The sequence below is a fragment of the Pseudomonas sp. A-RE-19 genome (genome assembly GCF_019956555.1).
Taxonomy (GTDB): Bacteria; Pseudomonadota; Gammaproteobacteria; order Pseudomonadales; family Pseudomonadaceae; genus Aquipseudomonas.
The window spans coordinates 57672-115084 of sequence record NZ_JAHBDQ010000014.1; the positions used below are offsets into that span (position 1 = coordinate 57672).

The 57413-nt window shown below is 59.2% G+C and carries 52 protein-coding genes and 1 pseudogene (2 of these 53 cut by a window edge); 20 read left to right on the top strand and 33 right to left on the bottom strand.

Going from position 1 to position 57413, the window contains the following annotated elements:
• The 4 genes from KGB14_RS11370 to KGB14_RS11385 form a co-directional block, all read left to right on the top strand.
• Positions 1-696, top strand: partial view of an ABC transporter ATP-binding protein gene (locus KGB14_RS11370; RefSeq protein WP_223486581.1) — the 3' portion only. The gene continues 342 nt to the left of window position 1, outside the view; 696 of the gene's 1038 nt are visible here — the last part of the coding sequence; its start codon lies off the left edge, out of view; the stop codon is at positions 694-696.
• A 1-nt stretch (position 697) separates the two neighbouring features.
• Positions 698-1645 (top strand): ABC transporter permease, encoded by a 948-nt coding sequence (locus KGB14_RS11375; protein WP_223486583.1) that lies wholly within the window; start codon positions 698-700, stop codon positions 1643-1645.
• Complete coding sequence (locus tag KGB14_RS11380) at positions 1635-2459, top strand: ABC transporter permease (protein WP_223486585.1); 825 nt, start codon at positions 1635-1637, stop codon at positions 2457-2459. The genes KGB14_RS11375 and KGB14_RS11380 overlap by 11 nt, the downstream gene beginning before the upstream one ends.
• A gap of 180 nt (positions 2460-2639) precedes the next feature.
• Complete coding sequence (locus KGB14_RS11385; protein ID WP_223486588.1) at positions 2640-4064, top strand: gamma-aminobutyraldehyde dehydrogenase; 1425 nt, start codon at positions 2640-2642, stop codon at positions 4062-4064.
• Positions 4065-4283: 219 nt separating this feature from the next.
• Here KGB14_RS11385 and KGB14_RS11390 read toward each other — a convergent pair.
• Together KGB14_RS11390 and KGB14_RS11395 are read right to left on the bottom strand one after the other, a co-directional pair.
• Positions 4284-4910 (bottom strand): annotated as a pseudogene (locus KGB14_RS11390) (RloB family protein).
• A 3-nt stretch (positions 4911-4913) separates the two neighbouring features.
• A complete protein-coding gene (locus KGB14_RS11395; protein WP_223486590.1) occupies positions 4914-6167 on the bottom strand; it encodes an AAA family ATPase in 1254 nt (417 codons plus the stop codon).
• 501 nt (positions 6168-6668) lie between these two features.
• On the opposite strand from KGB14_RS11395, the gene KGB14_RS11400 reads away from it, so the two are divergent.
• Positions 6669-7148 (top strand): Bro-N domain-containing protein, encoded by a 480-nt coding sequence (locus KGB14_RS11400; RefSeq protein WP_223486592.1) that lies wholly within the window; start codon positions 6669-6671, stop codon positions 7146-7148.
• A gap of 71 nt (positions 7149-7219) precedes the next feature.
• Here the strand turns inward: KGB14_RS11400 and KGB14_RS11405 are convergent, their stop codons facing one another.
• Entirely contained in the window at positions 7220-7405 is a 186-nt protein-coding gene (locus tag KGB14_RS11405) for a hypothetical protein (protein ID WP_223486595.1), read from the bottom strand.
• A gap of 469 nt (positions 7406-7874) precedes the next feature.
• Here KGB14_RS11405 and KGB14_RS11410 point away from each other — a divergent pair, with 469 nt between their 5' ends.
• Positions 7875-9500 carry a glucan biosynthesis protein D gene (locus KGB14_RS11410; RefSeq protein ID WP_223486597.1) on the top strand — a complete coding sequence of 542 codons (1626 nt, stop codon included), beginning with the start codon at positions 7875-7877 and terminating at the stop codon, positions 9498-9500.
• A 207-nt stretch (positions 9501-9707) separates the two neighbouring features.
• Here the strand turns inward: KGB14_RS11410 and KGB14_RS11415 are convergent, their stop codons facing one another.
• The 3 genes from KGB14_RS11415 to KGB14_RS11425 all read right to left on the bottom strand — a co-directional run bounded on the left by KGB14_RS11415 (position 9708) and on the right by KGB14_RS11425 (position 13400).
• Positions 9708-10814 (bottom strand): NADH:flavin oxidoreductase/NADH oxidase, encoded by a 1107-nt coding sequence (locus KGB14_RS11415; RefSeq protein WP_223486599.1) that lies wholly within the window; start codon positions 10812-10814, stop codon positions 9708-9710.
• 267 nt (positions 10815-11081) lie between these two features.
• On the bottom strand, positions 11082-12791 hold the full coding sequence (gene recJ / locus KGB14_RS11420) for a single-stranded-DNA-specific exonuclease RecJ (protein WP_223486601.1): 1710 nt from the start codon (positions 12789-12791) through the stop codon (positions 11082-11084).
• Between the two features lie 66 nt (positions 12792-12857).
• Positions 12858-13400 carry a YaeQ family protein gene (locus KGB14_RS11425; RefSeq protein WP_007897614.1) on the bottom strand — a complete coding sequence of 181 codons (543 nt, stop codon included), beginning with the start codon at positions 13398-13400 and terminating at the stop codon, positions 12858-12860.
• A 147-nt stretch (positions 13401-13547) separates the two neighbouring features.
• Between KGB14_RS11425 and KGB14_RS11430 the strand changes: the two genes are divergently transcribed.
• Entirely contained in the window at positions 13548-14747 is a 1200-nt protein-coding gene (locus tag KGB14_RS11430; protein WP_223486604.1) for a CaiB/BaiF CoA transferase family protein, read from the top strand.
• Positions 14728-15654, top strand: a complete 927-nt coding sequence (locus KGB14_RS11435; RefSeq protein ID WP_223486606.1) for a TIGR02285 family protein — start codon at positions 14728-14730, stop codon at positions 15652-15654. Before KGB14_RS11430 ends, KGB14_RS11435 begins: the two co-directional genes overlap by 20 nt.
• A 170-nt stretch (positions 15655-15824) precedes the next feature.
• Here KGB14_RS11435 and KGB14_RS11440 read toward each other — a convergent pair whose 3' ends face one another.
• The 11 genes from KGB14_RS11440 to ffh form a co-directional block, all read right to left on the bottom strand.
• Positions 15825-16112: a DUF3509 domain-containing protein gene (locus tag KGB14_RS11440; protein ID WP_223486608.1), complete on the bottom strand. Its 288-nt coding sequence runs from the start codon at positions 16110-16112 to the stop codon at positions 15825-15827.
• Positions 16113-16274: 162 nt separating this feature from the next.
• Positions 16275-17630 (bottom strand): transporter substrate-binding domain-containing protein, encoded by a 1356-nt coding sequence (locus tag KGB14_RS11445; RefSeq protein ID WP_223486609.1) that lies wholly within the window; start codon positions 17628-17630, stop codon positions 16275-16277.
• 133 nt (positions 17631-17763) lie between these two features.
• Entirely contained in the window at positions 17764-19173 is a 1410-nt protein-coding gene (gene thrC, locus KGB14_RS11450) for a threonine synthase (RefSeq protein ID WP_223486611.1), read from the bottom strand.
• Between the two features lie 66 nt (positions 19174-19239).
• Entirely contained in the window at positions 19240-20544 is a 1305-nt protein-coding gene (locus KGB14_RS11455) for a homoserine dehydrogenase (protein ID WP_223486614.1), read from the bottom strand.
• 134 nt (positions 20545-20678) lie between these two features.
• On the bottom strand, positions 20679-21410 hold the full coding sequence (gene dsbC / locus KGB14_RS11460; RefSeq protein ID WP_223486616.1) for a bifunctional protein-disulfide isomerase/oxidoreductase DsbC: 732 nt from the start codon (positions 21408-21410) through the stop codon (positions 20679-20681).
• A gap of 255 nt (positions 21411-21665) precedes the next feature.
• A complete protein-coding gene (gene xerD / locus KGB14_RS11465; RefSeq protein WP_223486618.1) occupies positions 21666-22562 on the bottom strand; it encodes a site-specific tyrosine recombinase XerD in 897 nt (298 codons plus the stop codon).
• 197 nt (positions 22563-22759) lie between these two features.
• Positions 22760-23110 (bottom strand): 50S ribosomal protein L19, encoded by a 351-nt coding sequence (gene rplS, locus KGB14_RS11470; protein WP_054593850.1) that lies wholly within the window; start codon positions 23108-23110, stop codon positions 22760-22762.
• 45 nt (positions 23111-23155) lie between these two features.
• Positions 23156-23929, bottom strand: coding sequence for a tRNA (guanosine(37)-N1)-methyltransferase TrmD (gene trmD, locus KGB14_RS11475; RefSeq protein WP_173667518.1), 774 nt, complete (start codon positions 23927-23929; stop codon positions 23156-23158).
• Entirely contained in the window at positions 23911-24447 is a 537-nt protein-coding gene (gene rimM / locus KGB14_RS11480; RefSeq protein ID WP_010463008.1) for a ribosome maturation factor RimM, read from the bottom strand. Before rimM ends, trmD begins: the two co-directional genes overlap by 19 nt.
• Positions 24448-24452: 5 nt before the next feature.
• Positions 24453-24704, bottom strand: a complete 252-nt coding sequence (gene rpsP, locus KGB14_RS11485; protein ID WP_003198088.1) for a 30S ribosomal protein S16 — start codon at positions 24702-24704, stop codon at positions 24453-24455.
• 248 nt (positions 24705-24952) lie between these two features.
• Positions 24953-26329 (bottom strand): signal recognition particle protein, encoded by a 1377-nt coding sequence (gene ffh / locus KGB14_RS11490; protein WP_223486620.1) that lies wholly within the window; start codon positions 26327-26329, stop codon positions 24953-24955.
• Positions 26330-26540: 211 nt separating this feature from the next.
• On the opposite strand from ffh, the gene KGB14_RS11495 reads away from it, so the two are divergent.
• The 3 genes from KGB14_RS11495 to KGB14_RS11505 all read left to right on the top strand — a co-directional run bounded on the left by KGB14_RS11495 (position 26541) and on the right by KGB14_RS11505 (position 30265).
• The gene (locus tag KGB14_RS11495; protein WP_223486622.1) at positions 26541-27353 is read left to right on the top strand and encodes an inner membrane protein YpjD; all 813 of its coding nucleotides are present in this window, start codon (positions 26541-26543) and stop codon (positions 27351-27353) included.
• A gap of 12 nt (positions 27354-27365) precedes the next feature.
• Positions 27366-28604: a transporter associated domain-containing protein gene (locus KGB14_RS11500; protein WP_223486625.1), complete on the top strand. Its 1239-nt coding sequence runs from the start codon at positions 27366-27368 to the stop codon at positions 28602-28604.
• 344 nt (positions 28605-28948) lie between these two features.
• On the top strand, positions 28949-30265 hold the full coding sequence (locus KGB14_RS11505) for an MFS transporter (RefSeq protein WP_223486628.1): 1317 nt from the start codon (positions 28949-28951) through the stop codon (positions 30263-30265).
• 104 nt (positions 30266-30369) lie between these two features.
• Here the strand turns inward: KGB14_RS11505 and purT are convergent, their stop codons facing one another.
• From purT to KGB14_RS11530, 5 genes are all read right to left on the bottom strand, one after another.
• On the bottom strand, positions 30370-31551 hold the full coding sequence (purT, locus tag KGB14_RS11510) for a formate-dependent phosphoribosylglycinamide formyltransferase (RefSeq protein WP_223486630.1): 1182 nt from the start codon (positions 31549-31551) through the stop codon (positions 30370-30372).
• 90 nt (positions 31552-31641) lie between these two features.
• Positions 31642-32109, bottom strand: coding sequence for a preQ0 transporter (locus KGB14_RS11515; RefSeq protein WP_223486632.1), 468 nt, complete (start codon positions 32107-32109; stop codon positions 31642-31644).
• 176 nt (positions 32110-32285) lie between these two features.
• Complete coding sequence (locus KGB14_RS11520) at positions 32286-32501, bottom strand: DUF1289 domain-containing protein (protein ID WP_223486634.1); 216 nt, start codon at positions 32499-32501, stop codon at positions 32286-32288.
• On the bottom strand, positions 32498-33022 hold the full coding sequence (locus KGB14_RS11525) for a gamma carbonic anhydrase family protein (protein WP_223486636.1): 525 nt from the start codon (positions 33020-33022) through the stop codon (positions 32498-32500). Before KGB14_RS11525 ends, KGB14_RS11520 begins: the two co-directional genes overlap by 4 nt.
• A 67-nt stretch (positions 33023-33089) precedes the next feature.
• Positions 33090-33689 carry a CoA pyrophosphatase gene (locus tag KGB14_RS11530; protein ID WP_223486638.1) on the bottom strand — a complete coding sequence of 200 codons (600 nt, stop codon included), beginning with the start codon at positions 33687-33689 and terminating at the stop codon, positions 33090-33092.
• Between the two features lie 146 nt (positions 33690-33835).
• On the opposite strand from KGB14_RS11530, the gene KGB14_RS11535 reads away from it, so the two are divergent.
• The 7 genes from KGB14_RS11535 to nagE all read left to right on the top strand — a co-directional run bounded on the left by KGB14_RS11535 (position 33836) and on the right by nagE (position 42805).
• Positions 33836-34387 carry an NUDIX hydrolase gene (locus tag KGB14_RS11535; protein ID WP_223486641.1) on the top strand — a complete coding sequence of 184 codons (552 nt, stop codon included), beginning with the start codon at positions 33836-33838 and terminating at the stop codon, positions 34385-34387.
• Positions 34388-34452: 65 nt separating this feature from the next.
• Positions 34453-34956: a murein L,D-transpeptidase family protein gene (locus tag KGB14_RS11540; protein ID WP_223486642.1), complete on the top strand. Its 504-nt coding sequence runs from the start codon at positions 34453-34455 to the stop codon at positions 34954-34956.
• Positions 34957-35403: 447 nt separating this feature from the next.
• A complete protein-coding gene (locus tag KGB14_RS11545) occupies positions 35404-36135 on the top strand; it encodes a GntR family transcriptional regulator (RefSeq protein WP_223486644.1) in 732 nt (243 codons plus the stop codon).
• 53 nt (positions 36136-36188) lie between these two features.
• Complete coding sequence (gene nagA / locus KGB14_RS11550; RefSeq protein ID WP_223486646.1) at positions 36189-37295, top strand: N-acetylglucosamine-6-phosphate deacetylase; 1107 nt, start codon at positions 36189-36191, stop codon at positions 37293-37295.
• On the top strand, positions 37276-38298 hold the full coding sequence (locus tag KGB14_RS11555; protein ID WP_223486648.1) for an SIS domain-containing protein: 1023 nt from the start codon (positions 37276-37278) through the stop codon (positions 38296-38298). The genes nagA and KGB14_RS11555 overlap by 20 nt, the downstream gene beginning before the upstream one ends.
• A gap of 221 nt (positions 38299-38519) precedes the next feature.
• On the top strand, positions 38520-41036 hold the full coding sequence (gene ptsP / locus KGB14_RS11560) for a phosphoenolpyruvate--protein phosphotransferase (protein WP_223486650.1): 2517 nt from the start codon (positions 38520-38522) through the stop codon (positions 41034-41036).
• 53 nt (positions 41037-41089) lie between these two features.
• Positions 41090-42805 (top strand): N-acetylglucosamine-specific PTS transporter subunit IIBC, encoded by a 1716-nt coding sequence (gene nagE, locus KGB14_RS11565; RefSeq protein ID WP_223486652.1) that lies wholly within the window; start codon positions 41090-41092, stop codon positions 42803-42805.
• Positions 42806-42992: 187 nt separating this feature from the next.
• Here nagE and KGB14_RS11570 read toward each other — a convergent pair whose 3' ends face one another.
• Together KGB14_RS11570 and KGB14_RS11575 are read right to left on the bottom strand one after the other, a co-directional pair.
• Positions 42993-43391, bottom strand: coding sequence for a DUF6124 family protein (locus KGB14_RS11570; RefSeq protein ID WP_223486654.1), 399 nt, complete (start codon positions 43389-43391; stop codon positions 42993-42995).
• Between the two features lie 260 nt (positions 43392-43651).
• The gene (locus KGB14_RS11575) at positions 43652-44104 is read right to left on the bottom strand and encodes a hypothetical protein (protein ID WP_038981687.1); all 453 of its coding nucleotides are present in this window, start codon (positions 44102-44104) and stop codon (positions 43652-43654) included.
• Positions 44105-44442: 338 nt separating this feature from the next.
• Here KGB14_RS11575 and KGB14_RS11580 point away from each other — a divergent pair, with 338 nt between their 5' ends.
• Positions 44443-44664, top strand: a complete 222-nt coding sequence (locus KGB14_RS11580) for an EF-hand domain-containing protein (RefSeq protein ID WP_223486656.1) — start codon at positions 44443-44445, stop codon at positions 44662-44664.
• 106 nt (positions 44665-44770) lie between these two features.
• Here the strand turns inward: KGB14_RS11580 and KGB14_RS11585 are convergent, their stop codons facing one another.
• Together KGB14_RS11585 and purL are read right to left on the bottom strand one after the other, a co-directional pair.
• Positions 44771-45082 (bottom strand): YqfO family protein, encoded by a 312-nt coding sequence (locus tag KGB14_RS11585; RefSeq protein ID WP_223486658.1) that lies wholly within the window; start codon positions 45080-45082, stop codon positions 44771-44773.
• 5 nt (positions 45083-45087) lie between these two features.
• On the bottom strand, positions 45088-48984 hold the full coding sequence (gene purL / locus KGB14_RS11590) for a phosphoribosylformylglycinamidine synthase (protein WP_223486660.1): 3897 nt from the start codon (positions 48982-48984) through the stop codon (positions 45088-45090).
• 274 nt (positions 48985-49258) lie between these two features.
• On the opposite strand from purL, the gene mltF reads away from it, so the two are divergent.
• Positions 49259-50719, top strand: coding sequence for a membrane-bound lytic murein transglycosylase MltF (mltF, locus tag KGB14_RS11595; protein ID WP_223486662.1), 1461 nt, complete (start codon positions 49259-49261; stop codon positions 50717-50719).
• 128 nt (positions 50720-50847) lie between these two features.
• On the opposite strand, the gene pdxJ is transcribed toward mltF, so the two are convergent.
• From pdxJ to lptG, 7 genes are all read right to left on the bottom strand, one after another.
• Positions 50848-51594 carry a pyridoxine 5'-phosphate synthase gene (gene pdxJ, locus KGB14_RS11600; protein ID WP_223486664.1) on the bottom strand — a complete coding sequence of 249 codons (747 nt, stop codon included), beginning with the start codon at positions 51592-51594 and terminating at the stop codon, positions 50848-50850.
• A gap of 67 nt (positions 51595-51661) precedes the next feature.
• Positions 51662-52351 (bottom strand): DNA repair protein RecO, encoded by a 690-nt coding sequence (gene recO / locus KGB14_RS11605; RefSeq protein WP_223486666.1) that lies wholly within the window; start codon positions 52349-52351, stop codon positions 51662-51664.
• A 172-nt stretch (positions 52352-52523) separates the two neighbouring features.
• A complete protein-coding gene (gene era / locus KGB14_RS11610; protein WP_007936226.1) occupies positions 52524-53426 on the bottom strand; it encodes a GTPase Era in 903 nt (300 codons plus the stop codon).
• Positions 53419-54108, bottom strand: a complete 690-nt coding sequence (rnc, locus tag KGB14_RS11615) for a ribonuclease III (protein ID WP_052966248.1) — start codon at positions 54106-54108, stop codon at positions 53419-53421. Before rnc ends, era begins: the two co-directional genes overlap by 8 nt.
• Positions 54109-54292: 184 nt before the next feature.
• Positions 54293-55147, bottom strand: coding sequence for a signal peptidase I (gene lepB, locus KGB14_RS11620; RefSeq protein ID WP_223486668.1), 855 nt, complete (start codon positions 55145-55147; stop codon positions 54293-54295).
• A 5-nt stretch (positions 55148-55152) separates the two neighbouring features.
• Positions 55153-56952, bottom strand: coding sequence for a translation elongation factor 4 (gene lepA / locus KGB14_RS11625; RefSeq protein ID WP_223486670.1), 1800 nt, complete (start codon positions 56950-56952; stop codon positions 55153-55155).
• A gap of 171 nt (positions 56953-57123) precedes the next feature.
• On the bottom strand, positions 57124-57413 hold the end of the coding sequence (lptG, locus tag KGB14_RS11630; RefSeq protein WP_223486672.1) for an LPS export ABC transporter permease LptG. It continues 772 nt past the right edge of the window; 290 of the gene's 1062 nt are visible here — the last part of the coding sequence; its start codon lies off the right edge, out of view; the stop codon is at positions 57124-57126.

Sequence of the window (57413 nt, forward strand, 5' to 3'; positions counted from 1 at the left end):
GCCGAAGAAGCCCTCGACATGGTCGCCCTCGGTGGCTACGGCGAGCGCAAACCGGTTCAACTTTCCGGCGGTCAGCGTCAGCGTGTGGCCCTGGCCCGCGCGTTGGTCAATCGCCCTCGCGTGTTGTTGCTCGACGAGCCCTTGGGCGCCCTCGACCTGAAGCTGCGCGAGCAAATGCAAGGCGAGCTGAAGAAGCTGCAACGCCAGCTCGGCATCACCTTCATTTTCGTCACCCACGACCAGACCGAAGCGCTGTCGATGTCCGACCGCGTGGCCGTGTTCAACAAGGGCCGCATCGAACAGGTCGACACGCCGCGCAACCTGTACATGAAACCGGCAACCACCTTCGTCGCCGAATTCGTCGGCACTTCCAATGTGATTCGCGGCGATCTGGCGCGGCAGTTGAGTGGCAATCCACAGCCGTTTTCGATCCGCCCGGAACACGTGCGTTTCGCCGAAGGCCCGCTGGCCAGCCATGAAATCGAAGTCAGCGGTCTGCTGCATGACATCCAGTACCAAGGCAGTGCGACCCGCTATGAACTGAAGCTGGAAAACGGCCAGACGTTGAACATCAGCCAGGCCAACGTCCAGTGGCTGGATGTCAGCACGCAACATCAGACCGGGCAACGCATCAGCGCTCGTTGGGCACGCGAAGCGATGATCCCGCTGCACGACAATGTTGTGGGCGGGGTGTGAGATGAACAGCGTGACGCTCACTCGAACCCCGACCAGCGGCTCGCCGTTGCGCCGGTTTTCCAACCTGCTGTACCGACGGCCGAATCTGTATTTATCGATGCTATTGGTGCCGCCGTTGCTGTGGTTCGGCGCGATTTACCTCGGCTCGCTGCTGACGTTGCTGTGGCAAGGTTTCTACACCTTCGATGACTTCACCATGGCGGTCACCCCCGACCTGACCCTGGCGAATTTCGCTGCGCTGTTCCAGCCGTCGAACTTCGACATCATCCTGCGCACCCTGAGCATGGCCGTCATCGTGTCCATCGCCAGCGCCGTGGTGGCGTTTCCGATCGCCTACTACATGGCGCGTTACACCACTGGCAAGACTAAGGCGTTTTTCTACATCGCGGTGATGATGCCGATGTGGGCCAGTTACATCGTCAAGGCTTACGCCTGGACTTTGCTGCTGGCCAAGGGCGGCGTGGCCCAGTGGTTCGTTCAGCACCTGGGGCTGGAGCCCGTGTTGCAGTTCGTGCTCGGGATTCCGGGAGTGGGCGGCAGCACCTTGTCGACCTCGCACCTGGGGCGGTTCATGGTGTTCGTCTACATCTGGCTGCCGTTCATGATCCTGCCGATCCAGGCTTCGCTGGAACGCCTGCCGCCCTCCTTGCTACAAGCCTCGGCGGACCTCGGCGCCAAGCCGCGCCAGACCTTCATGCAAGTGATTCTGCCGCTGTCGATTCCGGGCATCGCGGCCGGTTCGATCTTCACTTTTTCCCTGACCCTGGGCGACTTCATCGTGCCGCAACTGGTGGGCCCGCCGGGTTACTTCATCGGCAGCATGGTTTACGCCCAGCAAGGGGCAATCGGCAACATGCCGATGGCGGCGGCCTTTACCCTGGTGCCGATCGTGCTGATCGCCATTTACCTGTCCATCGTCAAACGTCTGGGGGCCTTCGATGCGCTCTGATTCCTCATCTCAAGATCAGGCTTCTTTAGGCCTGCGCATCGCGGCGTGGGGCGGGTTGGTGTTTCTGCACTTCCCGATCCTGATCATCTTCCTTTACGCCTTCAATACCGAAGACGCGGCGTTCAGCTTTCCGCCCAAGGGCTTCACCCTGAAGTGGATCGGCGTCGCCTTCTCCCGGCCTGACGTGCTGGATGCGATCAAGCTGTCGTTGCAGATCGCCTCCATCGCGACGCTGATTGCGATGGTCCTCGGCACCCTCGCGTCAGCGGCGTTGTACCGGCGGGATTTCTTCGGCAAGCAAGGCATCTCGCTGATGCTGATCCTGCCGATCGCCCTGCCCGGGATCATCACCGGGATCGCCTTGCTGGCGACCTTCAAGACCCTGGGAATCGAGCCAGGAATGTTCACCATCATCGTCGGTCACGCGACCTTCTGTGTGGTGATCGTCTACAACAACGTCATCGCCCGCTTGCGCCGCACGTCATACAGTTTGATCGAAGCGTCGATGGACCTTGGCGCCGATGGCTGGCAAACCTTCCGCTACATCGTCCTGCCGAACCTCGGCTCGGCGCTGTTGGCCGGGGGCATGCTGGCGTTCGCCCTGTCGTTCGACGAAATCATCGTCACCACCTTCACCGCCGGCCATGAACGCACCTTGCCGTTGTGGCTGCTCAACCAGCTCAGCCGCCCACGGGACGTGCCGGTGACCAATGTCGTCGCAATGCTGGTGATGATCGTGACCATGCTGCCGATTCTCGGCGCCTATTACCTGACCCGTGGTGGGGAAAGCGTTGCGGGCAGTGGCGGGAAATAACTGACAACTCATTCCCCTCTGGTGGAACGGAAATCTAATGTGGGAGCGGGCTTGCTCGCGAAGAGGCCATCACATTCAACATTGATGTTGACTGACCCACCGCCTTCGCGAGCAAGCCCGCTCCCACATTAGATCCGGTTCCCATAGAGGAAATACAACCGCTTCGATGAGGACAACGTCATGCAAACCAAACTCTTGATCAACGGCCAACTCGTCAACGGCGACGGCCCCGCCCAAGCCGTGTTCAACCCGGCACTCGGCCGTGTACTGGTGGAAATCAACGAAGCCAGCGAAGCCCAGGTCGATGCCGCCGTGCAGGCCGCCGATACCGCCTTCGAAGGCTGGTCGCAAACCACGCCGAAAGAGCGCTCACTGCTGCTGCTCAAACTCGCCGACCTCATTGAAGCCCATGGCGAAGAGCTGGCCAAACTGGAATCGGACAACTGCGGCAAACCCTACAGCGCCGCGCTGAACGACGAGATCCCGGCGATTGCCGATGTCTTTCGTTTCTTCGCCGGTGCCAGCCGTTGCATGAGCGGTGCGCTGGGAGGGGAATACCTGCCCGGCCACACCTCGATGATCCGCCGCGACCCGGTGGGCGTGATTGCCTCCATCGCGCCGTGGAACTACCCGCTGATGATGGTCGCCTGGAAAATCGCCCCGGCCCTGGCCGCCGGTAATACCGTGGTGCTCAAGCCGTCGGAACAAACCCCTCTGACCGCCCTGCGCCTGGCAGAACTGGCGTCGGAAATCTTCCCGGCCGGCGTGCTTAACCTGGTGTTCGGTCGTGGTCCGACGGTCGGCAGCCCACTGGTCACTCACCCGAAAGTGCGCATGGTGTCGCTGACCGGCTCCATCGCCACCGGCTCGAACATCATTTCCAGCACCGCCAACAGCGTCAAGCGCATGCACATGGAACTGGGCGGCAAAGCCCCGGTGATCATCTTCGACGACGCCGACATCGACGCCGCCGTGGAAGGCATTCGCACCTTCGGTTTCTACAACGCCGGCCAGGACTGCACCGCCGCCTGCCGCATTTACGCGCAGGCGGGCATCTACGACCAGTTCGTCGAGAAGCTCGGTGCGGCCGTCAGCAGCATCAAGTACGGCTTGCAGGACGATCCATCGACGGAGCTGGGCCCGTTGATCAGCGCGCAGCATCGCGACCGCGTGACCGGGTTCGTCGAGCGAGCCATGGCGCAACCGCACATTCGGTTGATCACCGGTGGCAAAGCGGTGGAAGGCAATGGTTTCTTCTTCGAGCCGACAGTACTGGCCGACGCGCAACAGGACGACGAGATCGTGCGCCGCGAAGTGTTCGGCCCGGTAGTGTCGGTCACCCAGTTCACCGATGAAGCGCAAGCACTGGCCTGGGCCAACGATTCAGACTACGGCCTGGCATCGTCGGTCTGGACCGCGGACGTCGGCCGCGCCCATCGCCTGTCTGCACGCCTGCAGTACGGCTGCACCTGGGTGAACACCCACTTCATGCTGGTCAGCGAAATGCCGCACGGTGGTCAGAAACTGTCTGGTTATGGCAAAGACATGTCGATGTATGGGCTGGAGGACTACACCGTTGTGCGGCATGTGATGTTCAAGCATTGAAAGCTTCGCGGGCAAGCCTCGCTCCTACAGGTTTGTGTCAATCAATGAAACGACGCGATCCCTGTAGGAGCGAGGCTTGCCCGCGAATGGCGTCGTCACGAACTCAAGGAAGACACCCCGCAACGTGCACCACCAGGTCCCACACCAAAAGCCAAACAAATTGAACCGATCTAACACCCTCAATGCTGGCCACACTTCTATGTGGCAGGGTTGAGGGTGTTAGATCGGTTGTGGTTTGGAAAGTATTTCGAATTCATCCATCAGCAGATGGATTTCGGTGCTGGGATTGGGTTCGCCACTAATGGCGACGTCCTCGAGAATCTTGGGTGCCAAAGCTCTGGCTGTCTGAAAAGGCTCACCCAATAGCTGAGCAAATTAGCTGATGTCTTTGCCCTTCTGGTACTTATCCATGTTCGGCTTTTCTCTGAGGCTCTTGGCTACCAAGTCGCCCGGAGAGTTTTTCCCAACAGCTCTAAATGGCTTTCGATTGAAACCGAAGTGCAAAAGAAGCCAAAACTCAAAACAGGGAAACGATGCTATGACTTTGATTTTCGGATGAGGCCTCGCCAGATCTATGGCTCGCTCAAAACATAGGTGCGTATCGCGATCCAATGCACAAAACACTTTGTCGAAACGTTTCTGACGGGCAATGGCTCTTTCTACTATACCGCTCGGGTGCGTGACTCCGCAGTGGGCAATTTCTACCTGAGCCTTGGCGCGAAAATGAAAGGCGGCCTCCTCCAGATACCGTTTTCCTGACTTGCTATCTTCACACAGAACCAGCACTTGAGGCTGGGGCTTGAATCTTGATTTCTTCCGATCAAATGATGTTGTCGAGTGCACCATTGGTCACCTCCGTCTGATCAGCGGCAAACCACGGTAACGGCCTTCAAAGTAGCGTTTCTCGACATCCTCACCCTCTCGCCCTTCAAAATCGTGAACGGAAAAAACACGGGTTGCACCATTGGCATCGCGCTCAGTGAGCCAGAACTGATCACGCCGCAGAATTTTTGCATTCATTAGATGAGTGTCGTGAGTCGTAAAGATCAGCTGGGTTTCCAACTCGCTATCAAGATGTTTCCCGATCAGATCAGCGACTATTTCAGGATGGAGGCTGCTGTCCAACTCATCGACAGACAGTATCCCGCTTCCATCTGCGCAATTGATCATGAACCAGGGCAGCCAAAAGCCAATCAGGTTTTTTGTGCCACCAGACTCTTCTGAGAAATCAAACTCTGCTGTTCCCAAAAGACTTGTATGCGTCAGGGTCACTTTGTCTTTCTGGGCCGCCACGAAGAACTCCTTAAGCGAGAGCTTCTTCTGGGTCGGAACAGCATCTGCATCCTCAATATTGAGTTGAATAGCAGACACTGGAATATCCACTGCCCTTAAGAACTCCTTTAAATCGACTGTGTAGTCCGAGGCAACCTGCAAAAACCTGATGGAGGCGGCAGAGAGCCCCATCATGTTGTTCTGTTCAATGACAAGAAGACCGGTTTTAAACCAGGTAAACGGCGCTCGCAACTGAGCCAGTTCTTCGCTGCTGTTCGCAACGGCCTGCGAAATAAACAACACCTTCGGACCTGTCAGGCGCCGCCAGGCATTGTGGACATCTTTGCCACCTTCAAGACTTGAACCAAAGACATACTGCTCTCCCTCATCACCAAAACGACGCTCATACAGCAGTGTTTCTTTCCCTTTGGGATAGGAGACCAGTTGCTCCTTGATTATCCGTTGCGAAGTAATGCGCAGAACAAACCTATATCGGAGCTCGTTTTGAATGAAGTTGTACTCAAAAGAACTGGGCTCGTTCTTGAGCAGCGGGTCAAAACGAAACGGAGAAACCGGCAGCGGTTCATCATTTGAGGAGGGGGTCGTTGCGAGCAGGCGTCCCATGATCCCCATCGCCTGGATAAGAGAAGATTTACCGGACGCGTTCGGCCCGTAAATCGCCGCTACCTTCAACAAGTCCGGTAATTTTTCGCCACTCACAGAAGGTTTGAATACATTGCGCTTTTTACTCAGGCGTGGGGTCGCAACCATGGACAGGGTTTGCGCATCACGGAAGGAGCGATAATTGGAAACCGAAAATTCGATCAACATGTAGAAATCCTGCACTTAATTCCTGAAAGCAGAATAAATATAGGAAAAACCATTCATTTGGCGCTGTCTCCCTGCACCTCGTGCAAAAACAGGAAATTCCTACAGATGGAGCCTTCCAGCAAATGCAACGATTCCTACAACAAGCGTCGCCAGAGTAGACTTGGCGCCGCGAGCGCCTGAACGATAGGCTTCAACCCGTCGCTGCAAAATCAGCGACCCGGGGTCGAAGCCGGAACAAATCAAAACGGTGCTTACACGCCCCCCATAGAACTATGGCTGTTTCATGCCTTCAGTTCTGCTTTATGGCGGGCCGTGTGGCGCGGGCCTTCCGGCTTCCGTTTTGATTGGAAGTGTCCCGACTTCGAACGCCACTCGGTTCGCCACCTAACCTATCGAAGGGTTGGTGGCGACTTTCCCAATCAAAACGGAAGTCACCTTAATGTCCAAGCACGCTCGATATTCGTCCAGAACAGCCTTATGCCGACTTCTGGGAGGCAGGTCATGACCCATCCCCATTTCACCCCTACCGTCTTCACCCGCCACAACCGCTTCCTCCACGCCTTTATGCAGGACAACCAAGCCTGGTTCTGCGTTCAGGACCTCGGTCGCCTGATGGGCCGACCGCTGGACCAGCGCCTCACCCTGAAGCTCGATCCTGATCAACGCCGATACGTCTGGTTGCTGAAGAACGGCAAAACGGTCGAATCACTGATGGTCAGCGAATCAGGGATGTATGCCCTTCTGGTTCACCATTTCGTCCCGGAAAACCGAAACCTGCGCCAGTGGCTGAGCAACGAGGTCATGCCAATGCTGCGTGATACGAACGCGGCATCGGTGGAAAACATTCCGAGCCTGAGTTCGTTGCAGTGGGCTGGGGTCTCTGTGCCGCTGCTGCATTGGCAGCATCAGGCCTGGATCAAATGGCGGGACATGCCTGACCTGATGCAGGCACAGCGGCCATTCACGATTTGCAGCCGTTGACCTGATGCACAAAGGGACGGACTTTTACAGTCCGTCCCTTTGGTTATCCAACATCACTCGATCTCCTACCGTTAAAACCGCGAAACACTGCGCATCGCATCCACCAGATACCGCATCGCAATCCGGTCGCTTTCCGACAGCTCGCGATACCGCTCCACCAACTTCAACTCTTCCGAATTGAGCCGACGCCTTCGCCGACCGGTGGCCAGCCAGGGGAAGATTCCTAATATTTCAGTGATGCCTTGTACTTTCGACATGGACGATGTCCTTTCTATACGTCAGAGAAAACTTCAAAACCGCATCGCCCTATCACTTTCAGCGACACCTTGTGCCTGCTGAACCCACCGGTCTGAAGGGCCGAAACCGGTCATGCCCCATAGAATAGAAATTAAATCGGCGCTGAAAAGCGGTTTTTAGAGTAATTAGTCGAAAAAAGCAGATATGCCCTATAAATCAGAAAGTCCTGCAAGAAACGTTACCTGAAATGTCTTGTTTCATTGCCACGCTGTCGCGGTGCCATCAATCATTTTTGCTCTGCAACCGAACGGTTTAAGCTATTTGGCATCTGTTTAGGGGGCGTTCTGAATTAGTTTCCCCGCCGCGTTGGGGAAACTAATTCAGAACGCCCCCTAGTCCGTTGCGTTTGGCCAAGGCATGTCCGAACCGTTATTTCTGATCCAGCACGTGCCAGGAACGGCGCGGGATTGTTCACGACAGGTTGTACTTATGCACCGCAGGAATTTGCTCAAAGCCTCCATGGCCATCGCGGCTTATACCGGTCTCTCTGCCACCGGCCTATTGGCCACGCGCGCCTGGGCTGGCGGCGGCGCGGCTGATGGCGATGCTTTGGCGTTCGACTTCGAAGCGCTGAAGAGCCAGGCCAAACAGCTCGCCGGCAAACCCTGGCAGGACACCAAACAGGGGCTGCCGCCGACGCTGGCGACCATGACACCGCAGAACTTCAATGCGATCCGCTACGACGGTAATCACTCGCTGTGGAAGGACCTGAAAGGTCAGCTGGACGTGCAGTTTTTCCACGTCGGCATGGGTTTCAAGCAGCCCGTGCGCATGTACAGCGTCGATCCCAAGACCCGTCTGGCGCGCGAGGTGCATTTCCGCCCGTCGCTGTTCAACTATGAAAAAACCACCGTCGACACTAAACAGCTCACCGGCGATCTGGGCTTTTCCGGATTCAAGCTGTTCAAGGCCCCGGAACTGGACAAGCACGACGTGTTGTCATTCCTCGGCGCCAGCTATTTCCGTGCGGTAGATGCCAGCGGTCAATACGGCTTGTCGGCCCGCGGTCTGGCGATTGATACGTACGCCAAGAAGCGTGAAGAATTCCCGGACTTCACCAAGTTCTGGTTCGAGACACCGGACAAGGACAGCACCCATTTCGTGGTTTACGCCTTGCTCGATTCGCCGAGCGCTACCGGTGCCTATCGTTTTGACATCGATTGCCAGGCCGAGCGTGTGGTGATGGACGTCGACGCCCACATCAATGCCCGTACCGCTATAGAACAACTGGGCATCGCGCCGATGACCAGCATGTTCAGCTGCGGCACCCACGAGCGTCGCATGTGCGACACGATTCACCCGCAAATCCACGACTCTGATCGGCTGGCGATGTGGCGCGGCAACGGCGAGTGGATCTGCCGCCCGCTGAACAACCCGGCCACCCTGCAATTCAACGCCTTCGCCGACACCGACCCGAAAGGCTTTGGGCTGGTGCAGACCGACCATGAGTTCGACAGTTATCAGGACACCGTCGATTGGTACAGCAAGCGTCCGAGCCTGTGGGTAGAACCTACGACCGCGTGGGGCGAAGGCTCTATCGATTTGCTGGAAATTCCTACAACCGGCGAAACCCTGGATAACATCGTTGCGTTCTGGACGCCGAAAAAACCGGTCGCGGCCGGGGACTCTCTGAACTATGGCTACAAGCTCTACTGGAGCGCTTTGCCACCCGCCGGCACGCCGCTGGCACGGGTCAACGCGACCCGTTCGGGCATGGGCGGCTTCATCGAAGGCTGGGCGCCGGGTGAGCATTATCCGGAAGTCTGGGCGCGACGCTTTGCCGTGGACTTTACCGGCGGCGGTCTGGACCGCTTGCCCGAAGGCGCGAGCATCGAGCCGGTGGTGACCTGCTCGAACGGCGAAGTGAAGGACTTCAATGTGTTGGTACTCGATGACATCAAGGGTTACCGCATTACCTTCGACTGGTTCCCGACCAATGACAGCGTGGCACCAGTGGAACTGCGGTTGTTCATTCGCACCAACGACCGCACGTTGAGTGAAACCTGGTTGTACCAGTATTTCCCGCCGGCGCCTGATAAGCGTAAGTACACCTGAGAGTCAGTCGGGGTCTGGAATGGCGCCTTCGCGAGCAGGCTCGCTCCCACAGGGGGCTGCGTAGTTTCACAATAATGTGATCGGCATCGATCCAATGTGGGAGCGAGCCTGCTCGCGATGAGGCCGCAAAGCCCGGCAAAATATTCCCGCCAGATAAACGAAAGCCCCGATCAACAGGACCGGGGCTTTTGGGTTTTACAGCGGCATTCAATCACGCAAATCCGACTCATGAATCGGCTGATCACGATGGGTCGCCCGCTGGTATTGCGCCGGCCAGATAGCCTTGTGCCCGCCCAGATCATCATCGGCATGCAGCGGCCAATACGGATCACGCAACAACTCCCGGGCGAGGAAGATGATGTCGGCCTGACAGGTGCGCAGAATGTGTTCGGCCTGGGCCGGTTCGGTGATCATTCCTACGGTGCCGGTGGCAATGCCTGACTCCTTGCGTACGCGCTCGGCAAAACGGGTCTGATAACCGGGGCCTGTAGGAATTTCGGCGTTTACCGCCGTACCACCCGACGAGACGTCGATCAGGTCCACGCCCAAATCTTTGAGGCGCCGCGCCAGCTCCACGGTTTCATCGGGGTTCCAGCCGTCTTCCACCCAGTCGGTGGCCGATACCCGTACAAACACCGGTAACTCTTCAGGCCATACCGCCCGCACCGCTTCGGTGACTTGCAACACCAGCCGAATTCGATTCTCGAACGAACCGCCGTACTGATCGCGTCGCTGATTGCTCAGGGGCGAAAGAAACTGATGCAACAGGTAACCGTGGGCGGCGTGTACTTCGACCACTTTGAAACCGGCGGTCAGCGCTCGTTTGGCCGAATCGACGAAAGCCTGAATGATGTCAGCGATCTCGCCCTCATCGAGCGGCTTCGGTGGTGTGTGCTGGGGGTCGAAAGCGATGGGCGAAGGACCGACCGGAATCCAGCCGCCGTCTTCCGGCTTGACGCTGCCATGCTTGCCGAGCCATGGCCGATGCGTGCTGGCCTTGCGCCCGGCATGAGCCAACTGGATGCCGGCAACGGCGCCCTGGGCGGCGATGAAGCGCGTAATACGTTGCAAGGATTCGATCTGTTGATCATTCCAGAGACCGAGGTCCTGGGCGGTGATGCGTCCATCGGCGGTGACCGCCGTGGCTTCGGTGAATATCAGGCCGGCGCCGCCGATAGCGCGGCTACCAAGGTGGACCAGATGCCAGTCATTGGCCAGCCCATCCACGCTGGAATACTGGCACATCGGTGATACCGCAATGCGGTTAAGCAAGGTCAATTGACGAAGGGTATAGGGCTCAAGCAGCAGACTCATGGGGCACCTCTCGAATCAGTGGGCAGGCTCCAGGGTTCTGTTTGAATAGTCGACGAGTGACAGGAAAAAGGTGCAGCACCCGCCCCCGCGGGCAAAAAATTCGACAAGACGTCACAAGGATAATCAAGCAGTGCTTAGAGCCTAGTCGACATCGAGGGATGAGGGAGGGTTCCGAGAGATTGGGTGCCAGATAGTTCACTTTCGCGGGCAAGCCTCGCTCCTACGGATGTCAGTGATCTGTAGGAGCGAGGCTTGCCCGCGAAGGGCTTAACGCGGTTCGATGTGGGCAATCATCAACTGCACCGTCTCGTTCCCACGAAACTCGTTAAGGTCGAGCTTGTAAGCCAATTCAACCCACTTGATGGTCGGATTCGGCCAGATGTCGCGGTCGATACCGAAGGCAATGCCATCGAGCTTCACCGAACCACATTCACTTTTCAGCACCACTTTGAGGTGCCGCTCACCCACCACGCGCTGCTCGACCAACTGGAACACCCCGTGAAACAGCGGCTCCGGGAAGTGTTGCCCCCATGGCCCGGCGTGGCGCAGGGCGCGGGCCAGTTCCAGGTGAAACTCTTCGACCGCCAACGTGCCGTCCGACAGCAGGCGCCCGGTCAGGTCTTCTTCGCGCATTTGCCTACGCACTTCAGCGTCGAAGGCCTCGGCGAACAACGGAAAATTCGCTTCCGGCAAGGTCAGGCCGGCCGCCATGGCGTGACCACCGTATTTACTGATCAGGTTTGGGTGCTGCGCCGCGACCACGCTCAAGGCATCGCGAATATGAAAGCCCTGAACCGAACGCCCCGAGCCCTTGAGCAGGCCATCACCGGCATCGGCAAAGGCAATGGTCGGACGGAAATAGCGCTCTTTCATACGCGAGGCGAGGATACCGATGACGCCCTGGTGCCACTCGGGATCGAACAGGCACAGGCCGAATGGCATCGACTCCAGCGGTAAATCCTTGAGTTGGGCCAACGCCTCACGCTGCATGCCCTGCTCGATGGATTTGCGGTCCTGGTTCATGCCATCCAGTTGAGCAGCCATTTCACGGGCAGCGCCCGCGTCTTCGGTGAGCAGGCATTCAATGCCCAGGCTCATGTCATCCAGACGCCCTGCCGCGTTCAGACGTGGGCCGAGGATGAAGCCCAGGTCGGTGGAGGTAATGCGCGAATGGTCGCGCTTGGCCACTTCAAGGATCGCCTTGATGCCCGGCCGCGCACGCCCGGCGCGAATCCGCTCCAGGCCCTGATGCACCAGAATCCGGTTATTGGCATCCAATGGCACCACGTCGGCGACGCTGCCCAGCGCCACCAGATCCAGCAGTTCGCCAATGTTCGGCTGCGGCTTGCTCTCGTACCAACCCAGGCTGCGCAAGCGCGCGCGCAGGGCCATCAGCACATAGAAGATCACCCCGACACCGGCCAGGGCTTTGCTCGGGAACGCGCAACCCGGCTGGTTCGGATTGACGATGGCATCGGCCAACGGCAGCTCGTCGCCAGGCAAGTGGTGATCGGTGACCAGCACCTTGAGCCCGGCCTGTTTCGCCGCTGCCACGCCTTCGACGCTGGAGATGCCGTTGTCCACGGTAATCAGCAGTTGCGGCTCGCGGGTCAGCGCCACTTCGACGATTTCCGGGGTCAGGCCGTAGCCGTACTCGAACCGGTTCGGCACCAGATAGTCGACATGCGCCGCGCCCAACAGGCGCAACCCCAGCATGCCCACGGTACTGGCCGTCGCACCATCGGCGTCGAAGTCGCCGACGATCAGAATCCGCTGACGTTGCTCGAGGGCCGTCACCAGCAAATCCACCGCCGCATCGATGCCTTTGAGCTGCTGGAACGGAATCAGCCGCACCAGGCTCTTGTCCAGTTCAGCCTCGGACTGCACACCCCGCGCCGCATACAGACGGGTCAGTAGCGGTGGAATATCACCAAGGAATGGCAGGGTGTCGGGCAACAGGCGAGGTTCGATGCGCATGGGGTGACAGGTGCTTCTCTTGAATACGTAGGATAAAACCGGGTAACGCGCTCCAGCGGCGAATAATCAGCCGCGTTCGCCGCTCAGCCATTGCAACTGGACTTCATGCTGACCACGGTCGTCGGTGACGAAAATCGTTCCTTCGCTGATCATCACATCCCACTTGATAACGCGCGGCATGTCCTTGGCCAGGGTTTCCAGCACTTCCTGGGGCACGGCGGCGATGTGAACGTTTTTCAGGTTTTTGATCGCCGGGATCACTTTGGTTTCCCACACACGCAGGCTGCCGTAAGCCAGCAGACTGGTGCGCTCGGTGCGGCGCGAGCACCAGGTCAGGCGATCGGCGTCTGGCTGGCCGACTTCAATCCAGTGCAGGACACGATCATCCAGGCTTTTTTCCCACAGCGCCGGTTCATCCACGTCTGACAGACCGCGACCGAAGGACAACTGCTCGTTGTACCAGAAGGCGTAGGCCAGCAGCCGCACGGTCATGCGCTCTTCGGTTTCCGAAGGGTGACGGGCGATGGTCTGCTTCACGCTCTCGTAGACGCTGCGGTCAAGGTCGGTGAGGTTCAGTTCAAACTTGTAGGTCGTGGACGGCTGGGCCATGAACGGGCTTCTTGATACGAGGAAAGGCGGCAAGTCTAACCGATGCAACAGGCAATCAACGAATTGAAGGCGATCAACTTTGGGCTATGGACGTCGGCCTATGTTAAAACTCTGCATCCGCTCAGCCTATGTCCTACAGGATTCAGCATGCCGTTCTCCAACAAACCGCTCTCGGGTCTGAAAGTCATCGAATTGGGTACGTTGATTGCCGGGCCGTTTGCCTCGCGTATTTGCGGCGAATTCGGCGCCGAAGTGATCAAGATCGAATCCCCGGATGGCGGTGATCCTTTGCGCAAATGGCGCAAGTTGTATGAAGGCACTTCGCTTTGGTGGTTCGTTCAGGCGCGTAACAAGAAGTCCTTGACCCTGAACCTGAAACACCCGGACGGCCTGGCGATTCTGAAACAGCTGCTCAGCGAAGCAGACATCCTGATCGAGAATTTTCGCCCCGGCGTGCTGGAAAAACTCGGTCTGGGCTGGGAAGTCTTGCACGCACTGAACCCGAAACTGGTAATGGTGCGGCTCTCCGGCTTCGGCCAGACCGGGCCGATGAAAGATCAGCCAGGCTTCGGCGCGGTCGGTGAATCCATGGGCGGTCTGCGCTACATCACCGGGTTCGAGGACCGGCCGCCGGTGCGTACCGGGATTTCCATCGGCGATTCGATTGCCGCGCTCTGGGGCGTGATCGGCGCGCTGATGGCCTTGCGTCATCGCGAGGTCAACGGCGGCTTGGGCCAAGTGGTGGATGTGGCACTGTACGAAGCGATTTTCGCCATGATGGAAAGCATGGTCCCGGAGTTCGACGTGTTCGGCTTCATCCGCGAACGCACCGGCAACATCATGCCGGGCATCACGCCCTCCTCCATTCACACCAGCGCCGACGGCAAACACGTACAGATCGGCGCCAACGGCGATGCGATCTTCAAGCGGTTCATGCTGATCATCGGGCGCGAAGACCTGGCCAACGACCCTGTGCTGGCCAGCAACGACGGGCGCGACAGCCGTCGCGACGAGATTTACGGGGTGATCGATCGCTGGGTCAACTCACTGCCGCTGGACGAGGTGATCGCGCAACTGAACCAGGCTGACGTGCCCGCCAGCCGGATCTTCAGTGCCGAAGACATGTTCAGCGATCCACAGTACCTGGCCCGGGAAATGTTCCTGCAAGCCAAACTGCCCGATGGCAAAGACTTCAAGATGCCCGGCATTGTGCCAAAACTCTCCGAGACACCCGGCACCTCCGAATGGGTCGGGCCGCAGCTGGGTGAACACAACGCGCAGGTACTCCACGATCTTGGCTACGATCCGGCACAGATCGCACGGCTGCGTGAAGACGGAGCCATCTAAGCTGAAACGCCTGCTTTCATCAGCCCTCAATCAAGTGTGCCGTTGGCGTGCACTGGTGATTCTCGGGCTGTTGTCAGGGCTGATACCTCCGGCCCTGGCGCAACCGAAAGAGCATTTGATCTGGCTGCTGCGCGACCTGCCGCCACTGACCATTTTCGAAGGCCCGAAAAAAGGCCTGGGGGTTATCGATCAACTGATGCCGCGGTTGATCACCGGCATGCCGCAATACGAACACACCCTGATACGGGTCAATCGCGCCCGTGGCATGCAAATGCTTCACGAAGGATCCTTTACCTGCGACCCCTCGTTGATCTGGAGCAAGGAGCGCGAGCAATCAATTGCGTTTTCCATCCCGGCCTACCGGATGGTCAGCAATGGGCTGGTGATCCGACATGAAGACCGGTCGATGCTGGCGCCCTTTCTCTTTGGCGATGAAGTCGATCTGGCGGCACTGCTGGCCAGCGGTCGACAGAAAGTCGGGGTGGTGGCTGAGCGCAGTTACGGTCAGTTCCTCGACACATTGCTGCAACAGGCGCCGCCCGGCGTGCTGACGCCCCACTACGGCAACGACGCCCTCGGCAGTCTGTTGCAGATGCAGCGCCTGGGGCGTTTGCAGGCGGTCTTGGGTTACTGGCCGGAGATCCGTTATCAGGCTCGTCAGGGAAACATTGCCGATGAGCAGCTGGAGTTCTATCCGGTCAAAGGCACGGGCAAGTACCTGTCCGGGTACATCGGTTGCTCGAATACCCCTCAGGGCCGACAAGCGATCAGTGAAATCAATCAGCTATTGCGCGCCCTGCCTCGCGAGCAATTGGACCCGCTGTATGCCGACTGGCTCGATCCGCAACGACGCACAGATTATCTGGAAGAAACCAGGGCCTTTTTCGAGCGCCAAGCCACGCAGTGATAAATCCCGGGCAAAAAGAAACCCCGAGAAGTGGGGAGACGACTCGGGGTTAAACGTGGCCTACATAAAGACCAGTAGCAGCAAGCCACAAGCACCGGAGCACAATGCTTGATCCTGCTGTTACATGGTCTGACTGACCTTGACGCGGGAAGGTTCCCACAAAAAACAATTCAATTGCGATTGGCCAGGATCTTGTCCTGAGCAGCATTGCGCAATGCGGCGATGACACAGGGCTCCAGACGTCCTTCAGCAATCAACACGTCGCGGTGCAACCCGTCGACGACATCCGTCAGCAGACGTTTATCGGTTAACTGGGCCTGATTGAACAGCCGTTCGACCACGATAGCGCCGCTCGCATTCTTCAGGGTCACCAGGTATTCGCCCTGGACACCCGATGGGGTCAACGTGACCTGATACGGGCTCAGAGCCTCACCGAGCAATAGACTGATACTTTCCATCTCGATCACCACTCAATAGTCCGAAAACAAAGTGCCTGGGGCGTATCCACAGTAAATGACCACAGGCCCGAGAAGAAAGTTCTGGATTCCAACGGCAGGCGCACCGGCGCCTCTGGTAGTTAGAGCATGCACGGCAAAGATGACAGCAAAAAAACAATCGCTTCACACCTGCCGTGTACGCTTGCCGATATCGCTCCATCCGCCCAGCAGCCCTCGCAATTGACCGTCCGCACTGTAAAACGGCACCGTCCACTGGTAGACGTCCCTGACGCCGTCCTTGAACATCAACTGACGCTCGCTGAAACGGGTCTTGCGAGTATCGAGCTGAGCCATGAACTCGGCGTGCAACTGCTCAGCGGTTTCTTTGGGCAAGACATCGAGTTCGATCAGCTGTCGCCCCTGAACCTGGTCGAAACGGGTCGACAAGCACTCCTCATAACTTTTATTGCACATGATCAAACGCCCTTCCAGATCACGCACGAACATGGGATCGGGCATGGCGTCTATCAATGCATGCTGGAATGAGAGCTGGTCATTGAGGTCTTTTTCGGCGCCTCGCCGTTGTTCGATCAGTGCCGCGAGCCGACGATTCCAAAGCAATGAAAGCAGGCCGAACAGGCTGGCGATGAACACGCCCCAGCAACCCCACTGGGTTATCCGTTGCCAGGCCGAGGGCGCATGTACAGGCGTAATTCCTTTCAGCCATTTCAGGCGTATGGCGCGTAACTCGGCGGGTGGAAATGCCTCCAGCGCCTTGTTGAGGATGCTCAACAACTGCGGCTGTCCCTTGCGGACCGCCAAATGATCAGCCTCCCATTTGCCCTCCACCGCATGCCCTACCTTGAGCCGGCCCAAGGGATAAAGCTGCGCTCCGATTTCGTTCTCAATGGTGGCGTAGGCCTCGCCACTTTCCACCAGCGCCCGGGCCTCAGCGTAGGTTTTGACCGACCGCAGCTCGATCGCCGGGTAGTCACGGCGAATCGTGCCCTCCAGGGCGTGCCGGGTCGGCAATACCAGGACTCTTTTCGACAGTTGCTCCAAAGACTGTAACGCGGGTGTGCCGGCCAGTCCCACGAGCACCCAACCCGCGCCGCCGAACGCATGGCTGAAATCCAGAAACATCTTGCGCTCGTCATTTAGCGCCAGCGTCGTGCTCATGTCCGCCGCCCCGCTCTCCAGGCGCTCGAGCATCTGATCGGTGGAAAACGACTCTTCATGGACGAACCGCAGCCCTGTCATGGCGCTGATTCGGTCGAGCAGATCCTTGTTCAAACCGCTCCAGTGACCGTGCTCATCCTTGAACAGATATAACGGATACTGTGCCGACGCGACGATGACCATCGGATGTTCAGCAATCCATCGCAGCTCCTGATCGTCCAGCTCAATGCGTGCGGCGCTGGCTGACTCCCGGGATTCGTGTGTCGCCAATTGTGCAGCCTTTACCCATTGCCCAAAACCCAGGGCACCCAACAAAAACAACCAACGCATGGCTGGTATAAACCCTCTGAAAAACAGCATTGCCACTTCCTTGGTGATCGTCTCGCCCGTCCTTCATGGGCGGCTCTTCATTTACGAAACCCGACAAGTGTGGCATGCAGAAATGAGAAAGCCCGTCAGGAGACGGGCTTCAAAATGTGACAGCTTTTGCCGGTTACAACGGCTTACCGCGGTTGCCATGCTGACTGACAAAGGCCTGCACGGCTTTCAGGTCGTTCGGTAATACGGTGCAACGCTCATCTCGCTCAAACAAATCAGAAAGATGTGCAGGTAGTTCGAGCGCTTTTCCTACACCTGCTTTTTCCACTGCGTCCGGGAATTTGACTGGATGAGCCGTGCCCAGGATCACCATCGGGATATCCAGGCTGCGACGGCATTCGCGCGCGGCCTTCACACCGATGGCGGTGTGCGGGTCGAGCAGCTCGCCGGTTTGCTCAAAGACTTCGGCAATGGTTTCGCAGGTTTGGGCGTCGTCCACGGCCAGCGAATCGAACAGCTTGCGCGCCTCGGTCCAGCGTTCCTGTTCGACGCTGAAACCGCCGCCCTGCTTGAAGGTGTCCATCAAACCGGCAATCGCCGCGCCGTTGCGACCGTGCAGGTCGAACAGCAGGCGCTCGAAGTTCGACGACACCATGATGTCCATGGACGGGGACAGCGTGGCGTGCAGGGTTTCCTTGACGTACTGATTGCCGCTCATGAAGCGGTGCAGGATATCGTTGCGGTTGGTGGCGACGATCAACTGGTTGATCGGCAGGCCCATATTGCGCGCCAGGTAACCGGCGAAGATATCGCCAAAGTTGCCGGTCGGCACCGAGAACGACACCGAACGCGCCGGGCCGCCCAGTTGCAGGGCTGCGTAGAAGTAGTAAACGATCTGGGCCATGATCCGCGCCCAGTTGATCGAGTTCACCGCAACCAGACGCGTACCTTTGAGGAAGCTCTGGTCGGCGAAGCTGGCCTTGACCATTTCCTGGCAGTCATCGAAGTTGCCTTCAATGGCGATGTTATGGATGTTCTCGCCGAAGATGGTGGTCATCTGGCGACGCTGCACTTCGGACACACGGTTGTGCGGGTGCAGGATGAAGATGTCGACGTTTTCGCAGTGCTTGCAGCCTTCGATGGCGGCCGAACCGGTGTCACCGGAAGTGGCACCAACAATCACCACGCGCTCGCCGCGCTTTTCCAGCACGTAGTCGAGCAGACGACCCAGCAGTTGCAGGGCGAAGTCCTTGAATGCCAGGGTCGGGCCGTGGAACAGCTCCAGCACCCATTCGTTGCCATTGAGCTGACGCAGTGGCGCAACGGCGTTGTGGGAAAACACGCCATACGTTTCTTCAAGAATCTTTTTGAAATCGGCATCGGGGATGCTGCCGGTGACGAACGGGCGCATCACCCGGAAGGCCAGCTCGTGATACGGCAGGCCAGCCCAGGAAGCGATTTCTTCCTGGGTGAAACGAGGCAGGTTTTCCGGCACGTACAGGCCGCCGTCCGTGGCCAAACCGGCCAACAGAACGTCTTCGAAATTCAGGGCCGGTGCCTGGCCGCGGGTACTGATATAACGCATGACTGGCTCCAATAGACAGTGTTCGCAATGCCGGGCTCGCGCGCGAGCCCGGTGAACGATAACGGCTTAGTTCAGGTGCTCGACGCGGATCCGTACGACCGGGCTGACCACGCCTTCCAAGGCCTCAAGGGCGGTGATCGCATCGTTCATGCGCTGTTCCCGTACACGGTGGGTCAGCAGGATCATCGGCACCAGGCCGTCATGTTCCTCGACTTCCTTCTGCATGATCGATTCGATGTTGATGCCGCGCTCCGAGAGGATGCTCGCCACTTGAGCCAGCACGCCCGGATGGTCCTTGGCCTGAATGCGCAGGTAGTACGCGCTTTCGCAGGCTTCGATCGGCAGGATCGGGTGAGCCGACAACGAATCCGGCTGGAAAGCCAGGTGCGGTACGCGGTTTTCCGGGTCGGATGTCATGGCGCGAACCACGTCCACCAGGTCGGCGATCACCGACGAAGCAGTCGGTTCCATGCCGGCACCAGCGCCGTAGTACAGGGTCGAACCGGCAGCATCACCGTTGACCATCACGGCGTTCATCACGCCGTTGACGTTGGCAATCAGGCGGTCGGCCGGGATCAGCGTCGGGTGCACACGCAGCTCGATGCCGGCCGCGGTGCTGCGCGCCACGCCCAGGTGCTTGATGCGATAGCCCAGCGCTTCGGCGTAGTTCACGTCAGCGGTGGTCAGCTTGGTGATGCCTTCGGTGTAAGCCTTGTCGAATTGCAGCGGAATGCCGAACGCGATAGACGCCAGGATCGTCAGCTTGTGGGCTGCGTCGATGCCTTCGACGTCGAAAGTCGGATCCGCTTCGGCGTAACCCAGGGCTTGCGCTTCGGCGAGGACATCTTCGAAGGTGCGGCCCTTCTCACGCATTTCGGTGAGAATGAAGTTACCAGTGCCATTGATGATCCCGGCCACCCAGTTGATACGGTTGGCGGACAAGCCTTCACGGATCGCCTTGATCACCGGGATGCCGCCAGCCACGGCCGCTTCGAACGCAACGATCACGCCCTTCTCGCGAGCCTTGGCGAAAATTTCATTACCGTGAACGGCGATCAGTGCCTTGTTCGCGGTGACCACATGCTTGCCATTCTCGATGGCCTTGAGTACCAGCTCACGGGCAACGGTGTAGCCGCCCATCAGCTCTATAACGATGTCGATCTCAGGGTTCGTGGCCACTTCGAACACATCGTTGGTAATCGCAATACCGGTCGTCTGGAACTGAGGCTTTGGCGTGCGCATGGCAATTTGTGCCACTTCGATTCCACGCCCGGCACGACGAGCAATTTCCTCGGCGTTGCGCTGAAGTACGTTGAAGGTACCGCCACCGACGGTCCCTAACCCACAGATGCCTACTTTGACCGGTTTCACTGTGAACTCCCCATAAAACGGCCGACTCAAGGTCGGCCGTGAAAACAACCGCTTGCTAGCGGTTCTCTATTAATGGCCCGGCGAATGCTGCTGCCGAACCATGATCGTCAATGGCTGACCGTGACGATGCGAATTTACTTCGCGCCCAGCGCCAGTTTGGCGACTTGTGGCGCAGGCTGGTAGCCCGGAATGACCTGACCGTCGGCCAAAACGATGGCCGGTGTGCCGTTCACGCCAATCGACTGACCGAGGGCGAACTGCTTGGACACCGGGTTATCGCACTTGGCGGCTTTGATTTCCTTGCCGTCGACCATTTTGTCCATGGCCGCTTTCTTGTCTTTGGAGCACCACACGGCCTGCAGCTGTTCATCACCCGGCGAACCCAGGCCCTGGCGCGGGAACGCAACATAACGCACTTCGATACCCAGCTTGTTCAGCTCCGGCACTTCGGCGTGCAGCTTGTGGCAATACGGGCAGGTGGTGTCGGTGAAGACAGTGATGTGCGACTTGGTTTCACCGATCGCCGGGTAGACCACGGTTTCAGCCACTGGTATTCCGTTGATCAATTTGGAAATGCCCAGGCGTTCGGTCTTCTCGGTCAGGTTGACCGGTTTGCCATCCTTGAGCTGGAACAGGTAGCCCTGAACGACGTATTGGCCGTCGGCGCTGGCATAAAGGACGCGGCTGCCCTTGAGTTTGACTTCGTACAGGCCCGGCAGCGGACTGGCAGTGATGGTTTCGACCGGCACGTCGAGCTGGAGGTTTTCCAGGCTTTTACGAATGGCTTTGTCGGCCGCGTCATCGGCGACGGCAAAGGTGCTGACCAACGCAATGGCTGCGGCGGCGAAAATCTGGGTCAGACGCATGAGAACTCCTGAAGGCGGACAAATGGGACGATCAGAACGCCCGTGCCGAAACACCGGGTCATAACCGCCCATCGTGCAAACCGGCAAAGCCTACCACATAAGGCCCGTGTGGCCGAATGCGCCTGTCGCAAGACATCGTGGGCGACACAAATCCCTTGTGGGAGCGGGCTTGCTCGCGAAAGCGGAGTGACAGTCCACATTATCTTTGACAGATACACCGCATTCGCGAGCAAGCCCGCTCCCACAGAATCGCGTTCAGCCGCGCGGGTGATGTTTGGCGTGCAAATCCTGCAAACGCGCGCGGGCGACGTGAGTATAGATCTGGGTGGTCGAGAGATCGCTGTGGCCGAGCAGCATTTGCACCACACGCAGGTCGGCACCGTGGTTGAGCAAATGTGTAGCGAAGGCATGGCGCAGGGTATGCGGCGACAGCGACTTGCCAATTCCGGCGACCTTCGCCTGGTGCTTGATGCGGTGCCAGAAGGTCTGGCGGGTCATCTGCTCGCCGCGCTGGCTGGGGAACAGCACATCGCTGGGACGCCCGCCCAACAGCTCTCCACGGGCATCGCGCATGTAGCGCTCGATCCAGACAATCGCCTCCTCGCCCATCGGCACCAGCCGCTCCTTGCTGCCCTTGCCCATCACCCGCAGCACACCCTGACGCAGATTGACCTGTTCCAGCGTCAGGCTGATCAACTCCGTCACCCGCAAGCCACAGGCATAGAGCACTTCGAGCATGGCGCGGTCTCGCTGGCCGATGGCCTCGCTCAAGTCCGGCGCTTTCAGCAGCGCTTCCACGTCAGCTTCCGACAAGGATTTAGGCAATGGCCTACCGAGTTGCGGCATGTCGACACGCAATGTCGGATCGACGGCGATGAGTTTTTCCCGCAACAAATAGCGATAGAAACCACGCACGCCGGAGAGAAACCGCGCGGTGGAACGGGGCTTGTAGTTTTGCTCCAGGCGCCAGGCCAGGTGATCAAGGATCAACTCGCGACCGGCATTGATCAGCTCCAGATCCTTCTCCTGCATCCAGCCATTGAACAAGGCCAGGTCACTGCGATAGGCATCGCGGGTGTTATCGGAAAGACCTTTCTCCAGCCACAGCGCGTCGAGAAACTGGTCTATCAGGGGATGGTCGATGGCGGGCATAGAGGCTCGGGCAACTGGAAAACTGACGGCAAGTCTTTCATAGCCGGCGGTGGCTTTACAGCGCCCTGTTACTGCGGCGATTGATAGATCGATTCGCGGGCAAGCCTCGCGCCTACACATTCAGGTTTGCTCGGGGTAAATCGCAGGCAACAAAAAAGCAGCCCGTGGGCTGCTTTTTTCTGCATCGGAAGCTGGACTTAAACCAGTTTTTCCTTGATGCGAGCTGCTTTACCGGACAGGTCACGCAGGTAGTACAGCTTGGCTTTACGTACGTCACCGCGACGCTTAACGGCCATGCTGTCGATTTGCGGGCTGTAGGTCTGGAAAGTACGCTCTACGCCAACACCGTTGGAGATTTTACGAACGGTGAAAGCACTGTTTACGCCGCGGTTACGCTTGGCGATAACAACACCTTCGAACGCTTGCAGACGCGAACGGTCGCCTTCCTTCACTTTCACCTGAACGACAATGGTGTCGCCCGGGGCAAAGGTAGGGATCTCTTTGGTCATCTGCTCTGCTTCGAGTGCAAGGATGATTTTGTTAGTCATGCTGTGCTCCTAAGGTAAATCGTCGGATCTACCATCGATACGTTGTTAACTATCGTCCCGCTCGCGGATGTATTCCTCGAGCAGCTTCTTCTCTTCTCCAGAAAGCGAGCGGCTTTCCAGAAGATCGGCGCGTCGTTCAAAGGTCCTACCAAGGGACTGCTGTAAACGCCAACGCCGGATGTGCGCGTGATTGCCACTTAGCAATACGTCGGGAACACGCTGATCCGCATACACCTCCGGTCGGGTGTAGTGCGGGCAATCCAGCAAACCATCCGTAAAGGAATCTTCCTCGGCGGAGTCCGCATGCCCTAAAGCTCCAGGCAGCAGTCGTGTAACCGCATCGATCAGGACCATCGCCGGCAGCTCGCCGCCAGACAGTACATAGTCGCCAATCGACCACTCTTCATCGACATGAGCATCAATAAAACGCTCGTCAATGCCTTCATAGCGGCCGGCAATCAGGATCAATGCATCCAGATTCGCCAACTCGCGTACCGCCGACTGAGTCAGTTGACGGCCTTGGGGGGACAGGTAAATTACCTTCGCCGCCTCCCCGGCTGCTGCCTTGGCCTGAACCAGAGCATCTTCCAGGGGCTTGATCTTCATCACCATGCCCGGACCACCGCCAAATGGGCGATCGTCCACAGTGTGATGTCGATCCGTCGTGTAGTCTCGCGGATTCCAACAGGTAAGCTGCAACAGCCCCTGTTTCACCGCCCGACTGGTGATGCCGTACTCGCTGATGGCGGAGAACATCTCGGGAAACAAACTGATCACTTCTACGCGCAGGTTAGCCACGTTTAGAAGTCCGCATCCCATTCCACCTTCATCTCGCCTGCGGCAAGGTCGACGGCCAACACGCATTGCTCCGTATAGGGCAACAGGCGTTCGCGATCATCCAGGCTGCCAGCGCAAGGCTTGACCACCATTACATCATTGGCGCCGGTTTCCAGAAGATGATCGATTTTCCCGAGCAATTGCCCGAGTTGATCAATAACCTTCAGACCTTCCAGCTGGTACCAGTAGTACTCGCCGTCGGTCAATTCAGGGAACAGGTTGCGCGGCACACAGATCTCATAACCGGCCAGAAGACGCGCTTCTTCACGATCATCGAGACCCTTGAGCTTTGCGACCAGGAACTTGTCGTTCCCACGTCCGCTGACCAGCTCGACCTGTTTCACATTGCCTTCGCGCTTGAGCGTCCAGGTTTTGTACTGCAACAGGTTTTCAGTCGGATCAGTAAAGGAATACACCTTCACTTCGCCGCGAACGCCATGAACAGAATAAATTTTGCCAATAACGATCAAATCATCGGCAATAGCTGGCGTCGCGTTCATATTGCTCAGGCCGCAGCCTTAGCAGATTCCTTCAACAACTGAGCAACGCGCTCAGAAGGTTGTGCACCAACGCTCAGCCAGTAGGCTACGCGCTCTTGGTTCACGGACAGACGAACTTCTTGACCACGAGCAACAGGGTTGAAGAAACCAACCTGTTCCTTGTGCGAACCGTCGCGCGGGTTGCGGCTGTCGGTTACGGTCAAGTGGTAAAACGGGCGCTTTTTGGAGCCGCCAAGGGCAAGACGGATTGTTAGCATGTGAACATCGTTCCTGTAGTCGGTGCTGCAAATCTAAAGGCACAGCGGGCATAGGTGCCCGAAAGGCCGCATATTCTAAGGAATATCCGGACTTTTGCAAATGTCTTTTTCCGGCGGCCTATCGGTCGCCATCCAGATTTGCTATAGAGCCGTCGTTGAAAACGGCCAGTCAGCTCCCGCAAGTGCGGGTTTGCTGGAGATCCCACTTCCTTGTGGGCAGCGCCGACATGACTGCCGGCGCGAATCTTTTACATCTTGGGCATGCCGCCGCCGGGCAACATACCGCCCATGCCGCGCATCATTTTGGCCATTCCGCCTTTGGCGGAGAACTTCTTCATCATCTTCTGCATCTGCTTGTGCTGCTTGATCAAGCGACCGATGTCCTGCACCTGGGTGCCGGAACCCATGGCGATCCGGCGCTTGCGCGAACCGCTGATCAGCTCAGGGTCGCGGCGCTCGGCCGGGGTCATGGAGTTGATGATGGCTTCCATCTGTTTGAATTGTTTCTCTGCCGCGCCCTGGGCATTGCCCATTTGCGCCAGGTTCACACCGCCGATGTTCGGCAGTTTGTCCATGAGGCCGCCGAGGCCGCCCATGCTCTTCATCTGCTGCAGCTGATCGCGGAAGTCTTCGAGATCGAAGCCCTTGCCCTTTTTCAGCTTCTTGGCCAGTTTGTCGGCCTTGTCCTTGTCGAGGGTCTGTTCGGCCTGCTCGATCAGGCTGAGTACGTCGCCCATGCCGAGGATGCGCGACGCGATACGCTCTGGGTGGAACGGCTCGAGCGCTTCGCTCTTCTCGCCCATACCGATGAACTTGATCGGCTTGCCGGTGATCGCACGTACCGACAGCGCGGCACCGCCACGGGCATCGCCGTCGACCTTGGTCAGGATCACACCGGTCAGCGGCAATGCATCGCCGAAGGCCTTGGCCGTGTTGGCGGCGTCCTGGCCGGTCATGGCGTCGACCACGAACAGGGTTTCGACCGGGTTGATCGCGGCATGCAGCGCCTTGATCTCGCCCATCATCTCTTCATCGATGTGCAGGCGACCGGCGGTATCGACGATGACCACGTCGATGAATTTCAGCTTGGCTTCTTTAATAGCCGCTTGCGCGATGTCGACCGGCTTCTGGCTCAGGTCGGACGGGAAGAACGTCACGCCGATGTCGTTGGCCAGGGTTTCCAGCTGCTTGATCGCCGCCGGACGGTAAACGTCCGCGGAGACGACCATGACCGACTTCTTCTTGCGCTCTTTAAGGAAGCGCGCGAGTTTGCCGGCGGTGGTGGTTTTACCCGCACCCTGCAAACCGGCCATCAACACGACGGCAGGAGGAACGGCGCTCAGGTTCAAGTCTTCGTTGGCCGCGCCCATCAGGCTTTCGAGTTCGGCCTGGACGATTTTCACGAAGGCCTGGCCCGGTGTCAGGCTGCGCGACACCTCGGTGCCGACAGCGCGCTCCTTGACCGAATTGACGAAGTCTTTGACCACCGGCAAGGCGACGTCGGCTTCGAGCAACGCCATGCGCACTTCGCGCAGGGTGTCTTTGATGTTGTCTTCGGTCAGCTTGGCCTTGCCGGTGACATGGCGCAGCGTCTGCGAGAGACGGTCGGTTAAGTTTTCAAACATTGCGCGATCCTTTCAGGCCCTGTGTAGACCGGGATAATGGCGGCCCAGACCGGAATAAACATGTGCTCGGCGAGCCTGCGGCGTGGGCAGGTCGCGGATTATAGCGAAGACTGCGTCTGGCGGACACCTTCACCGTCAGGTTGCATGGTCTTTCGTGCCATGGCGGTTCTATGCCAAACTCAGCGCCTTTCGGGCTTGCCTAACAGGATTTATGCTCCCCTTGTCACCCAGTTTGCTTACCACCCTCGCCGCCGCCTGCTTATATGCCGCTGCGACCCTCTATCAGGGCACTCGTCTGGCCACCGGCGCCAAGGCGAACAAGCGCCTGCTGGTCACGCTCGGCGTACTGGCCGTGCTGGCTCACAGCGCCAGCCTGATCACCCACCTGTTGACGCCGATCGGCCTGGCCCTGGACTTTTTCAGCGCCGCCAGCCTGATTGCCGCGGCGGTCATCGCCCTGACCCTGCTGGCCTGCTCGCGGATCCCGGTGGAAAACCTGCTTCTATTGCTATTCCCGTTGGGCGCCGCAACTGTGCTGCTGGCGCAGTTAGCCCCCGCCGGCACGGTGCAGATCATTGATGAAGAGCCTGGCATTCTTGCTCATATCCTCTTGTCGATCCTCGCTTACGGCATGTTCACCATCGCGGTGTTCCAGGCCTTGCTGCTGCTGGTGCAGGACCACCAGCTCAAGCACAAGCATCCGTCCGGGCTGATCAAGAACTTCCCGCCGCTGCAAACCATGGAAAGCCTGCTGTTCGGTTTCCTTTGGGCCGGCTGGAGCCTGCTGTCGCTGTCGCTGATCTCCGGCTGGCTGTTCGTCGAGAACCTGTTTGCCCAGCACCTTGTGCATAAAACCCTGCTGGCGTGCCTGGCCTGGATCGTCTTCAGCGTGCTGTTATGGGGGCGCAACCGTCTCGGCTGGCGCGGGCACAAAGCCATCCGCTGGACCCTTGCCGGTTTCTGCCTGCTGATGCTGGCGTATTTCGGCAGCAAGCTGGTCCGTGAATACATTCTGCATATCTGACGGGCGGCATTAATGGACGACTTGCCCATAGGGCCGATGCTCGCGGTGCTGGCCCTGCTGGTTTTATGGTCGGGGTTGTTTACCGCGATCGAAGTTGCACAACAGCACTTGCTGGCCCAGCGCACGGCTTCGCGCTCGAACGACAAACCGGTGGCCAGGCTGGGTTTCCCCCTTGATAGCCTGATCTTCTGCAACACGCTGTGCCGCACATTGGTCGTCGTCATCAGCACCTTGCTGGCGATTTTCACCTGGGCGGAAAACGGCCCGTGGGTGGCTTGCCTCGGTGCCGGCGCGGTGTTGCTGGTGTTCGCCGACTACCTGCCGCGCACCCTCGCTGTCCGCTACCCGGATGCCGTCCTGACGCTGGGCAATACACTGCTCGGCGTACCGTTAAAAATCATCTATCCGGCCGCCTGGCTGCTCAATGGCATCAGCCAGTTATTGATGCGACCGTTCGCCCGCAAAACCCACGTGGTGCAACAAAGCGAAGACGAAGCACCTCTGGATCGGTACGACGATCACGAACATGCCAACGCTCGCCCGCACCCGCTGTCGGGCATCCACGCGCTGGATAACATCACGGTCAACGATATTCTGGTGCCGCGCAGTGACGTCGACGGGATCAACCTGGATGACTCGCTCGAAGAAATCATCGAGCAACTGCGCCACAACAAACGTACCCGCCTGCCGGTATTCCATAGCGATATCAATCAGGTCGAGGCGGTGCTCAACACCCGGCAGATCCGTCATTTGCTAGCGGATTCAAGCCTGACCGTGGAAGCTCTGCTGGCGGCCAGCCACGAGCCGTACTTCGTACCGGAAAGCACCCCGTTGCAGCTGCAATTGTTGAACTTCCACAAACAGCAGCGGCGCTTGGGCATGGTGGTCGACGAATACGGCGAAGTGCTGGGCATCGTGACCCTGGAAGACATTCTCGAAGAAATCGTCGGCGAGTTCGAAAGCCAGCACAGCCTGGACAACCCGCACATCCACCCCCAGGCGGATGGCCGACTAGTGATTGATGGCGCAGCGTCGATTCGCGAATTGAACAAAAGCCTTGGCTGGCACCTGCCCAGCGATGGTCCGAAAACCCTCAACGGATTAGTGACCGAGGCGCTGGAAACGATTCCGGACAGTGCGGTTTGCCTGAAGATCGGGCGTTATCGGCTGGAGATTCTGGAGACGGAAGACAATCGCGTTACCCGGGTGTTGATCTGGCATACCAGCTCGGTTCCTGCACTCATCCGTTAGTTCGCCAAAAGATCGCAGCCTCGCTTCGCTCGACAGCTCCTACAGTTCGGAATGTGTTCCCTTGTAGGAGCTGTCGAGCGAAGCGAGGCTGCGATCTTTCTCATTATCTATGCCCTTGTTCGATCGTTAGCGACCTTCCTATAATCGAGCCGCTTACCCAAGCCCCCGGCCGAACCACGTGCTTACCCCGCACGCAGCAGGTTCCGGCCAGATCATCGACAACATCCGCACTACCGCGACGACTGTTCCTACCTTGAACAGCGACCGTTTCTGAACCCACATCCCTGGGTATTCGACCATAATAATTCGCTCCACTGGGGCACATGACTGTCAGGGATAACCGCATGACGACCAGCACAACGTTCAGCGACACCGCACCTGCGCAACCGACCAATTCCGCCACCCGAGTAGCCACTGCGAGTTTCATCGGCACGGCCATCGAGTTCTACGACTTCTACGTCTATGCCACCGCCGCGGCGCTGGTGATCGGTCCGGTGTTTTTTCCGCAAACCTCCGGCACCGCCCAAATGCTGTCGGCGTTCCTCACCTTCGGGATAGCCTTCCTAGCACGGCCACTGGGTTCGGCGCTGTTCGGCCACTTCGGTGACCGCATCGGGCGTAAATCGACATTGGTCGCCTCCCTGCTGCTGATGGGCGTGTGTACGACGCTGATCGGCGTGTTGCCGGGTTACAACAGCATTGGCGCCTGGGCGCCGATCCTGCTTTGCGTGCTGCGCTTCGGCCAGGGCCTGGGGCTGGGCGGTGAGTGGGGCGGCGCTGCATTGCTGGCCACGGAAAACGCGCCCAAGGGTAAACGCGCCTGGTTCGGCATGTTCCCGCAGCTCGGCCCTTCGATTGGTTTTCTGGCGGCCAATGGCCTGTTCCTGATCCTGGCCATGGGCCTGAACGACGAACAGTTCCGCTCATGGGGCTGGCGGATTCCGTTTCTGCTCAGTGCCGTGCTGGTGATGGTCGGCCTGTACGTGCGCCTCAAGCTCCACGAAACGCCGGTGTTCGCCAATGCCATGGCTCGTCAGGAACGGGTGAAGATTCCGCTGTTTGAACTGTTCAGCCAGTACTGGGCACCCATGCTGCTGGGGGCCGGCTCGATGGTGGTGTGTTACGCGCTGTTCTACATCTCGACGGTGTTTTCGCTGAGTTATGGCGTGTCAACGCTCGGCTACACCCGCGAAACCTTTCTTGGCCTGCTGTGTTTCGCCGTGCTGTTCATGGCGGCCGCAACACCGCTGTCGGCTTGGGCCAGCGATCGTTTCGGGCGTAAACCGGTGCTGATCATCGGTGGCGTGCTGGCGATTCTGTCCGGATTCTTGATGGAACCATTGCTGACCCAAGGCTCGACCTGGAGCGTGGCCCTGTTCCTGTGCATCGAGCTGTTTCTGATGGGCGTGACTTTTGCGCCGATGGGCGCGCTGCTGCCGGAGCTGTTTCCGACCCAGGTGCGCTATACCGGCGCATCGGCGGCCTACAACCTGGGCGGCATTGTCGGAGCCTCGGCGGCACCGTTCTTTGCGCAGAAACTGGTGGCGATGGGCGGTTTGAGTTATGTCGGCGGGTATGTGTCGGGGGCGGCGGTGCTGAGCTTGATCGCGGTGCTATGCCTGAAGGAGACGCGACATAACGATTTGAATCGGGTGGCCTGACAGACCGCCATCGCGAGCGGGCCCGCTCCCACAGGGACCGCGTTCTATCAGAACGAATGCGGTCCAGTGTGGGAGCGAGCCCGCTCGCGATAGCCGCGCCTCGGTTACAGCTCGACCACAACAGCCTGAGCAGCACGGGTCGCTTTGGCACGAGCGGCTTCTATGGACTCATCACGCGCCAACGCCACACCCATCCGACGCTGGCCATTGACCTCAGGCTTGCCGAACAGACGCAACGCCGTATCCGGCTCGCTCAACGCAGCGCCCAAATTGGCGAATGCGGTTTGAGTCGACTGCCCTTCCACCAGAATCACCGCCGAAGCCGAAGGCCCGAACTGACGGATCAATGGAATCGGCAGGCCCAGGATTGCCCGTGCATGCAGCGCGAACTGCGACAGGTCCTGGGAAATCAGGGTCACCAGGCCGGTGTCATGCGGGCGTGGCGAGACTTCGCTGAACCATACCTGATCACCTTTGATGAACAGTTCGACGCCAAACAGACCACGACCACCCAAGGCTTCGGTCACGGCTTTGGCAACGCGCTCGGACTCAGCCAGAGCAACCGGGCTCATGGCTTGTGGCTGCCAGGATTCCTGATAGTCACCCTTTTCCTGACGGTGGCCAACCGGTGCGCAGAACGTCGTGCCGCCAACGTGGCGCACGGTCAGCAGGGTAATTTCGTAGTCGAAGTCGATGAAGCCTTCGATGATCACGCGACCTTTACCGGCGCGGCCACCTTCTTGAGCGTAATCCCAGGCCTTCTGCACGTCATCGACGCTGCGCAGCAGGCTCTGGCCTTTACCCGAGGAACTCATGACCGGCTTGACCACACACGGGAAGCCCAGGTCTTCAACGGCCTTGCTGTAATCCTCGAAGGTGTCGGCGAAATGATACGGCGAGGTTGGCAGGTCCAGCTCTTCGGCGGCCAGGCGACGGATGCCTTCGCGGTTCATGGTCAGCTGCGCGGCGCGAGCGGTCGGAATCACGGTGAAGCCTTCGGCTTCCAGCTCGACCAGGGTCGCGGTGGCGATGGCTTCGATTTCCGGCACGATGAAGTGCGGCTTCTCGGCTTCGATCACGGCACGCAGGGCGGCACCGTCGAGCATGTTGATCACATGGCTGCGATGGGCCACTTGCATGGCCGGCGCATTGGCGTAGCGATCCACGGCAATCACTTCAACGCCCAGGCGTTGCAGCTCGATCACCACTTCTTTGCCCAACTCACCACAGCCACACAGCAATACGCGGGTCGCGGTTGGCGACAATGGAGTTCCGATACGGGTCATCTCAGGTCCTCAAAGAAGCGGATCATCGAGGGAAGCACGCTTCCCGTGGGGAGAAAGCGCGGCATTTTACATGAACCTGAGGCTTTGGCTTCAGCTGACGACGGCCTGATTACGCAAGCGCCAGGCCATGATCAGCCAAACGACGGTCACACCGGCGAACTTTGAGCCCAGCGCGGTGAGGATCACGCCCGGCGTGAGCGCATCGATCATGCCGAAGAAAATGAAGGTGTCCAGCGGGATGCTCAGGGCCGAACTTATCCACAGGCGATCGCGCAACGGGCGCCGGGTGGTACTGAACACCAGCCAGTCGATGCACTCGGACACGGCGAACGCCGTGGCACTGGCGAGAGCGATAGACGAGTCGGAAGTGACGTACGACAGCAGCAGCGCTACCAGCATCGCCGCGATCGCGCCATGGCCGAAACGGATTTGCACCATGTCGCGCAGCACGAACACCAAACCACCCCAGGCCGACCAGATGATGTCCAGGTGCGGGGCAGTGGAAAAAGCGTAATTGATCAGCACGACGCTGCTGATGTAGGCGATCAGGAAGAGCATGGGGATACCTGTCAATTTGGTGCACAGGGTACTTCAGCCATGCAGCGCCGCCAAAGGCTTAAATCAAAAGATCGCAGCCTGCGGCAGCTCCTACGCGGGCTAGCGTTCATCCACAAAATCGCGGAGAACACTGCATCTGTAGGAGCTGCCGCAGGCTGCGATCTTTTGATCTTCGGTTACTGACCTGGCGTTTTACCCAGCATCCAGATCAACCCACTCGACTTCGCCCGCTCATGACACAACCCCAACACCTTGCGCCGTTCCTCGTTGTCCATCCGGCTCCAGCGGGTGATTTCTTCCACCGTGCGCTGACACCCGGTGCAAATGTCATCCTCGTCCAGCGCACAAATGTTCACGCATGGGGACGGGACCGGTCGTTCAGTGGTGCTCATTCTTCCTGCTCGACCAGATCGCGGGCATAACGCTGCGAGTTGTGCACATAGTGAGCAGCGCTGGCTTCGAGCATCTTCTTCTGCGGCTCGGTCAGCTCGCGAACAATCTTGCCCGGCGAGCCCATGACCAGCGAACCGTCCGGAATTTCCTTGCCCTCGCCGATCAGCGAGTTGGCGCCAATGATGCAGTTCTTGCCGATTTTCGCGCCATTGAGAATCACCGCATTAATACCGATCAGGCTGTAATCGCCCACCGTGCAGCCATGAAGCATGGCGTTGTGGCCGATGGTCACGCCGGTGCCGATGGTCAGCGGGTAGCCCATGTCGGTGTGCATCACGGTGCCGTCCTGGACGTTGCTGTTCTTGCCGATCAGGATCAGTTCGTTGTCGCCACGCAACACGGTGTTGAACCAGACGTTGGCGCCCTCTTCCAGTTTGACCTTGCCCACCAGCACGGCATTGGGGGCGACCCAGCTCTGCGGATGGGTATCGACACGGGCGTCGCCCAGGCGGTATTTCATCTTTATTTCCTCAAGGCTCAGGCAGGCTCACTTGCAACAACAGATTCACGCCAGGCGAACAATGGCTTCAGGTGTTGATAAAACGCTTGGGCGGTTGATGCAGGCTGATTTTCGCGTCATAGAGCAAGTTGATCAACTCGACGATCATGATCGCCGTCAGGCCCCAGATCTTGTACTCACCATAACGGTAGCTTGGCACGTACCAGCTGTGGCCTTGATAGTCGATGCGGTGGGTATGCTCGCGCGGATCCTCGCGAAAAAACTCCAGGGGCACGCTGAACACGGCAGCAATCTCGGCATCGTTGGCCAAGTATTCGACGAAGTCCGGAATCACGCCGACATAAGGTGTGACCTTGATGCCGTGCAGGGAGATCAACGGGCTCAGCGGGCCGATCACTTCGACCAGCCCCGGCGGCAGGCCGATTTCTTCTTCGGCTTCGCGCAAGGCAGTAAAAATCAGGTCCGGGTCTTCGGGGTCGCGTCTTCCGCCAGGGAAGGCGACTTCGCCGCCATGGGTCGAGAGCCCACTGGCGCGCAGGGTCAAAACCAGTTCCGGTTCGTCACTGCGAGTGATGGGCACCAGTACCGCGGCCTCAGGAAAACGTTTGTCGGTTTCCAGTGTGCGTGGGGTGTGGTTGCTTACTCGATGCAGTAGCTCGTCCAGCATGAGTTTTCTCGATCTGTTGGCTACCTTGCATCATGCACCAATCGCACCGGCCGCCCAAGCCCTCAACCACCCCATGTCGCGAAACGACAACTTGCCGACCGACACCGCCGCACGCCAAGATAGGCGCAGCATTCAGGAACCCAAGCATGAAATTTTGCAGTCAGTGCGGCAACCCGGTGACCCAGCGCATTCCCGAAGGCGATTCGCGCCTGCGTTTTGTTTGCGACAGCTGTCACACCATTCATTACCAGAACCCCAATATCGTCGCCGGTTGCGTGCCGACCTGGGGGTCGAAGATATTGCTGTGCCGTCGCGCCATCGAGCCACGGCTCGGTTACTGGACCCTGCCCGCCGGCTTCATGGAAAACGGGGAGACCATCGAACAGGCCGCCATTCGCGAGACCGCCGAAGAAGCCTGCGCGCGGGTGCGCAATTTGAGTATCTATACCTTGATCGACGTGCCGCACATCAGCCAGGTGCATGTATTCTTTCGCGCCGAGCTGGTGGACCTGAATTTTGCCGCGGGTCCCGAGAGCCTGGAAGTGCAGCTGTTCGAAGAGGCTGATATCCCGTGGAGCGAACTGGCTTTCCGCACGGTGGGCCGTACCTTAGAATGCTTCTTCGCTGACCGGCGGGCCGAGGTCTATCCCGTGCGGTCCGAATCGATCCCACCGCTCGTCCAGCCTGCCATCATTTAAAGCGCCTACACATAAAAGCATCTATAAAATTAATTATCGCGACACCTCTTAGGGATATCGTTTCAATGCGCTGGTTGCTTGCTGTTTTTTGCTTGTCGTTCGTCGCTGTCAGCCAGGCTTCCTCCGCGGAAACATTGGACGGCAGACTCATCGAAAAAGTCCTGGTCCTCAAGTCTGCTCATCAACTGCAATTGATCAACGATGGCAGGCCGCTCAAAACCTATCGCATTTCCCTGGGCAAACGCCCTCAAGGGCCAAAGCTGATGGAGGGTGACAAACGCACCCCCGAAGGCCTCTATTGGCTGGACTGGCGCAAGACCAGTGACCGTTTCAACCTAGCGATGCACATCTCCTACCCAAACATCAGCGACTCCGCCCGAGCCCGTCGCGAAGGCGTCGAGCCCGGTGGCATGATCATGATCCACGGCACCCCGGACTCTGCAGACACCCCCGAAGACCTGTTCCATACCCTGGACTGGACCGACGGTTGCATCGCCATGCGCAACATGGACATGCGCGAAGTCTGGAGTCTGGTACCGGATGGCACGATGATCGAGATTCGGCCTTAACTCCCCCTGTGGCAAAGGGGCTTGCCTGTGGCGAGGGAGCTTGCCCCAAAGTTCTATCTGATACCGCATTCGCTGATTCGAGGGCCGCTTCGCGCCCCAGCGGGAGCAAGCTCCCTCGCCACAAAAGCATCGCCTTGCCCTCCGTTCATGCTCTGACCGCTACCTTCGGTCGGCATCGTAAAATAAATTCAAAAGATCGCAGCCTGCGACAACGCCTGCCGGGTAGATACCAATTCCCCCTGCAGGCGCTGCCGCAGGCTGCGATCTTTGCCTTCAAAATCCCCACCTCTAATACCACTTTAAACCAAGCCCCCTAAAGACTATCCGGCAGGGCAGGCTTTGCTGCGCATACAGCAAAGTACTGGCGTTGACATGGTATTTAAGTGGTATTAGTTTCGCCGCATTACCGGGCGACAACACTCCAATATCCGCATCGGACAACAGCACATGAATGACCTCCAGGCCCTACGCCCTGACGACACCCAGCCCACGCCGCTGTACCTGCAACTGGCGCGCAATCTGGAAGCGGCGATTCATGCCGGCCAGTGGAAAGCCGAGCAGGCGATGCCGTCGGAGCGCAACCTCAGCGAACGGCTGGGCATCTCACGCGTCACCGCGCGCAAAGCGCTGGAAGTGCTGTTCGAGCAAGGCCTGATCCGCCGTAACCAAGGCTCCGGCACGTTCATCACGCCACGCCTGGAACAACCGCTGTCGCGTCTTTCCGGCTTCAGCGAAATGCTCCGCCTGAAGGGCTTCGTCCCCGGCTCGCAATGGCTGGAACGGGAAATCACCCCGCCGACCCACGAAGAATTGATCCGCCTCGGCCTCTCGCCCAACGACAAGGTCGCGCGACTCAAACGCTTGCGCAAAGCCGACGACACGGTGATGGCGATCGAGATGAGCACCCTGCCCGCTTCGATCATTCCCAAGCCGCAAGCGGTGGGCGATTCCCTCTACGAATACCTCGACGGCATCGGCAAACCGGTGGTCCGCGCCCTGCAACACATTCAGGCGATCAACGCCTCGGACGAATTTGCCGCGCTGGTGGGCATCGCCCCGGGCACCGCCATGCTGTTGATGACCCGGGTTGGCTACCTGGAAGACAACACGCCAATCGAAGTCACCGACACCTATTGCCGCAACGATTACTACGACTTTGTCGCTGAGCTTCGTAGATAAAGAGCTCCGTCGATAAAGAGCTTCGTCGCCAAACAAGCCACCGGGAAGCACTCATGTCCGAAGACAACATCCTCACCGCCCACGGCTGGGTTCGTGGCCGGCTGATCCACGAACACGGCAAGGTCGTGTCCATCGAAGGCCAGCCGTGCGATCCGGCGGACAACGACCTGCCTTATCTGCTGCCGGGTTTCATCGACCTGCACGTTCACGGCGGCGGTGGTAAAGACATCATGGAAGGCGCGCCTGCCTTCGAAACCATCACCAAAACCCACGTGCGGTTTGGCACGACGGCGCTGCTGGCAACCACCATGACTGCGCCGAACGAAGAGATCTCGCGAGTGCTCAAGGACGTCGGCGAGTTCTGCGAGCAGCGGCCAAAAGGCAGCGCCCGAGTCCTCGGCGTGCACCTCGAAGGCCCGTACATCAACCCCGGCAAACTTGGCGCCCAGCCGAATTTCGCCCATACCGCGTTGATGGCCGAAGTCGAAGAATACCTGGCGCTGGCGCCGATCCGGGTGATCACCATCGCCCCGGAAATCGCCGGCCACGACGGTTTGATCCGCGCCCTCAGCGCTCGCGGCGTGCGCATGCAAATCGGCCACACGCTGGGCAGTTACGAGGAAGGCGTCGCTGCGCTTGCGGCCGGCGCCAGCAGTTTCACTCACCTCTACAACGCCATGAGCCCGCTGCACCACCGCGAGCCGGGCATCGTCGGCGCGGCGTTGGCCCACGCCAAGTACGCCGAGCTGATTCCGGACCTGCTGCATGTGCACCCCGGCGCGATCCGCGTGGCCTTGCGCTCGATCCCGTGCCTGTATTGCGTCACCGATTCCACCGCCGCCGCCGGCATGCCCGACGGTGAATACAAACTCGGCAGCCACACCGTGACCAAATGCCTGGGCGGTGTGCGCCTGCCCGACGGCACACTGGCCGGCAGCACCCTGACCATGGATCAGGCCCTGCGCAACCTGGTGAAGATCGGTTTACCGATCGCCGAGGCCTCGCAACGACTGTCGCAATTCCCGGCCGACTACCTCGGCCTTCAAGAACGCGGACGCCTGCAACCCGGCGCCTGGGCCGACTGCGTGCGGCTGGATCGCTCACTCACACTGACCGCCGTCATGGTCGAAGGAGAAGACATTGACTTCAAAAATGCTTGAAGAGGCACTGTCCTCGTTCGAGGCCGTGCACGCTCAATTGCAGCAACTCGACCCGCAAATGATCGAGATCGCCGGACGCCTGCGTCGTCAGCCGCCGCAAGTGGCGATGACTGTCGCTCGCGGCAGCTCCGACCATGCCGCGAGCTACTTTGCCTACCTGACCATGCAGCAACTGGGCATCCCGGTGGCATCGCTACCGATGTCGGTGGTGACCATGCAGCAAGCGCCGTTGAAGGTCAGCGGCCAAGTCGCGTTCGCCTTCTCGCAGTCGGGGCAAAGCCCGGATCTGGTGAACAGCCTGCGTCTGCTGCGCAAGCGCGGTGCCCTGAGCATTTCCATGGTCAACGCCGAGAACTCGCCTTTGGAAGCAGCCTGCGAATTCAGCCTGCCACTGTGCGCCGGCACCGAAAGCAGCGTCGCCGCGACCAAGAGCTTTATCGCCACCCTCACCGCCAGTGCCCGCCTGATCGCCCACTGGAAAGAAGACGTGGAGTTGCTGGAAGCAGGCCTTGCCCTGCCGGAAGGTCTGCGCGAAGCGGCAAAACAGGACTGGAGCCTGGCCATCGATGCGTTGCGTGATTGTCAGCGTTTGATGGTGATCGGCCGTGGCGCCGGTTTCGCCATCGCCCAGGAAGCGGCCCTCAAATTCAAGGAGACCTCGGCGATCCAGGCCGAAGCCTTCAGCAGCGCCGAAGTTCGTCACGGGCCGATGGCGTTGATCGACGAGAACTATCCGCTGCTGATATTCGCCCCGCGTGGCGCGGAGCAGGCCGGTTTGTTGAGCCTGGCCGCCGACATGCGCCAACGCGGCGCCCGCGTGCTACTCGCCGCGCCGGATGACGTCGCCGAACGCGACCTCACCCTGATCCGCGCCGAGCACCCGGCCCTCGACCCGATTCTGGCGATCCAGAGTTTCTACGTCATGGCCGCCGGCCTGGCCATTGCCCGTGGCATGGACCCGGACCAGCCGCGTCACTTGAGCAAAGTGACCCGCACGCACTGAATCGACACATCTTTGATGGCGGGTGAATACCCCTCGTAGGAGCTGACGAGTGAAACGAGGCTGCGATCTTTTGACGTTGTTTTTAAAGAGCAAGATCAAAAGATCGCAGCCTCGTTTCACTCGTCAGCGCCTACAGGGGACACGTTAATCCGTACCGGGCGAGTCGATCCGAAAAGGGGCGAGTTGATCCGAACCGTAGTTTTTACTGATGAGACCGAGCCATGCACAACAACAATAAAGAGCTGACCCTCAGCGCCCCGCTCAGCGGCCCGGTGCTCACACTCGCCAAAGTCCCGGACCCGGTGTTCGCCAGCGGCGCGATGGGCGACGGGATCGCCATCGATCCGCTGAACGACACCCTGTACTCGCCCTGTGAAGGTGTCGTGATCCACGTCGCCCGCACTGGCCACGCCGTGACGTTGCGCGCCGATAACGGCGCCGAGTTGCTGCTGCACCTGGGCCTCGATACGGTCGAGTTACAGGGCGTCGGTTTCTCGATGCTGGTCAAGGAAGGCGCGCGCGTCAGCAATGGCCAGCCGCTGTTGCGTTATGACCTGGACCAGGTCGCACAGCAGTGCAAAAGCCTGGTCAGCCTGATGATCCTGACCAACAGCCAGGACTTTCAGGCCCGGCCGATTACGCTGAAATCGGTGAAGGTCGGCGATCCATTGCTGCACATCGTGCCGAAAGTGGCGAACGGTGCGCAGATCGACATTGAGGTCGTCGGCATCGAGGTTCAGGGGCATATTCATGTCGCCCATCGCGGTGGCCTGCACGCCCGGCCCGCCGCGCTGATCCGCCAGACGGCCCAACAGTTCAAGAGCAAATCCCGGCTGCATTTCAACGGCAAATCGGCGGCTTGCGACAGTTTGATCGGCCTGATGGGGCTGGCCGTCGGTGAGCAGGATGAAATCAAAGTCAGTTGTCAGGGACCGGACGCCGAGGCCGCGCTGCAAGCCCTGTTGGCGGCGTTATCCACAGCCCTGGCCGAAGACAGCCACGCCGCTGCGCCAGCACCCATGGCTCAACGCAATCGCCCTGCCGAAGCGGGCGTGTTGCATGGCGTATGCGCGGCCCCGGGCATGGTGGGTGGGCCGTTGTTTCGTCTGAACTCGATCAGCCTGACGATGGATGCCGGCAATCATGAGCCGGAGCAACAACGGCAGCGTCTGGACATGGCGCTGACTGGGGTGCGCAGCGACATCAATGCCACGCTGGCCCAAGCGAAAAAGCACAGGAGCACCGACGAAGAAGCGATCTTCGCCGCGCATCTGGCACTGCTCGAAGACCCGGCGCTGCTTGAGGCGGCTTATCAGTCCATCGACCAGGGCACCGCCGCGACTCACGCCTGGAGTCAATCCATCGACGTGCAGTGCGAGGTGCTTCAGCAACTCGGCAGCCCGTTGCTGGCCGAACGCGCCAACGACCTGCGCGACCTCAAACAACGTGTGCTGCGCGCCCTGCTCGGTGAAACCTGGCATTACGACGTACCGGCCGGCGCCATCGTCGCGGCCCATGAACTGACGCCATCCGACCTGCTGCAACTGAGCCGGCAAGGTGTGGCGGGGTTGTGCATGGCCGAGGGCGGCGCGACGTCCCATGTGGCGATTCTGGCTCGCGGCAAAGGCTTGCCGTGCATGGTCGCATTGGGTTCGTCGCTGCTGGATCAGGAGCAAGGTCAAGCGGTGGTGCTGGATGCCGACGGCGGTCGCCTCGAACTGGCGCCCAACGCCGCGCGCCTGGCCGAGGTACAACAGGCGCAACTCGATCATCAACAACGCCGCGCGCTTCAACAGGCTCAGGCTCACACCCCGGCACTGACACTTGATGGTTTGCAAATCGAAGTGGCCGCCAATGTCGCCTCCAGCGCTGAAGCGGGCGATGCACTGGCCAATGGCGCCGATGGCGTCGGCCTGCTGCGCACCGAATTTCTGTTTGTGGACCGCAACACCGCGCCGGACGAACAGGAACAACGCGTCGCTTATCAAGCCGTGCTCGATGCCATGGGCGACAAGTCGGTGATCATCCGCACCATCGACGTCGGCGGCGACAAACAACTCGACTATTTGCCGCTTCCGGTCGAAGCGAATCCGGTGCTCGGTTTGCGCGGCATTCGCCTGGCTCAGGTTCGCCCGGAACTGCTGGATCAGCAACTGAGAGCGTTGCTGCAGGTCAGCCCCTTGTCGCGCTGCCGGATCCTGCTGCCGATGGTCACCGAAGTCGATGAATTGCTGCACATCCGCCAGCGTCTGGATGCGCTGTGCGACGAACTCGGCCTGACCCAGCGCCCGGAGCTGGGCGTGATGATCGAAGTCCCGGCCGCTGCGCTGCTGGCCGAGCAACTGGCCGAACACGCGGACTTCCTGTCGATCGGTACCAACGACTTGTCCCAATACACCCTGGCCATGGACCGCGACCACGCCGGCCTCGCCTCCCGCGTCGATGCGCTGCACCCGGCATTGCTGCGGCTGATCGCCCAGACCTGCGCCGGTGCGGCGGTGCATAACCGTTGGGTCGGCGTGTGCGGCGCACTGGCCTCCGATCCTTTGGCCACGCCCGTGTTGATCGGTCTGGGAGTCAGCGAGTTGTCGGTGAGCCCGGTGCAGATCGGTGAAATCAAGGACCGCGTCCGCCACCTCGACGCCGGCGAGTGCCGACGCCTCTCCCAGGACCTGCTCAAGCTGAGCAGTGCCAGCGAGGTGCGTCACGCCTGTCACCAGCAATGGCCGCTGAGCTGAGCAACGACGACAAGACCAGCCACTAAAACAACAAGAAACCAGGGAGATCCGCCATGTACCAATACTTCATCGAAGGCCTGCAGCGCCTCGGTCGTGCGCTGATGCTGCCGATCGCGATCCTGCCGATTGCAGGGTTATTGCTGCGCCTGGGCGACACCGACTTGCTGAACATCGCGATCATCCACGACGCCGGTCAAGTGATCTTCGCCAACCTGGCCCTGATCTTCGCCATCGGCATCGCGGTCGGGTTCGCCAAGGACAACAACGGTACGGCGGGCCTGGCCGGGGTCATTGGCTATCTGGTGATGATCTCCACCCTCAAAGTGCTGGATGCGAGCATCAACATGGGCATGCTCGCCGGGATCGTCAGCGGCCTGATGGCCGGCGCGCTGTACAACCGCTTCAAAGACATCAAGTTGCCGGAGTACCTCGCATTCTTCGGCGGTCGGCGTTTTGTGCCGATCGTCACCGGGTTTGCCGCCGTCGGCCTGGGCGTCGTCTTCGGGTTCATCTGGCCGCCGATCCAGCACGGCATCAATGGCTTCGGCGCGTTAATGATGGACAGCGGCAGCTTCGGTGCTTTCGTCTTCGGCGTGTTCAACCGCCTGCTGATCGTCACGGGCCTGCACCACATCCTCAACAACATGGCGTGGTTCGTCTTCGGCAACTTCACCGACCCCACCACCGGCGCCCTGGTGACAGGCGACCTGTCGCGCTACTTTGCCGGCGACCCGAAAGGTGGCCAGTTCATGACCGGCATGTTCCCGATGATGATCTTCGGCCTGCCCGCCGCCTGCCTGGCAATGTACCGCAACGCCCTGCCGGAACGACGCAAAGTCATGGGCGGGATTTTCCTCTCCATGGCGCTGACCTCGTTTTTGACCGGCGTGACCGAACCGATCGAATTCGCCTTCATGTTCCTCGCGCCGATGTTATTTCTGCTGCACGCGCTGCTGACAGGATTGTCGATGGCCGTCACCAATTTGCTGAACATTCACTTGGGCTTTACGTTCTCAGGCGGCTTCATCGATATGGTTCTGGGCTGGGGTGAATCCACCAATGGCTGGCGAGTGGTGCCGGTGGGACTGGCGTATGCGGCGATCTACTACGTTGTGTTTGATTTCTGTATTCGTCGCTTCAACTTGAAGACGCCGGGGCGTGAAGATGTTCCAACGGGCGACAAGGTTGTAGTCGCCGAGAATGAGCGCGCCGGGGCTTACATCAAGGCGCTGGGTGGTGCGCAGAATTTGATCACGGTGGGTGCATGCACGACACGGTTGCGGCTGGACATGGTTGATCGCAACAAGGCATCCGATGCGGACTTGAAAGCGTTGGGGGCGATGGCTGTTGTGCGTCCGGGCAAGGGCGGCAGCTTGCAGGTGGTGGTCGGGCCGATGGCAGACAGCATTGCCGATGAGATCCGGTTGGCGATGCCAGCCTTGGGGCGCGCGGTTATTGCCTCCCCGGCTGCCGTTGTTGACGTACCTGAACCTGCCATTGTGGCGAACTCAGAGGCCCAGCAATGGCTGAAGGCACTGGGCGGCGGCGACAATGTGCTGCAAATGGATTGCGTGGCCATGACCCGGATCCGGCTGCAACTGGCGGATGGCAAGGCGTTGTCGGAGGGTCAGTTGAAAGCGCTTGGTTGCCTGGGTGTCAGTCAGTTGGACGGTGGGGTTTGGCACCTGCTGGTTGGCGACAAAGCGCCGAGTTTGAGTTGTGCGCTGGAGGCTTTGGTTAATCGCAGTGAGGTGAGTGCCAGGGTTTAGATTTTTGGCGTCTGAGAGTCAGCTTTCGCGAGCAAGCCCGCACACAGTAGATCGGCGGCGTTCGTAATTATTGTGACCGGCTCGGTCAAAATGTGGGAGCGGGCTTGCTCGCGAAGAGGCCCGCACAACCAATGAAAATCTCAAAGCCCGCTGACCGTCAAAGGTCCAGTGGGCTTTTTTCATCGTGCTACCCCTGCGGGTCCAGATGATCCAGCACACGATTCACCGACAACTCCGCCAACGAAATCATCTGCTGAATCCCCAGGGCCAGATTGCAGCTTGGGCCGGTTAGGTCGAACGCCAACTCACTGGCCATGACATTCGCCGAAGCCAGGGTTTCACAGGCATGGGCCAGCAGGGTTTCGGAATCTACGTTGGGCGCGACGACGAAAATCGTACTTGGACGCTGGTCGGCTTTGGCCTTTTTTTGGGAAGGTGGCGCGAGGTAGTGATCGAGTGCACGGATTGCGGCGTCGTGGAGTTTTTTGGAATTGAGGCAGGCGTAGGGGGAAACGGATTCGTTTTCCATGTTTGTTTCCACATCTTCTACGTCTGTTTCTGGGAGATCGGGATTGTCTTTGATCATGGTGGAGCTCCTAAAAATTTGGAGCGACCGACATCACTTATTGATGCGGCGCCTATAAGCGCCTAACAATTCTTCGGGCTTGCAGTCCCGGTCACTGAATTGGCAGCGACAGCCAAAGGTTAGAGAGTCCACTTCCGACGGACAACCTGAAAGTCTTGTGGGAAGGTTCTGATCTTTTGCCTGACAAATAAACACCATCACTTATCCAAGCGGACAGCAAAAACCCGACCTAGGCCGGGTTCTTGTAATACAGCTTAAGCTCAGGAAAACGTAGCGCGCTGTTCAGCCTCGTAGTGCCGAGTCTGGAAAGGCATGAGGGATTGAGCCTTCAAGCCAAGGCCTTCATTCAGCCCCCAAGCAATGGCGAGTTCATCACGGCGCCGACGAAGCGGTACGGTTGCTTGTGGTATCACTTCATGCTTGGAAGTCGAGTGTGCAAAAAGCTCAATAGCGTTAAGGGTTTCCGACACGCGGCTATCAGACACGCAGGCAAAGCGAGTGAATCGTTCGAGCAGATAGCCTGCACGTCGAACTTCCACCTCGTCAGAGTGGCAGTTCAGGAACGCTGTCACCTCACTCTCAAGATTCAATTTCGAGTACCAAACAGCTTTGGCCGCGCTCACAAGCGCCGCGTCATCTGCTTGATTTAGAGGACGTTTGACCAGGGTGTCCAAGGCGGATGAGAGGACGTGACCGTTAGCGGGCTTCGTCATCTGTGTTCTCCAAGTAGTCTTGCAAAATATAGGTAAGGACCGATGTTAGATAAGCGGCTTCCGGCAGACAACCTGAAAATCTTGCGGGAAGATTCTAATTTTTTACCGATTAATAAGCATCGCTGCCTGTAAGGCCGCCATCGCGAGCAGACTCGGCTACTACGGTTGGACGGTGCATCTCCTGAGCTCGTGCAACTGTCAACTGTCAACTGTCAACTGTCAGTTATGGCAGTTGACAGTATTTACTCTCATTATTAGCTTGACTCCATCAAGGCAGTACCTTCCGTTAGCCGTCGCCCTGATTATTTTTCATTTAATTTATGAAGGATGAGATCGACATGAGCAAACTGACAGATGCACAACTGGAACGAGTTACAGCAGACTTTAAGAAATACGACACCGATCAAGATGGCATAGTTACCGTTAAGGAATTTACCCAAACGGTCGAAAAATTTCTCACACCGGAAGATCTTGAGTCTTTGTTAAAAGAAGTGAATCCCAACGACGACAATGAGATCAGCTGGGAAGAGTTTCTCGATGATTATGAGAAAGATCTCTAACTGCGCAAATTGAATGCAGTCGACAAAACGGTACTACCCATCACGGACAATAAAAAACCCGCTGAAATCACTTTCAGCGGGTTTCTCATTTCAGCGGCCAGGAAGATCAGAAATCTTCCAACCGCCATACCTCATAAGCCGGCGTCTCATAGGGATGGCTCTCTTTCAGAGCCACCACCACCGCCCGAATCAACTCATCGCTGACCACCAGCTCAACCTTCCATTCCTCAACCTGCTCGACCTGCCCCGCTTCACCAATAAATGGCTGACTGCCACCCAGTGGACGAAACTGACCCAACCCGAACACCTGCCAGGCGCAGTGATCATAAGCCCCGATCCGCCCGCCACCGGCAGCGAACACAGCACTCTTGACCACCTCGACATGGCTGGCCGGAACAAAAAAGCAGAGCTTGTACATGGCGCTTAGTTAACCCAGACGCGAGCATTACGGAACATACGCATCCAAGGTGCGTCTTCGTTCCAGTCTTCCGAACGCCACGAGTTCTGCACGGCGCGGAATACACGCTCCGGGTGCGGCATCATGATGGTCACGCGACCGTCACGGCTGGTCAAACCGGTGATCCCGCGCGGCGAGCCGTTCGGGTTGGCCGGGTAGTTTTCGGTGACCTTGCCATGGTTGTCGACGAAACGCATCGCCACGCAACCCGACAGATCAGCTTCCAGCAACGCTTCTTCGCTGGCGAACTCGGCATGACCTTCACCGTGAGCAATGGCGATCGGCATACGCGAACCGGCCATGCCTTGCAGGAAGATCGAGTTCGATTCCTGAACCTGAACCATCGCCACGCGAGCTTCGAACTGCTCGGAACGGTTACGCACGAAGTGCGGCCAGAACTCGCTGCCCGGGATCAGCTCGTGCAGGTTGGACATCATCTGGCAACCGTTGCACACGCCGAGGGTGAAGCTGTCGGTACGTTCGAAGAAGCCCTGGAAGGCATCGCGAGCGCGGCTGTTGAACAGTGCGGATTTGGCCCAGCCTTCACCGGCACCCAGTACGTCGCCGTAGGAGAAACCGCCGCAAGCCACCAGACCTTTGAACTCGTTCAGGTCGACACGGCCGGCCAGAATGTCGCTCATGTGCACGTCGATCGCGTTGAAACCGGCGCGGTCGAACGCGGCCGCCATTTCCACCTGACCGTTGACGCCCTGCTCACGCAGCACGGCAACCTGTGGGCGAATGCCTTTCTTGATGTAAGGCGCGGCGACGTCCTGGTTGACGTCGTAGCTGAGCTTGACGCTCAGGCCCGGGTTGTCTTCTTCCAGCAGCACGTCGAATTCTTGTTCGGCGCAATCGGCGTTGTCACGCAGACGCTGGATCTGGTAGCTGGTCTCGGCCCACTGACGTTGCAGCAGACGACGCTCACCTTCGAACACGGTGTCGCCGTTGAAGGTGATGCTGATCTCGCCGTTGTTCATTGGCTGACCGATCACCGACACGCAGTCACTCAGGCCAGCTGCGCTGAACTGCGCGAGGATGTCTGGAGTAGCGTCCTGGCGAACCTGGATCACGGCGCCCAGTTCTTCGTTGAACAGGATCGCGGCGATGTCGGCGGAAGTCTCTGCCAGACCGTCGAGGTTCAGGCTCAGGCCACAGTGACCGGCAAAGGCCATTTCCACCACGCTGGTCAGCAGACCACCGTCGGAACGGTCGTGGTAAGCCAGCAGGTGACCGTCGGCGTTCAGACCCTGGATCACGGCGAAGAAGGCTTTCAGGTCTTCGGCGTCATCGACGTCCGGTGCCTGCTTGCCGAGTTTGCCGTGAACCTGAGCGAGGATCGAGGCGCCCATGCGGTTCTGACCGCGACCGAGGTCGATCAGGATCAGGTCGGTGGTGCCCTTGTCCATGCGCAGTTGCGGGGTCATGGTCTGACGGATGTCAGCCACGGGCGCGAAACCGGTCACGATCAGGGACATCGGCGAGGTCACGGTCTTGTCGACGCCTTCGTCGTTCCAGCGGGTGGCCATGGACATGGAGTCCTTGCCCACCGGAATGGTGATGCCCAGCTCAGGGCACAATTCCATGCCGACCGCTTTCACGGTGTCGTACAGACGCGCGTCTTCACCCGGGTGACCGGCGGCGGACATCCAGTTCGCCGACAGTTTGATGTCGGAGATTTTGGCGATGCGCGACGCCGCGATGTTGGTCAGGGTTTCGCCGATGGCCATGCGGCCCGACGCCGGAGCGTCCAGCAGTGCCAGCGGAGTGCGCTCGCCCATGGCCATGGCTTCACCGGTGTAGACGTCGAAGCTGGTGGCGGTGACGGCAACGTCGGCCACCGGAACCTGCCACGGGCCGACCATCTGATCACGGGCCACGAGGCCGGTGATGGTGCGGTCGCCGATGGTGATCAGGAAGCTTTTGCTGGCCACGGCCGGGTGATGCAGAACGCGCTCGACGCAGTCGGCGATGTCGAGGGTCGACGGATCGAAATCGTCGCCCAGCTCGTTTTCGCGAACGGCCGAACGGTGCATGCGCGGGGCTTTGCCCAGCAGCACTTCAAGCGGCATGTCCACCGGGCTGTTGCCGAAGTGGCTGTCGGTCACAGTCAGTTGCGGCTCGGCAGTGGCTTCGCCGACCACGGCAAACGGGCAACGCTCACGTTCGCAGATCGCCTGGAAGCGTTCGAAGTCCGCCGGGCCGACCGCCAGAACGTAGCGTTCCTGGGATTCGTTGCTCCAGATTTCGTGCGGGGCCATGCCCGGCTCGTCGTTTGGAATGTTGCGCAGTTCGAAGCGACCGCCACGGTTGCCGTCGTTGACCAGTTCCGGGAAGGCGTTGGACAGACCGCCCGCGCCGACGTCGTGGATGAAGCTGATCGGGTTTTTGTCACCCAACTGCCAGCAACGGTCGATGACTTCCTGGCAGCGACGTTCCATTTCCGGGTTTTCGCGCTGTACGGATGCGAAGTCCAGGTCCGCCGAGCTGGTGCCGGTGGCCATGGAGGAAGCCGCGCCGCCGCCCAGACCGATGAGCATGGCCGGGCCGCCGAGCACGATCAGCTTGGAGCCAACGGTGATCTCGCCTTTCTGTACGTGTTCGGCACGGATGTTACCCATGCCGCCAGCCAGCATGATCGGCTTGTGGTAACCGCGAACTTCGTCGCCACGCGGGGTGGTGATCGACTGTTCGAAGGTACGGAAGTAGCCGGTCAGGGCCGGGCGACCGAATTCGTTGTTGAACGCGGCGCCACCCAGTGGGCCTTCGATCATGATGTCCAGCGCGGTAACGATGCGCTCAGGCTTGCCGTACGGCACTTCCCACGGCTGTTCGAAGCCCGGGATCTGCAGGTTGGACACGGTGAAACCGGTCAGGCCAGCCTTTGGCTTGGCGCCGCGACCGGTTGCACCTTCGTCGCGGATCTCGCCGCCGCTACCGGTGGATGCGCCCGGGAACGGGGCAATCGCGGTCGGGTGGTTGTGAGTTTCGACTTTCATCAGGATGTGCACCGGTTCCTGCACCGCGCCGTACTGGCGGGTTTCAGGGTCCGGGAAGAAACGGCCGGCAACGGAGCCGACGATCACCGAGGCGTTGTCCTTATAAGCTGACAGAACACCTTCGCTGTGCATCTGGTAGGTGTTCTTGATCATGCCGAACAGGCTTTTTTCCTGGCTCTGACCGTCGATGTCCCAACTGGCGTTGAAGATCTTGTGACGGCAGTGCTCGGAGTTCGCCTGGGCAAACATCATCAGTTCGATGTCGTGCGGGTTGCGCTTCAAGCCGACGAAGGCTGCGACCAGATAGTCGATTTCGTCTTCGGCCAGGGCCAGGCCCAGCTCGGTGTTGGCTTTTTCCAGCGCGGCGCGGCCGCCACCCAACACGTCGATCGCGGTCAGGGGCTTGGGCTCGGCGTGGCTGAACAGGCCGGCGGCTTGTTCAAGGTTGTCCAATACGATCTGGGTCATGCGGTCGTGCAGCGCGCCTGCGATCAGCTGCGCTTCGGCATCGCTGAACTGGCCGGCGACGTAGAACGCGATGCCGCGCTCCAGGCGCTGAATTTTGGTCAGGCCGCAGTTGCGAGCGATGTCGCTGGCTTTACTGGACCACGGCGAGATGGTGCCGAAACGCGGCAACACCAGAAACAGACGACCAGTCGGCTCTTGTACCGGAACGCTAGGGCCGTACTTCAGAAGGCGCGCAAGCACCTGCTGTTCGTCGCCGGTCAGGACGCCGGTAACTTCGGCGAAGTGAGCGAATTCAGCATACAAGCCACTGACAGCCGGAACCTTCTGGCTCAGTTGCTCAAGGAGTTTGCTGTGGCGAAAGGCAGAAAGGGCAGGAGCGCCGCGCAGGATCAACATCTTCGGGACAGCCTCGGGAAGGGGTGTGCTTTGAGGCCGTGCATTCTAGCCTAAACCGCCCGCGACATCACCCGAAACGGTACACGCAGCCATACCCGAACGTCGGGCCGGGTATTCGGGCTTGAAACAGGTGTGCGCCGGGGGTTATTTTTTCTGTCACAAAATGCTGCTCGAGCCCATTCCTGCGGGCTCCGGAGCGGTTTTCAGCTGCCTAGCAGACAAGCCCTTCGCTGTCGAGATATGGCGCTCGTGGTCCTTTGCGTATACTGCGCAGATGTTTTCCCCAACGGCTTTGCGTCCGCGGTACGCCAAATGGCTGATCGCAACCGGACTCTTCCTGATGCTCAGTGGCTGTGTTGATAAACCCAACACACTGGAGCGCATAAAGGAGGATGGCGTGCTGCGGGTGGTTACCCGTAACAGTCCCGCCACCTACTTTCAGGATCGCAACGGTGAAACCGGCTTCGAATACGAGCTGGTGAAACGCTTCGCCGACGATCTGGGGGTCGAACTCAAGATCGAAACCGCCGACAACCTCGATGATCTGTTCGATCAAGTGGGCAAGCCGAACGGCCCGGTGCTGGCTGCTGCCGGCCTGGTCAGCAGCGAGCAACGTAAAAAACAGGTGCGGTTTTCCCACTCCTATCTGGAAGTCACCCCGCAGATCATCTATCGCAACGGCCAGTCGCGACCGACCGATGCAGGCGATCTGGTCGGCAAGAAGATCATGGTGCTCAAGGGCAGCACCCACGCCGAGCAATTGGCAGAGCTGAAAAAGAAATATCCCGGCATTGAATACGAAGAGTCCGACGCGGTTGAAGTCGTCGACTTGCTGCGCATGGTGGATGAAGGTCAAATCGATCTGACCCTGGTTGATTCAAACGAAGTCGCGATGAACCAGGTCTACTTCCCCAACGTGCGGGTAGCTTTCGACCTCGGCGACTCCAGCAATCAGAGTTGGGCCGTGGCCGCCGGCGAAGACAACAGCCTGCTCAACGAGATCAACACCTACCTCGACAAGGTGAAGAAAAACGGCACCTTGCAACGCTTGAAAGATCGTTACTACGGCCACGTCGATGTACTCGGCTACATGGGCGCCACCACTTTCGCCCAGCACTTGCAGCAACGGCTGCCCAAATACGAACAGCACTTCAAGGCGTCCGCCAAGAAGGAAAAAGTCGACTGGCGCCTGCTGGCGGCGATCGGTTATCAGGAATCGCTGTGGCAAGCGGAGGTCACGTCCAAGACCGGCGTGCGCGGATTGATGATGCTGACCCAGAACACGGCACAGGCCATGGGCGTGTCCAATCGCCTTGACCCCAAGCAGAGCATCATGGGCGGCGCGAAGTACCTGGCCTACATGAAGGATCAATTGGATGATTCGATCCAGGAGCCGGATCGTACGTGGTTCGCGCTGGCAGCCTACAACGTTGGCAGCGGTCACCTGGATGACGCACGCAAACTGGCGGCCAAGGAAGGGCTGAACCCGGACAAGTGGCTGGATGTGAAGAAAATCCTGCCGCGCCTGTCCGAGAAGAAGTGGTTCAGCAAAACCCGTTACGGCTACGCCCGGGGCGGCGAGCCGGTGCACTTCGTGGCGAACATTCGTCGTTACTACGACATCCTGACGTGGGTCACGCAGCCACAACTGGAAGGCAATCAGGTGGCTGAGGGCAACCTGCATGTGCCGGGGGTCGACAAGACCAAGCCGAGCCAGGAAACCCCGCCGCTTTAAATCTTCGCTGCCTTCAAAGACGCCTTCGCGGGCAAGCCTCGCTCCTACAGATTTGCGTTGAACACACCATTGCGCATCGACACGGACCTGTAGGAGCGAGGCTTGCCCGCGAAGGCAGCGCCGCCGATCTAGCCTTTCAACGCAGCCGCCAGAATCAGCGCCTTCATTTCAGACACCGCCGACTTGAACCCGACGAACAACGCATGGGCCACCAGCGCATGGCCGATGTTCAGTTCGTTGATACCCTTGATCGCCGCAACCGCCTCGACGTTGTGATAGTGCAGGCCGTGCCCCGCGTTGACGATCAGCCCCTGGGCCAGACCGAAGGCCACACCATCGGCCACGCGCTTCAGTTCCTCGGCCACTGCAGTCGGCGTCTCGGCATCCGCATAACGCCCGGTGTGCAATTCAATGGCCGGCGCACCCACACGGCGGGACGCTTCGATCTGCCGCTCGTCAGCGTCGATGAACAGCGACACTTCACAGCCGATCTTCGCCAGGCGATCCACCGCCGCCTTGATCCGCGCCTCCTGCCCTGCCACGTCCAGACCGCCTTCGGTGGTCAGCTCTTGACGGGTTTCCGGCACCAGGCAAATGTGCGCCGGACGGATGCGCTCGGCAAACGCCATCATTTCTTCGGTGACGCCCATTTCGAAGTTCATGCGGGTTTGCAGCACGTCCTTGAGCAGCAGCACGTCGCGCTCCTGAATGTGCCGGCGGTCTTCGCGCAAGTGCACGGTGATGCCATCAGCGCCCGCCTCTTCCGCGTCCAGCGCTGCCTTGACCGGATCCGGGTAGCGAGTACCCCGGGCCTGACGCAGGGTGGCAACGTGGTCGATGTTCACGCCAAGAAGAATGCGATTGCTGGTGGTCACGGAAGCGCTCCTGAAATAAGGGAAAGTTCGGTGCACAGCATACACGGGGAGACTGGATCTGTTGACGCTACGGCTTTCGAAACAACTCTCGGGAAACCAGCGGACGACCGCCCAAGTGAACGGCCAGTGCCTGACGCATCAGACGCTTGGCAGCGGACAACGCGCCAGGCGCGGTCCAGTCCGCCTCGGCCATGGCTAACAGCTCGGCACCGTTGAACAGACCGGGTTGCAGCAGATAGACCCGCTCCAGACCTGCATCCACCTGCAAGCGATAGAGGCCATCCGGCGCGATGGGGTCGCCGTGGATGTCGGTGTTCAGGGCAAAGCCGTAACCGAGGTCGTCGAGCAGCCGCCATTCGAAGGAGCGCAGTAACGGCTCCAGTGGACGGCCTTCGGCCAAGGCGAGCAAGGTCGCGGCATAGTGATCGAAAACGGCGGGATGAGGGTCTTCGGCGGGCAGCAGGCGAATCAGCAATTCGTTGAGGTAGAGACCGCTGAACAATGCTTCGCCATTGAGCCAGGTAGAAACCCCGGCGCTTTCCATGCGGCCGACATTTTTCAGCTCGCCCCGCCCCCGAAACTCGACTTCCAGCGGCACGAACGGCCGCGCCAACGTCCCGGCCTTGCCCCGTGCGCTACGCAACACCGCCCGCAACCGACCTTGCGGCGTAAGGAAATCCACCAATGCGCTGGTTTCGCGGTAGGCGCGGCTGTGGAGCACGTAGGCAGGTTGGCCGGTTGGCGCGGTGGTCGACATGGAAATCGCAGTTCTCAATGAGTAAGCGCAGTTTTACTGACAACCCCAAACCACTGTGGGAGCGAGCCTGCTCGCGATGAGGGCCTGATATTCAACAAGGATGTTGACTGACAGACCGCTATCGCGAGCAGGCTCGCTCCCACAATGGAATTTTTGCGTCCAAGTCTAAGTGTTACAGGTCGCCATAACCCAGCGAACGCAACGCACGCTCGTCGTCGGACCAGCCGCCTTTCACCTTGACCCACAGGTTAAGCATGATCTTGGAGTCGAACAGCAGCTCCATGTCCTTGCGCGCCTCGGTGCCGATGCGTTTGATGCGCTCGCCCTTGTCGCCAATGATGATTTTCTTCTGGCCGTCACGTTCGACGAGGATCAAGGCATGGATGTGCAGGGTTTTGCCCTGCTGCTTGAACTCTTCGATTTCCACGGTGATCTGGTACGGCAGCTCGGCGCCCAACTGGCGCATGATTTTCTCGCGCACCAGTTCGGCGGCGAGGAAGCGGCTGCTGCGGTCAGTGATCTGATCTTCCGGGAAGAAGTGATCGTTTTCCGGCAGGTGTTCGGCGATCACTCGCTCCAGCGTGTCGAGGTTGTGCCCGTGCTGGGCCGAGATCGGCATGATCTGCGCGTTCGGCAGCTGCTCCTGCAACCAGGTCAGGTGCGGCATCAGCTCGGATTTGTCTTCGATGCGATCAGTCTTGTTCAGCGCCACGATCAGCGGGCCAGTCACGTACTGAACGCGCTCGAGGACCATCTGGTCTTCGTCGGTCCACTTGGTGCGGTCCACCACGAAGATCACCACGTCGACGTCTTTCAACGCCGCCGAAGCGGTCTTGTTCATGTAACGGTTCAGAGCCTTTTCGCCGCCCTTGTGCATGCCTGGGGTGTCGACGTAGATCGCTTGCACGTCACCTTCGGTCTTGATGCCGAGCATGTTGTGACGGGTGGTCTGCGGCTTGCGCGAGGTGATCGCCAGCTTCTGACCCAGAATGTGGTTCAGCAGCGTGGATTTGCCCACGTTGGGGCGGCCGACGATGGCAACATAGCCACAGCGAGTTGCGGTTGAATCAGTCATGGCCATTCTCCACGCCCAGGGCAATCAGTGCTGCGGCGGCCGCTACCTGTTCGGCAATACGACGACTCACACCCTGACCTCGGCTTTTTTCATTCAGTAAGATGATTTCGCATTCGACGAAGAACGTCCGGCAATGCGGCTCACCCTGGATATCCACCACTTCGTAACGCGGCAGTTCACAACCACGGGACTGCAGGAATTCCTGCAGGCGGGTTTTCGGATCTTTGTTGGTGTCGACCAGCGTCAGGCCTTCGAACTCTCCAGCCAGCCAGGCCAGCACGCGCTCGCGCGCCATGTCCATGCCGGCGTCCAGATAGATCGCACCGATCAACGCTTCGAGGGCATCGGCCAGAATCGACTCGCGACGAAAACCGCCGCTTTTCAATTCGCCGGAACCCAGGCGCAGGTATTCGCCCAGGTCGAAGCCACGGGCCAGTACGGCCAGGGTCTCGCCTTTCACCAGGCGTGCGCGCAAGCGCGACAACTGGCCTTCGCGGGCAAGCGGGAAGCGATCGAACAGCGCCTCGCCAGCGACGAAGTTGAGGATGGCGTCACCGAGGAATTCCAGGCGTTCGTTGTTGCGCCCGGCAAAGCTGCGGTGAGTCAGGGCCAGGACCATCAGTTCCTGATCCTTGAAGGTGTAGCCGAGCTGACGCTCGAGACGGCTTAAGGAGACGCTCACGGTTTACCCACGCTGAGTTCGTGGTTGGATTCCACCGCCAGGGCCGAGAGACGGCGCAGGCTTGGGACAATTAACGCTGTGTTCAAAAATTACGTCCTGAATATCATTGTTTTCATGCTTCTGGTGCCGATTGTGCCGGTTCCAGAAATGCATTCGGCGCTGTGTTCAACAGCGCCGTGTGTGATTACTTGATCAGGCCAACCCGCGAGAAATTCGGCAGGTGACTGAGTTTGGGTTCCGGCCAGCTCATCCAGACTGCAAAGGCCTTGCCGACGATGTTCTTGTCGGGAACCATGCCGAGCAGATCCTTGGGAATACTCGGATCATCCCAGTAGCGACTGTCGTTGGAGTTGTCGCGGTTGTCGCCCATCATGAAGTAGTGCCCGGCCGGCACGGTCCACGAATGGTCCGGCGTTGCGCGGTAGCGGCTCATTTCCTTGCGGATCAGGTGCTCGGCCGCGCCGAGTTTTTCCTTGTAGAGCTCGGCACTGCCCAACGTGCCCGGCTCGGAGCCGACCAGTTGTTCGGCAATCGATTCACCGTTGACGAACAGGTGCTTGTCGGCGGTGTAGCGAATCTGGTCACCCGGCAGGCCCACCACTCGCTTGATGTAGTTGACGTTCGGATCGCTCGGGTAGCGGAACACCATTACATCGCCGCGCTGCGGATCACCGACTTCGATGACTTTCTTGTCGATCACCGGCAGGCGGATCCCGTAAGAAAATTTGTTCACCAGAATGAAGTCGCCGACGTCCAGGGTCGGTTTCATCGAGCCGGAAGGAATCTGGAACGGTTCCACCAGAAACGAACGCAGCACCAGCACGATGAACAACACCGGGAAAAACGACTTGCCGTATTCGACCAGCAGCGGCTCTTTGTTCAGTTTTTCGATCACTACCATGTCAGCCTGACTGACGCTCCCCTGATAGGAGTTAATGGCAGCCCGGCGCCGTGGCGCCAGGAACAGCAGATCGAGCAACGCCAACAGGCCGCAGACGAACACGGCGATGACCAGCAACAGCGGGAAATTTAGTGACATAGGACCTAACTATCCAACCTGAGCACTGCAAGGAAGGCTTCTTGTGGAATTTCCACGTTACCGACCTGCTTCATGCGTTTTTTACCGGCCTTTTGCTTTTCCAACAGCTTGCGCTTACGGCTAACGTCACCGCCGTAGCATTTGGCCAATACGTTCTTTCTGAGTGCCTTGACGGAGGTTCGCGCAATGATCTGCCCGCCGATGGCGGCCTGGATCGCGACATCGAACATCTGACGCGGAATCAGTTCTTTCATCTTCTCGGTCAACTGGCGACCTTTGTAGTGCGCATTGTCCCGATGCACGATCAGCGCCAGGGCGTCGACCTTGTCACCGTTGATCAGCACATCCAGTTTCACCAGATTAGCCGATTGATAACGATCGAAATGGTAATCGAGCGAAGCATAGCCGCGGCTGGTGGATTTGAGACGGTCGAAGAAGTCCAGGACCACTTCGTTCATCGGCAAATCGTAAGTCACCTGGACCTGGGTGCCGAGGAACAGCATGTCGTGCTGCACGCCACGCTTTTCGATACACAGGGTAATGACGTTACCCAGGTGCTCTTGCGGCACAAGGATATTGGCCCGCACGATCGGTTCGCGCATGTCTTCGATCGACGACAGGTCCGGGAGCTTGGACGGGTTGTCGACGTATATTGTTTCACCGGTTTTCAGCAGCAGCTCGAAAATAACCGTCGGCGCCGTGGTGATCAGGTCCAGGTCGTACTCGCGCTCCAGGCGCTCCTGGATGATTTCCATGTGCAGCATGCCGAGGAAGCCGCAACGGAAGCCGAAGCCCAGGGCGTCGGAGCTTTCCGGGGTGTACTGCAAGGACGAGTCGTTCAGCGTGAGCTTTTGCAGGGCTTCACGGAAATCTTCGAAGTCGTCGGAGCTGACCGGGAACAGACCGGCGTAGACCTGCGGCTGGATGCGTTTGAAGCCTGGCAGCACGTCGACATCCGGCGTGGAACTCAAGGTCAGGGTGTCACCTACCGGCGCACCGTGAATATCCTTGATACCGGCAATGATGAAGCCCACTTCGCCGGCCTTCAGGTCAACGGTGGCGGTGTGTTTCGGGTTGAAGACGCCGACGCTGTCCACCAGGTGGATCTTGCCGGTGGACTTGACCAGAATCTTGTCGCCCTTCTTCACACGACCGTGGCGCACGCGAACCAGGGAAACAACGCCCAGGTAGTTGTCGAACCAGGAATCGATGATCAACGCTTGCAGCGGATCTTCGATGTTGCCGGTCGGCGCGGGAATGGTGTGAACCAGACGTTCGAGCACTTCATCGACGCCCAGACCGGTCTTGGCACTGCACTCGACCGCATCGGTGGCATCGATGCCGATGATTTTTTCGATTTCTTCCTTGACGCGCTCCGGATCGGCCTGTGGCAGGTCGATCTTGTTCAGCACCGGCATGACTTCCAGACCCTGCTCGATTGCCGTGTAGCAGTTGGCAACCGATTGAGCCTCGACGCCCTGACCGGCATCGACCACCAGCAATGCACCTTCACAGGCCGCCAGCGACCGGCTGACTTCATAGGTGAAGTCGACGTGGCCCGGGGTGTCAATGAAGTTCAGCTGGTAGTTAATGCCATCGCGGGCTTTGTAATAGAGGGTGACGCTGTGGGCCTTGATGGTGATCCCGCGTTCACGTTCCAGGTCCATGGAGTCCAGTACCTGGGCTTCCATTTCGCGCTCGGCAAGGCCGCCGCACATCTGGATGAAGCGATCGGCCAGCGTCGACTTGCCATGGTCAATGTGGGCGATGATGGAGAAATTGCGGATATGACTCAAATCACTCACGGATCAACACTCAAAAAGGCTGCAGGCATAGCCCGCCGAAAAATAGCCGGGAATTGTACCTGATCCACGGCGCAAGCGTCACGTTCGCAGGTCAGACGGCACCTACAAAAAACGCCCCGGTCTTGCGACAGGGGCGTTTCGAGTGACAAGCAAGACCGGGGAAACCCGCGATCAACCGGCCCGGCGCAACAGCCAGACACCGGCCAGGGCGCAGACACCCGCGGGGATCAGCACGGCAAACAGCGGCGAGAATCCGAATACCAGGCTCGAAGGCCCGAGCAAATCCTGGACGATGCGGAAGGTGAACCCCACCAGCACGCCGGTAAAGACCCGCTGACCAAGAGTCACCGAGCGCAACGGACCGAAGATGAAGGAAATCGCCATCAACACCAGCGCGGCGGTCACCAGCGGCTGCAACACCTTGACCCAAAACGCCAGCCAGTAACGTCCGTTGCTCAGGC

What these genes read in the sequence shown, in the direction of transcription:
- KGB14_RS11570 (WP_223486654.1), bottom strand. Translation starts at nt 43,391, where the DNA reads ATGATCAAAGACAATCCCGATCTCCCAGAAACAGACGTAGAAGATGTG.
- KGB14_RS11380 (WP_223486585.1), top strand. Translation starts at nt 1,635, where the DNA reads ATGCGCTCTGATTCCTCATCTCAAGATCAGGCTTCTTTAGGCCTGCGC.
- purL (WP_223486660.1), bottom strand. Translation starts at nt 48,984, where the DNA reads ATGTTGATCCTGCGCGGCGCTCCTGCCCTTTCTGCCTTTCGCCACAGC.
- KGB14_RS11525 (WP_223486636.1), bottom strand. Translation starts at nt 33,022, where the DNA reads ATGAAATACCGCCTGGGCGACGCCCGTGTCGATACCCATCCGCAGAGC.
- KGB14_RS11375 (WP_223486583.1), top strand. Translation starts at nt 698, where the DNA reads ATGAACAGCGTGACGCTCACTCGAACCCCGACCAGCGGCTCGCCGTTG.
- KGB14_RS11580 (WP_223486656.1), top strand. Translation starts at nt 44,443, where the DNA reads ATGAGCAAACTGACAGATGCACAACTGGAACGAGTTACAGCAGACTTT.
- KGB14_RS11495 (WP_223486622.1), top strand. Translation starts at nt 26,541, where the DNA reads ATGCTCCCCTTGTCACCCAGTTTGCTTACCACCCTCGCCGCCGCCTGC.
- KGB14_RS11585 (WP_223486658.1), bottom strand. Translation starts at nt 45,082, where the DNA reads ATGTACAAGCTCTGCTTTTTTGTTCCGGCCAGCCATGTCGAGGTGGTC.
- KGB14_RS11430 (WP_223486604.1), top strand. Translation starts at nt 13,548, where the DNA reads ATGCCGTTCTCCAACAAACCGCTCTCGGGTCTGAAAGTCATCGAATTG.
- recO (WP_223486666.1), bottom strand. Translation starts at nt 52,351, where the DNA reads ATGTCGACCACCGCGCCAACCGGCCAACCTGCCTACGTGCTCCACAGC.
- ptsP (WP_223486650.1), top strand. Translation starts at nt 38,520, where the DNA reads ATGCACAACAACAATAAAGAGCTGACCCTCAGCGCCCCGCTCAGCGGC.
- lepB (WP_223486668.1), bottom strand. Translation starts at nt 55,147, where the DNA reads ATGTCACTAAATTTCCCGCTGTTGCTGGTCATCGCCGTGTTCGTCTGC.
- recJ (WP_223486601.1), bottom strand. Translation starts at nt 12,791, where the DNA reads ATGCGCATCGAACCTCGCCTGTTGCCCGACACCCTGCCATTCCTTGGT.
- dsbC (WP_223486616.1), bottom strand. Translation starts at nt 21,410, where the DNA reads ATGCGTCTGACCCAGATTTTCGCCGCCGCAGCCATTGCGTTGGTCAGC.
- xerD (WP_223486618.1), bottom strand. Translation starts at nt 22,562, where the DNA reads ATGCCCGCCATCGACCATCCCCTGATAGACCAGTTTCTCGACGCGCTG.
- KGB14_RS11520 (WP_223486634.1), bottom strand. Translation starts at nt 32,501, where the DNA reads ATGAGCACCACTGAACGACCGGTCCCGTCCCCATGCGTGAACATTTGT.
- KGB14_RS11385 (WP_223486588.1), top strand. Translation starts at nt 2,640, where the DNA reads ATGCAAACCAAACTCTTGATCAACGGCCAACTCGTCAACGGCGACGGC.
- KGB14_RS11515 (WP_223486632.1), bottom strand. Translation starts at nt 32,109, where the DNA reads ATGCTCTTCCTGATCGCCTACATCAGCAGCGTCGTGCTGATCAATTAC.
- KGB14_RS11440 (WP_223486608.1), bottom strand. Translation starts at nt 16,112, where the DNA reads ATGGAAAGTATCAGTCTATTGCTCGGTGAGGCTCTGAGCCCGTATCAG.
- KGB14_RS11425 (WP_007897614.1), bottom strand. Translation starts at nt 13,400, where the DNA reads ATGGCCCAGCCGTCCACGACCTACAAGTTTGAACTGAACCTCACCGAC.
- KGB14_RS11545 (WP_223486644.1), top strand. Translation starts at nt 35,404, where the DNA reads ATGAATGACCTCCAGGCCCTACGCCCTGACGACACCCAGCCCACGCCG.
- thrC (WP_223486611.1), bottom strand. Translation starts at nt 19,173, where the DNA reads ATGCGTTATATCAGTACCCGCGGCCAGGCACCGGCCCTGAATTTCGAA.
- KGB14_RS11400 (WP_223486592.1), top strand. Translation starts at nt 6,669, where the DNA reads ATGACCCATCCCCATTTCACCCCTACCGTCTTCACCCGCCACAACCGC.
- purT (WP_223486630.1), bottom strand. Translation starts at nt 31,551, where the DNA reads ATGACCCGTATCGGAACTCCATTGTCGCCAACCGCGACCCGCGTATTG.
- KGB14_RS11540 (WP_223486642.1), top strand. Translation starts at nt 34,453, where the DNA reads ATGCGCTGGTTGCTTGCTGTTTTTTGCTTGTCGTTCGTCGCTGTCAGC.
- KGB14_RS11500 (WP_223486625.1), top strand. Translation starts at nt 27,366, where the DNA reads ATGGACGACTTGCCCATAGGGCCGATGCTCGCGGTGCTGGCCCTGCTG.
- KGB14_RS11445 (WP_223486609.1), bottom strand. Translation starts at nt 17,630, where the DNA reads ATGCTGTTTTTCAGAGGGTTTATACCAGCCATGCGTTGGTTGTTTTTG.
- ffh (WP_223486620.1), bottom strand. Translation starts at nt 26,329, where the DNA reads ATGTTTGAAAACTTAACCGACCGTCTCTCGCAGACGCTGCGCCATGTC.
- mltF (WP_223486662.1), top strand. Translation starts at nt 49,259, where the DNA reads ATGTTTTCCCCAACGGCTTTGCGTCCGCGGTACGCCAAATGGCTGATC.
- era (WP_007936226.1), bottom strand. Translation starts at nt 53,426, where the DNA reads ATGACTGATTCAACCGCAACTCGCTGTGGCTATGTTGCCATCGTCGGC.
- rplS (WP_054593850.1), bottom strand. Translation starts at nt 23,110, where the DNA reads ATGACTAACAAAATCATCCTTGCACTCGAAGCAGAGCAGATGACCAAA.
- nagE (WP_223486652.1), top strand. Translation starts at nt 41,090, where the DNA reads ATGTACCAATACTTCATCGAAGGCCTGCAGCGCCTCGGTCGTGCGCTG.
- rimM (WP_010463008.1), bottom strand. Translation starts at nt 24,447, where the DNA reads ATGAACGCGACGCCAGCTATTGCCGATGATTTGATCGTTATTGGCAAA.
- KGB14_RS11505 (WP_223486628.1), top strand. Translation starts at nt 28,949, where the DNA reads ATGACGACCAGCACAACGTTCAGCGACACCGCACCTGCGCAACCGACC.
- nagA (WP_223486646.1), top strand. Translation starts at nt 36,189, where the DNA reads ATGTCCGAAGACAACATCCTCACCGCCCACGGCTGGGTTCGTGGCCGG.
- rpsP (WP_003198088.1), bottom strand. Translation starts at nt 24,704, where the DNA reads ATGCTAACAATCCGTCTTGCCCTTGGCGGCTCCAAAAAGCGCCCGTTT.
- trmD (WP_173667518.1), bottom strand. Translation starts at nt 23,929, where the DNA reads ATGGGATGCGGACTTCTAAACGTGGCTAACCTGCGCGTAGAAGTGATC.
- KGB14_RS11575 (WP_038981687.1), bottom strand. Translation starts at nt 44,104, where the DNA reads ATGACGAAGCCCGCTAACGGTCACGTCCTCTCATCCGCCTTGGACACC.
- KGB14_RS11405 (WP_223486595.1), bottom strand. Translation starts at nt 7,405, where the DNA reads ATGTCGAAAGTACAAGGCATCACTGAAATATTAGGAATCTTCCCCTGG.
- KGB14_RS11530 (WP_223486638.1), bottom strand. Translation starts at nt 33,689, where the DNA reads ATGCTGGACGAGCTACTGCATCGAGTAAGCAACCACACCCCACGCACA.
- KGB14_RS11395 (WP_223486590.1), bottom strand. Translation starts at nt 6,167, where the DNA reads ATGTTGATCGAATTTTCGGTTTCCAATTATCGCTCCTTCCGTGATGCG.
- KGB14_RS11410 (WP_223486597.1), top strand. Translation starts at nt 7,875, where the DNA reads ATGCACCGCAGGAATTTGCTCAAAGCCTCCATGGCCATCGCGGCTTAT.
- KGB14_RS11535 (WP_223486641.1), top strand. Translation starts at nt 33,836, where the DNA reads ATGAAATTTTGCAGTCAGTGCGGCAACCCGGTGACCCAGCGCATTCCC.
- KGB14_RS11415 (WP_223486599.1), bottom strand. Translation starts at nt 10,814, where the DNA reads ATGAGTCTGCTGCTTGAGCCCTATACCCTTCGTCAATTGACCTTGCTT.